This is a genomic window from Pantoea brenneri (genome assembly GCF_038594305.1).
Classification (GTDB): domain Bacteria; phylum Pseudomonadota; class Gammaproteobacteria; order Enterobacterales; family Enterobacteriaceae; genus Pantoea; species Pantoea brenneri.
The window spans coordinates 228,257-270,524 of the sequence record NZ_JBCGBG010000004.1 but is presented as its reverse complement, the minus strand read 5'-3'; the positions used below and the strand labels follow the sequence as shown (position 1 = coordinate 270,524).

The window sequence follows — 42,268 nt, the reverse complement described above, 5'->3', positions numbered from 1 at the left end:
AAGGGGCGGCCGCCCGCCCCTTGACGCGTCCGCCTGTTATATCTTTTATTTTCTGGGATTAAGTGTCGTCTGCTGGCATGAAAGCCAAAAACAATCCCGAAAATCTTCAGCGATAAGCTACTGAATCTTTTGAGAAGAGATAACAGCGAGAAGTTAGGAGGCCGTCAGAACCGCTGAGCCGATGAGGGATTTCAGGACGAGCGACAGGGAGGTCGCGAAGAGGCGGGTTCGTGCCAGGGATGGCGCGTCCCGACGGTCCGTGAGAAATCCGGAAGAGGCGAAGGGACCGCGAAGCGGCGGTGAAGCAGGCCGGAGCCCGGGGTCAAGGGGGCGCGGCGACTGGCGGCCCCTTGTCGGTCGCCGGCAGCGGCGAAACTGAAACTGCCGCAGCCAGCCGGCGAACGAAAACCTCTCATAGCCCCGCGCAGCGAACCCAGGGCCAGGCGGGCGAAAACCGCTCAGTGCATACCCGCTGCCGGGCGAAAATCCATTAAGTGTCAGCTCGCTGCAAAGCGTACACCGCCGCCAGGCGAAAACCTCTCATAGCCCTGCGCAGCGAACCCAGGGCCCGGCGGGCCGCTACCCGCCTCTGCCCACGCTCAGATCAGCGGCCCACCATCATATTAGCCACCAGATACTTGCGCCCCGCGGCGTCCTCCTCGGTATAAACGCCCTGCAGTTCCGGCGAGAAGCCTGGCAGTAAATTAACGCCCTCTTCCAGCGCCAGGAAGTAGCGCTGCACCGCCCCGCCCCACACTTCACCCGGCACTACGCAGAGCACGCCCGGTGGATAAGGCAATGCGCCTTCCGCAGCGACACGCCCTTCGGCTTCAGCGATCGGCACCAGTTCAACCTCGCCACGAATATACGCCTGATGTGCATCCTGAGGATTCACCGCCACCGGCGGCAGACCCGCTTCGCGGAACATCATTCGTTGCAGGCTCTTCACATCATGGCTGACATAAAGATCGTGCATCTCCTGACACAGCCGACGCAGGGTATAGCCGGCATAACGTTGAGCATTTTTGCGGTAAATCGTCGGCAGCACTTCAGCCAGCGGCGCATCCTCTTTAACGTGCTGTTCGAACTGCGCCAGCATCGCCACCAGATTGGCCATTTTCTCCGGGCTTTCGGCCGGCGTTAGCAGGAACAGAATCGAATTAAGATCGCACTTCTCCGGCACGATCCCGTTCTCACGCAGATAGTTCGCCAGAATGGTGGCGGGGATCCCGAATCCGGCATAGTCACCGCTCGCCGCATCAATGCCCGGCGTGGTCAGCAGCAGCTTGCAGGGATCAACGCGATACTGATCGCGGGCATAACCCGCAAAACCGTGCCAGTTGGCCTGCGGTTCAAAGCTGAAATAGCGCAGATCGCGGGCGATCGTCTCAGTCGGGGCCGCCTGCCAGGGTTGCCCATCGACCGTTTCCGGCACAAACGGCAGGATCATCTCACACCGCTCAAGGATCGCTTTTCGCGCCTCGATCCCCAGCGTAACGCACTCATCCCACATCCGCCGTCCCGCCTCGCCCTGATGCATGCGGGCGTTGATGTCCAGCGCGGCGAACAGCGGATAGAACGGACTGGTTGAGGCGTGCAGCATAAAGGCGTTATTCAGGCGTTTATGCGGGCAAAAGCGTCGCTGACCGCGGATGTGGTTATCTTTTTTATGGATCTGCGACGTCTGCGAAAAGCCCGCCAGCTGCTTATGCACTGACTGGGTGACAAAAATGCCGGGATCGTTTTCAGTCAGCGTCAGGGTCAGCGGCGAACACCCTTCCATCAGCGGAATAAACTGCTCATAGCCGAGCCAGGCGGAATCGAACAGGATGTAATCACACAGATGCCCGATGCGATCCACCACCTGACGCGCGTTATAAACCGTGCCGTCATAGGTGCCCAACTGGATAATCGCCAGTCGGAAAGGACGCGCTTCCGCGGCACGCTGCGGGGCCACCTTGCCAATCTGCTCGCGCAGATAAGCCTCATCGAAGCAGTGCGCGTCAATGCCGCCGATAAAGCCGAAAGGATTACGCGCGGCTTCAAGATAAACCGGCGTAGCACCCGCCTGAATCAGTGCACCGTGATGATTCGATTTGTGATTATTGCGGTCAAACAGCACCAGATCGCCGCGCGTCAGCAGCGCGTTGGTCACCACTTTATTGGCGCTGGAGGTGCCGTTAAGCACGAAGTAGGTTTTATCGGCGTTAAACACCTTTGCCGCGAACTTCTGCGCATCTTTAGCCGATCCTTCGTGAATCAGCAGGTCGCCCAGTTTGACGTCGGCATTGCACATATCAGAACGGAAAAGGTTCTCGCCATAAAAATCATAGAACTGTTTGCCCGCCGGATGCTTTTTGAAGAATGCCCCGCCCTGATGCCCCGGACAGGCAAAGGTACTGTTCTGCATATCCACATAGCGGGTCAGCGTCTCGAAAAACGGCGGCAGCAGAGCCGCTTCATACGCCTGCGCGGCGCCTTCCAATGCGATCCAGTCCTGCGGTTCACCGTTCAGTTCACCGCTGACGCCAGGCAGATGCATCACCTCTTCTTCAAACGCGTTAGCCACAAATACCGGCAGATTAAAGCCGGTGTGGCGCAACAGGGCGAGTACGCCACTGCGGGTATCTGCCAGTGAGACGACCACCGCCGCCACATCGGTAAAGTCAGTGTTATCCAGCGTCACCACGTCGCGCGCAGTGTTAAGAGTCAGATTGGGCGCCACCGCGGCGCTGGCAGCAATTTTCAGTGGAGTCATAAGGCAAATCCCTAACGTCAGGGCGTGAGTGCCAGAGGCACAGCAATGGGGAGATCTCCCCGGCGGATAATGTCAAACAGGGGCATGCGGCCGCTTTCAGCCACCGGTGATCGGTAATACGTCATCTTTACCGATAGCCGGCAGCCAGCGCCAGACTGGCCTCACCGCATGGTGATGCAGAACGTGATCGGCGGAGCGGAGAATAATCGGGCGTAAGCCGGAAAAAACGAACGGTAACCAGAGCGAGTGCGCGGTGAACCGGACATGGCAACGTCCTCTGAAAGCGATAAGAGAGTGCAAAAAAGTGGCGGTCATGATGTCATCTTTTTTTGGCGCGAACAAGCCGCAGAAAGCAATTAATTAGTCAAACCATTAAAATCGCAAACCGCTGTTTTAATTGACTTAAATAATATTAAACCTGAAATATTCGACTAATTAGCTGAATTATATGCTGATTTATGCATACCTCTTTCGCTAATCAGTTCGACGTTGCAGCCGGGGAGAGCGGCGCGGCCAGCCGTTAGCGACCCAGTCCCTACCGTAATCACGCCACCAGGCGTAAACTTATTCCCCTCTTTCCTATTTTGCCGGAGGCTGCATGTTCAAGGCACTGGTCATTGAAAATGACGAACAGGGTTACCGTTCTCTGCTGAAAGATCTTCCCGAATCTCAACTGCCCGACCACGATGTCACTCTCGACGTCAGTTACTCATCCCTGAACTATAAAGATGCGCTGGCGATCTGCAATAAAGGTCCGATCGTGCGTCAGTTTCCGATGGTTCCGGGTATCGACTTTGTTGGACGGGTTACCGCCAGCCGCCATCCCGACTGGCAACAGGACGACGTCGCCCTGCTCACCGGCTGGGGCGTGGGCGAAAAACAGTGGGGTGGCCTGGCGCAGAAAGCCAGTGTGACCGGCGACTGGCTGGTGGAAGTGCCCGCCACGCTCAGCCCGCTGCAAACCATGGCGATTGGCACCGCAGGCCTGACCGCGATGCTGTGCGTGATGGCGCTGGAAAAACAGGGCATTACGCCAGATCGCGGTCCGGTGCTGGTGACCGGTGCCAGCGGCGGCGTCGGTAGCTTTAGCGTCAGCCTGCTGGCCCGCCTCGGCTATCAGGTGGTGGCCTCCAGTGGGCGCGCCAGCGACCACGCTTATCTGCTTGATACGCTGGGTGCAGCTTCGGTTATTGACCGCAACGAACTCTCCCAGCCCGGTAAGCCGTTAATGAAAGAGCGCTGGGCGGCAGCGGTAGACAGCGTCGGCAGCCACACCCTGGCCAACGTGCTGGCCGCGACCCAGCGTGACGGTGCGGTCGCCGCCTGTGGAATGGCGCAGGGACTGGATCTGCCGACCAGCGTTGCACCGTTTATCTTACGCGGCGTCACGCTGGCTGGCGTGGACAGTGTGATGTGTCCGATCCCGCAGCGCCAGCAAGCCTGGCAACGGCTCGGGGAATTGCTCGATAGCGATCTGCTGAGCCAGCTGACGCAGGTGATCCCCTTAAGCGAAGCCCGCCAGGGGGCTCAGGACCTGCTGGATGGCAAAGTTCGTGGCCGTCTGATCGTCGACTGTCGCTAAGGCAATTACCCCTGCCGGATAAGGCGCAGCATTGCGCCTTTATTCCACCGGCAGCTGAAGCCGTTTAATCAGGCCTTCCAGCGCGAACTGCGCACCCTGCTCCATCACCGATTTGGGATCGCCACTGAACTGATGGCACTCGGCGTAGTCGCGGCCGTTCGGCAATACCCAGCCAAACCAGATGGTGCCCGCCGGCGTACCATCTTCTCCGCCATCAGGCCCGGCATAGCCGCTGATCGACAGCCCGACCGGCTCGCCGGAGCGCGCACAGGCACCCTGCGCCATCTCCCGCACCGTCTGTTCACTGACCGCCGTGTGCTGCTCCAGCGTCGAGGGGCGGACACCCAGAAGGCGGATTTTGGCATTCTCGCTATAGGTGACAAAGCCACTGGTATAAAAGTTGCCGCTGTTCTCCACCGCCGCCAGCGTCATGCTGATCAATCCGGCGGTACAGGATTCGGCAGTGGCAAGATGAAGTCCGGAAGAGAGTAAAATTTCACCCAGTTGTTTAGCGGTTTGGTCTAATGATTGCGCCATTATTGTCTCCTTAATAACTCACCCAGGAACACAAGTATGGCGCAAAACTGGCAAGACATAACTTCGCAACACAATGTTTTAAAAGCGAAACGGCCTAAACCCGCAGCTGAATATGCGGCTGCCCGCCCGCCCCCTGCGTGACCTGCAACTCGGCCTGATACCAGCGGGTCAGCGTCGCTTCCGTCATCACCGCCTGCGGCGTACCCTGCGCCACCAGCCTGCCGGCGTGCAGCAGCAGGATGCGATCGGCCCATAACGCCGCCTGGTTCAGATCGTGTAGCACGGCGCAGACGCTAAGCTCACCGCCACGGGTGAGCTGTCGCAATAAACGCAGCGTCTGCTGCTGCCAGAAGAGATCCAGCGCCGAGGTCGGTTCATCCAGAAACAGCCAGCCGCGCGGCGCGCCATCCTGCCATAGCTGTGCCAGCACCCGCGCCAGTTGCACCCGCTGCTGCTCGCCGCCGGAAAGCTGGCGGTAGTCGCGCTGTGCCAGCGAATCACAGCCGGTCAGCTGCATGACCTCAGCCACAATCTGTCGACTGCCGGTATCCGGCCAGGGCGCGCGTCCCATCGCCACCACCGATTCGGCGGACTGAGAAAAGGTCAGTTGGGTTTGCTGACGCATCACTGCCCGGCGGCGTGCCAGCTGATGGCGAGACCAGTCCGCCAGCCGGGCCGCACCCAGACGACATTCCCCCCGATCGGGCGGCAGAAAGCCTGTCAGCAGGCGCAGCAATGTCGATTTACCGGCACCGTTAGGGCCTATCAGCGCCACCATCTCACCGGCCGTCAGCGTCACGTCGAGCCGATCGATAATCGCCTTGCCGTCGCGGAATAAACAGAGATCCGTGGCCTGCAGTAACTCGTTCATTCGATGCCTCGCTGTTGACGCAGGATCAGCCAGAGAAACCACGGCCCGCCAATCAGGCTGGTGAGCAGGCCGACCGGCATCTCCGCCGGCACCACCACCGTGCGCGCCAGGGTATCGGCCAGCAGCAGCAGGATCGCCCCGGCCAGCGCCGAGCCGGGCAGCAGCCAGCGATGATCGCTGCCAAGACAAAAACGCATCACGTGTGGCACCACTAAGCCGACAAAGCCGATCACCCCGCTGACCGAAACCGCGGTGCCGACCAGCAGCGCGCTGAGGATCAGTAACTGGTGCTGAGTGCGTTTCACATCAACGCCCATGTAATGGGCATCTTCTTCCCCCGCCTGCAGCAGATTCAGCTGGCGCGCCCCGGTCTGTAACAGCAGCAGCGCCGGTAAAATCAGCACCGCGCAAATCAGCAGCGCCGGCCATTGCGCCTGGCTCAGGCTGCCCATTCCCCACAGCGACAGCTGGCGCAGTTGCTGATCGTTGCTCAGCCACGACAGCACGCCGACCGCCGCCCCACACAGCGCATTAATGGCGATACCCACCAGCAGCAGCCGCGACAGGTTGCCGCGCGCCAGCCGGCTGAAACTGAAGATCAGTAGCGTCACCAGCAGGCTGCCGATAAACGCGGCGATCATCGGCAGCCACAGCGCCAGCGACGGCGGCAGGGCCAGCGGGACAATGATTGCCAGCGCCACCGCCAGACCGGCACCGCTGCTGATGCCGAGCAGACCCGGATCGGCCAGCGGATTACGAAACACGCCCTGCATCACTGCGCCCGACACCGCCAGCGCCATGCCGATCAGCACCGCCAGCAGTACGCGCGGCAGGCGGATATTCAGCCAGATTTGCCAGATCATATCGCTGAGCGGTGCCTGCCACAGGGCGCGCAGCGACAGGGACATCGCGCCAAGGTTGGCCGCCAGCACCATGGATACCAGCAGCATAATGGTCATCAGCGCCAGCCCGCGCAGCGTATTACCGTTCATGCATCAGAGATTCCGCAGCCTGACGTAACCGGACGATGGCCCGCGGCGTATCCAGACCAAAGCCCAGCAGCGCCTGGGTATCGATCACCAGTAAACGATGCTGCTGACCGGCTGGCGTCAGCGCCAGGCCGGGCAGCTGCCACAAACGCTGTTCGCCGCCAATGGTTTGCAACCCCTCTTCACCCACCACCACCAGGTCCGGCGCGGCAGCGATCACCCCTTCCTGCGACAGCGCCTGATAGTGCGGCACGCTGCCCATCGCATTCTCCAGCCCGGCGCTGCGGATGGCGCTATCAGCAGCGGTCTGCTTACCCGCCGCCATCGATTTCATGCCGCTGTTGGCCATAATGTAGAGCACCTTCACCGGCAGCGTCTGCTGTGGCAGCTGGCTGATCTGCTGCGTTACCTGCTGTGCCAGCGCCTGCGCCTCGCTCTGATGGCCGAGTGCCTGGCCGATAGTGATAATTTTTTGCGGGATCGCCTGCAGGCTGTTCTCGCCGCTGACCGTGACAACCCGTCCCCCGGCCTGGGCAATCTGTTGCAATACCAGCGACGGCTTAGCCTGCGCACTGGCGATCACCAGCGTCGGTTTAAGCGCCAGAATCCCTTCGGCATTGAGCTGGCGCATGTAGCCGACATCCGGCAGCCGGGTGGCCAGCGCCGGGCGCAGACTGGTGCTGTCGCGCGCCACCAGCTGCTGCTGGGCATCCAGCGCATAGATAATCTGGGTGACGTCACCGCCAATCGATACCACCCGCTCCGCCGCCAGCGAAGGCAGCACCAGCAGCAGGCCCAGCAGAGTCAGCCATTTCATGCCATTGCTCCCGCCGCGCGCAGGGCCTCGATCTGCTCGCGCCAGCGTTTCTGTTCCGGCGTGCCTTCACTACGCTGCCCGTACAACTGGGCGATCTGCGTGCCGTCGGCAGCAAACAGTTCCAGGCTGGTGACAAAACCATCGCCACTCGGTTTGCGGGTGATCCAGCTTTCGCTGATCTGGTCCGCCATCAGATGCAGGGTGAAGTGAGGATTAAAGACGTTGAGCCAGTTTTCCATCGGCACCAGCCTGTCGATCGCGCCGGTGAAAATCTGGGTGCAGCCCCGGTTACCGACAAAAATCATAATTTCGTTACCTGCCTGCTGCGCCATCTGCAACAGACGCGCCAGCGCATCGTTGCTGGTCTGCCAGGCCAGATCGTCACCGGCGGCGCGGAACGCCTGCTGGCGCGACAGGTTATGCCGCCTGAGCAGGCTGAAAAACTGATGTACATCGGTCATGGCGCGCCATTCGCGATCGACGGCAGCGGCATCGATCGCAGGGTTAAGAGCGACGGTAGCGACCGGTTCCACCTGCAGCGGTGCCGCACTGGCTTCGGTAAACGTGGCGATCAACGCCTGCCACGCCGCCTGGTCGGTCTGATCGGTCGCATAGATCTTCAGTACCGCATCACCGTGGCGATCGAAAATCTGAATACTGTGCCGTTCGCCCTGTGCGGTTTGCTCCTGCAGGGCAAACGCGCTTCGCCACTGGGCGACAAACAGACGCTGATCCAGTGCACGCGGGTTCAGCACCAGCCCAGCATGGGCACCGAGCTGCAGGTTTTTGTACTCGCCGAGCTGTTCATGGACGGCATAGGCGTTACGGGTAATGCTTTTGGTCTGGCCGACCGACTCCAGCGCTTTCAGCAGTGCCGGAAAGTCGCACTTCAGCCGCCGGGCATCCATCCCGATTCGCGCCTCGCACAGCGCCGCTTCGCTGATACCGATCAACGCCGCCAGGTCACGGGCATATTTTTTCGGTTGTTCGCCTTTCAGGGCGAGATAGTGCTGATAAACAGAATTCATAATGATGTGCTCCCATGATGATGCCCGGCGTCAGCACCGGGCATCAGTGATCAGAAATCGACGTTAACGCCCAACTGGAAAGTACGGCCCGGCATCACCGCCAGCGCCTGATCGTTGCGTTCCTGCTGGGTGGCACTGGTCAGTTCACGGCTGCTGAGGTAATCCCGGTATTTACGATCGGTGATGTTATATAGCCCGCCGCTCAGCCTGACCTGTGGCGTCATCCGCCAGTAAGCCGTCATGTCCACCATGCCGTAACCGGGTACCCGCATGTAGTCGGTGCTGGATCCGGTCAGGCTGCCGCCGCTATTGGCATAGCTGTTACGGTTGGTGGCGCTGGCCTGTTTGCCTTTGACGAAGGTGGCGGTGACGGCCGCGCCGTAGCCGCGCGCATCATCATCCCAGGCCAGTCCGACAATCGCTTTCATCGGGGCCACACTCTCCAGGTCGATATAGCGGTCGCCGAGGTAGCTCGACTTTGCCGCCCCCTGGGTGTAGCCAAACGCCAGCCTGGCGCTCAGGCCATCCACCTGCTGGAACCAGCTGCCGAAGTTCACTTTGCTGCTGATTTCCGCGCCGTAGATATAGGCTTTATCGCGGTTCTCCGCCTGGTAAGTGGTGTAGATGTTGCTGGGGACATTAACGAACTTACCCGGATTTGCCGCGCGGCTGTAGCGGGTAAAGGCGATAAAGTTTTTGTAGTCGTTATAAAACGCCGCGGCATTAATCGTAATACCGTCGGTCAGCTGGCCTTTCACGCCCCACTCATAGTTATTGCTGGTCTCGGTTTTTAAATCCGGGTTACCAATCAGCGCGTACTGCGCGGTACCAGCATAGCTGGAGCCGAGGTTCCATGAGCCATACAGCTGGGTATCATTGGGGAACTGCGCCCCGCGGGTATATTGCAGATAGGTCATCAGGCCAGGCGTGAGATCGTACTGGAAGGCGATCGACGGTAACACCTGAGTATCGGTGTTGGCCGAACCGTACAGCGCGGAGACTTCACTGGCATCGAGTACGCTGCTGTTGGTGGTCAGCGTTCCGACATCACGCGGTTTGGTGTTCTGGTATGCCACCCGCACCCCGGGGATCAGCGCCGCTTTATGTCCGTCAGCATCAAAATTGATTTTGTCCTGCAGGTAGCCGCCCAGCGTATAGCTGCGACTGTTGGCCTGCGGCTGCATGATGACACTATAAACACTGGGGGCCGGCGACTGACGGAACGGCCGCTCGGTATCCACCTGCCGCGCATTCAGTCCGCCACTCAGCTCATGACGTCCCAGGGTTTTGGTCGCCCGGGTGTCGATTCCGTAGGTGTCACTGTTGTAATCGGAATAGACGTTTTGCCAGGCGGTGGCGCTCGACGGCATCAGGGTATTGTCGTGCGCCTCAGTTTGTTGCCAGTAAATACGGCTGGTCAGGCTGTCGATGATCTCATTGTAAGGGGTGTATTCATCAGCAAGGCTGATGCCCCAGCGCCGCGTATCGCTCTGCTGCTGTGCGGTACCCCAGATCGTATAGCCTGAGGTATCCCAGCTGTCGTAATGGCTGTGATTGGTTTTGTGGTAGTAGTCGAGGGTGGCGCTCAGCTGATGCGCATCGTTGGGCTGCCAGATACCGGAACTCATAAAGGCGTCGGAGTGCCAGTTAGCAGGATACGCATCCAGCGTGCCGCTGTTATTGCGGGTTTGCTGGCCGTCGCGGCGGCTGTAGACAAAGATACCGCGCAGCTCATCGTCGCCTGCCGCGGCGGTAAGGCCGTTATGCCAGCTGCGGCTGGCGGAATCGTAGTCGCTCTGGTAGCCAAAATAGGTCGATTTGCCGGGACGCAGGTAATCGTCGGGGGATTTGTTGCGGAACGAGACATTGCCGCCAATCGAGGTGTTGGGCTGATCCACCGCAGTAGCGCCCTTTTCAATGTCGATGCGGCCAAACAGATAAGGGTCGATGTAGTCCCGGCCAATGCCAAAACTGTCCAGCCCGGCACGTCCGACGTAACTGCGACCGGTAGCCTGGGGTAACGGGATGCCATCCACATCCAGCCCGACCCGGTTACTTTCCAGTCCGCGAATGTTGTAGCCGGTATAGCCCGCGCGATCAAAGCCGCTCTTGCCGGCTGACGATCCGCCCTGCGAGCCGGTGGCGCTGATCAGCGGCTCATAACGCATGATTGAGCCAAAATCGGTGGCCCCACGCTGTTGCAGATCGGCCGCCGACAGGCTGGTTTTGCTGCCCGCCTGTTTTTTAATTTCGGTCGCCGTAACCGTCATCACCGTTTCGGACGGGCTTTGGCTGTTATCGGTGCGCGCCAGCAGAGCAGATTCACTCTGCGCGGCATAACTGCAGGTGGCGTGGATGGCAGAGGCAAGTAATGCCAGTTTAAACAGACGCTGTTGCGTCAATCCCTGAAAAAGTAGTGACATGGGCGCGAATTACCTGATTAATTGTTAGTATTCGCTCACTTGCTTACTGGCATCATCAAAACGGCCTGGCACAAAAGCCGTAAAATCGGACTTATTTCTGACTATAAATTATGATCCGGAATTTAATGCAATTGCTAATCATTATCAATCTTATTTACATTTAACTCTATCTTGCAGCGCACAGTTTGTTAACTACAATTAACCGGTAATTTATCAATACGTTAAAGGAATAGAGTTATGGCACAAAAACCTGTGGTCGTTATCCACTACTGTATGCAATGCAACTGGCTGATGCGTTCAGCGTGGATGGCACAGGAACTGCTGCACACCTTCGCTGACGATCTGGCGGAAGTGACGCTCAGGCCGGGCACCGGCGGCATCTTTGAGATTACCCTTGATGAACATCTGCTGTGGGAGCGTAAACGGGATGGCGGCTTCCCTGACGCCACCAGCCTGAAGCAGCGGGTGCGTGACATCTGTTTCCCGGATCGTACGCTGGGTCACATTGATAAGCACAAGTCTGAAGTGAGCTAAGTTGCCCGCTGGCAACCCGCCAGGGAGAACGTTCAGCTGCGGGTGATTTTTTCTGCCGCGTCCTGCAGCGCCGCGATCAGCGTCTGCAGCGCGGCCTCAGAGATATCCTGCTGCGCCAGTCGCGTATTGAGCGCCATTTTCAGGTCGTGAATTGCCTGTTCTACCGCCGGAATGCTGCGGTTGTTGACCAGAATGGCCAGCGACGATAAACGCGCGATCAGGCTGGCAATAGGGTCGCGGTTGGCCGCCAGCAGCGCCTCACCAGCCTCAGTCAGCCGGTACGCTTTACGGGTGGCCTGCGCATCCACCACCTCAATCGCCTCCATCTCTTCCAGCAGCGTCAGATTGGGGTAAATGATGCCCGGACTGGGCGTATACTCCCCTTTCGACAACTCCTCTACCGACTTGATCAGCTCATAGCCGTGCGCGGCATTCTGCGCCAGAAAATGGAGCATCAGCAGACGAATATCACTCGCCTCCAGCATTTTTTCCCGCCGCTTACGCCGGCTGCCGCAACCGCCTGCGCGCGTGGGTTGATCGCCAGATGAAGATGCTGAATGGTCTTTCATTGCCTGCCCGGAGAGAAGAAAAGGAGATTGATGGTAGTCCGCCACCTGGCAAAATTCAACACAGGCGGCGGACCCGCTTACTTCTGGTGCCAGTACGCCACGGCCCGCACGTAGTCGCTGTTTACGCCGCGCTGAGTGGTGAAGTAATCGCTCAGCGCCTTAACAAATTCGCCTTCGCCGGTAAGCCAGATGAAGTAATCTTCCGACGGTATCGCCAGTTGATCCAGCCTGGCGGTCAACTGGCTGAGCTGCGCCAGTTGCATCTGGCCGCTGCCGAGCCAGTTCAGATTAACCCCCGCCGTATCGGTTAAATAATCACGGCCGGTGGCCTGATCGGCATAGGCAAACAGGTGCAACTGTTGGGCGCGGGCATCCTGCTTACGACGCGCAAAAGCAGGCAGGCCGGTTTCGTCGCAGACATAGAGCTGGAACGCGTAATCGGTCGGTACAATCAGCGAGCCGCGCGGGCCACCGACGATCAGACTGTCACCGATCTGCGCCTGGCTCGCCCAGTCGCTGGCGACGCCATGCTGATGAATATAGAAATCGAGCGTCAGCGATGAGACGCCATCAAAGGCCAGCGGCGTGTAATCACGGGCCGCCGGACGCAAACCGTCTGGCCAGACAATCCCCTGGTCAGTAATCTGCGGCAGTACCGGCGTTTCACCGGCGGTGGCAGGAAAGAAGACCTTAATGTGGTCGTCAAAGCCCGGCGAAGTAAAGCCCGCCAGATCGCTGCCGCTGAATTCGATGCGCCAGAAGTTACCGGCAATGTTGGTTTTACTCGCTACCTGAATATGACGAAAGCGCAGTTCGTTACGGACGCGCTGAGGAAGGCGATCAGAGTTAGGGTTTGGCAAAAGATCTCTCCTGAAACGGGGTGAATGCCCGTCACGTCAGGGCATCAGCTAAATTATGGAATCAAAATCATTCTCATCTGAGTGGCTCAGGTTAGCTATGATATATCTTCAACACAATGACGAAAAATGCGATCGACCGGGATTAAGATATATTTTACGCCCGGGCTGCGCATCTGAATCGCCTTCAGGCAACCATGTCAGGATCGAAAAGGCTGGTCAGCCGTCAGATGACGGGCGAGAGCGGAGAGTCAGTATCAGGTGCAGATCAGCGATGGCAGGAGAAGCAAACCGAATTGATAACCGGCTGGTGGCGCTATAGACAGGAGCGAGGTCGACGGGACGCGCTATCACCGTCACAGCAGGTGACAGGCGGGTTATCCTGCCGGTAATGCCCGCCGCGCCTGTGAACGGGCGGTCACTCGATTACCGGCAGAACGGTTACAGCGTGTCGTTAAATCCGGATGCGGCAGGATTATTCTGGCTATGCTGCGGCAGCTGGCCGTCGCCCAGAATTTCGTGCTGAGAGATCTGTGAATGCGGGTGCAGCCCGGCGGGTGGCGAGAACGGTTCTGCCAGTTGAGCCGCAGCCAGCATAGGCAATGCCGAAAGCATTGAAATAAGGAACAACATTGAGCGTCGCATAATTTTCTTCGTTTATCGTTTTTAGCCAGGAATGGCCAGAAATGCAGATGATTGTTTCAGCCCCGCCAGGAAAGCACGATGAATGGAGCACAGCAGGGTTTCGGTGAAGGATTTTACGCCAGAATGGTAAGTTATTTTATAAAATCGTGCGGTTTGTCACGGTTTACCGCACGGAATATGCATTTGTCGCTTTGATGCCGCCCGAATCGGGCTAACGCAGCGTGCTGACTCTCAGGCTGGAGTCACCGGAATCGAAAAAACACCGCTCAGCCAGTCGGGTTTACAGAGCGCAAAATCCAGCTGCAGCAGATCTTTGCCCTGGCGACGCGCCACGCCCAGCGTCGGCAGGTGCAGATAGTAGATATCCGCAATGAACCGGGTCAGTTGCTCGGGCGTGCCACTCCAGTCAATCCGCGCATACAATCCACGCGTCTCGCTCCAGGTTTCACGGTGCCCTTCCAGCAGCGCCGCATGCTGCGGCTCCAGCGCCTGAAACAGGCTGATATTCTGCTGCTCAGCCGATGAGTGGCCGGGACCATACTGAAAACCCAGCCAGCCGTGCCGGGCCTGACTGCCGGCCAGCGCCACCAGCCGCCGCGCCTGCTCGGCCACCCGATGCTGATGATCGGCAATATACTCGCCAAACTGGCACTCCCACTCCAGCGTCTCGCCACACAGAAGCAGATCATCATCCCGCTCAACCAGCGCTGCGCGTTCAATTGGCGAACGCACCGGAATCCGGCCATGGAAGTTTTTCACCGGTAGATGAGGAATGCGCCGAAACGCGCCGGGCGTCAGGGAGAAATGGCTTTTAAACACCCGGGTAAAGTTCTGCTGGTTATCAAAGCCAAAGCGTACCGCGATGTCGATCAGCGGCATTCGTGTCAACCGCAGCGCCATCGCCGCCATCGTCAGGCGTCGTTTACGGGTGTAAGCGGCCAGCGTTTGCCCGGTCATCTCCTTGAACATGCGCTGCATGTGCCATTTGGAATAGCCCGATTTGAGGGTGATCAGATCGATGTTGATGTCGTCGGTCAGATGGGCTTCTATCCACTCTACCAGAGCGTTAATGTGCTGTTTCTTAAGGGCCTGACTGAGCATGATGGCGATTTACGACGCGGATTGAAGGGTGATATTTGTCACAAAAGGATAACAAAAAATGTGACCGTCTGTAAGGAAAGGCCTGACCGGAGCGGTCTCCTGGCGACGATTTCGCATTAATTGCTTAGGTGACTAATTAAAAAAGGCTGACCGAAGTCAGCCTTACCTGTGCACCGTCGCCGTAAAGATGGCGACAGTCTGTAACAATCAGTGACTGCGCATCCCAGCGGCGGTCATCATCATGCGGAACAGTGAAGCGACAACGCCCAGTGCCAGCACGCTTGCGGCGTAGATAACCACCAGCCACATCACGCGTTTCCACCACGGAGCCCTGGACTCATTGTGATCTTTCATGCTGCTGAGCTCGGTTTTCATATCAATGATATCCTGCGTCTGCTTTGATTTTTCCACGGAACACGTAGTAGCTCCAGAAGGTGTAGCCAAGGATCATCGGAATGATCAGCAGGCTACCGACCAGCATAAAGGCCTGACTCTGCGGCGGTGACGCGGCGGCCCAGATGGTGACGGACGGCGGAATGATGTTAGGCCAGATACTGATCCCGAGGCCGGAGAAGCCGAGGAAAATCAGCGCCAGCGTCAGCAGGAACGGCGAATAGTGCGCCTGACGTTTAATCGCCCGCACGATACCCCACGAGCAAAGCAGTACCAGCACCGGAACCGGCAGGAACCAGAACAGGTTAGGCTTGCTGAACCAGCGTTGCGCGATATCTGCGTGTGCAAACGGTGTCCACAGACTGATGATGCCGACAATCACCAGCAGCGCAATCACCAGCGGCGTCGCCAGCGCTGACATTTTGCGATGCAGTTCATCTTCGGTTTTCATGATCAGCCAGGTACAGCCCAGCAGCGCATACGCCACCACCAGACCGACGCCGCAGAACAGCGGGAAAGGTGCCAGCCAGTCCATCGCGGAACCGGCAAAGTGACGTCCTTCGACCGGGATACCGTCCAGCATTGCGCCCACGGCCACACCCTGGCTGAAGGTCGCGATGATCGAACCGGCAATGAACGACTTGTCCCAGAATGCCCGGTGCCCTTCTACCGCTTTGAAACGGAACTCAAAGGCGACGCCACGGAAAATCAGGCCAATCAGCATCGCCGTCAGCGGAATCGACAGCGCATCGGCAATCACCGAGTAGGCCAGCGGGAACGCGCCATACAGCCCTGCCCCACCCAGCACCAGCCAGGTTTCGTTACCATCCCAGACGGGCGCGACGGTATTCACCATCATGTCGCGTTCACCCGCGTCCTTATTGAACGGGAACAGCAGGCCGATGCCGAGATCGAAACCATCCATCACGATATACATCAGGGTGGCGAAGACGATAATCGCGAACCAGATAATTGAAAAATCGATCATCTTAGTGGTCTCCATCCTTAAATGTGGCAGCCGAAAGTGGACGCGCCGGCGTTTTCTTCTGGCCCGGACCACCCTGCTCAGTAATGTGTCCTTCGCCGGTTTCAGGTCCCTGCTTAATCAGACGCATCATGTAGTGATAACCGACGCCGAATACCGAGCTGTAGACCAGAATAAAGGCCAGCAGGCTGATGCTCATGTGCAGATCGCCATGCGCCGAGACTGCATCAATGGTGCGCTGTACGCCATACACCACCCACGGCTGACGGCCGATTTCTGTGGTAAACCATCCCGCCAGAATCGCAATCAGACCTGAAGGACCCATCAGCAGTGCAAACCACAGGAAAGGACGAGACTCATACAGACGCCCTTTGAAACGCAGCCACAGACTAAGCACGCCGAGAGTAATCATCAGCAGCCCCATCGCCACCATTACGCGGAATGACCAGAAGATCACGGTGGAATTCGGCCGGTCCTCTTTCGGGAAACTCTTGAGCGCCGGGACCTGCTTATCCAGGCTGTGGGTCAGAATCAGGCTGCCGAGGTAAGGCACTTCCAGCGCATATTTGGTGCGCTCCTGCTCCATATCCGGGATACCAAACAGAATCAGCGGGGTAGCTTCGCCTGGCGGGTTTTCCCAGTGTCCTTCAATCGCCGCAATCTTTGCTGGCTGGTGTTCCAGGGTGTTGAGACCGTGCGCATCACCGATCATCGCCTGAATCGGCGCGACAATCAGCGCCATCCACAACGCCATTGAGAACATTTTGCGAATTGCCGGGTTGTTTTTGCCTTTCAGCAAATGCCAGGCTGCTGACGATCCAACAAAGAAGGCGCTGGCGAGGAAGGCCGCCACGGACATATGGAACAGCCGGTACGGGAACGACGGGTTAAAGACGATCTTAAACCAGTCCTGCGGTACCACGATACCGTTCTCAATGATGTAACCCTGTGGTGTGTGCATCCAGCTGTTCGAGGCGAGGATCCAGAAGGTAGAGATCAGCGTGCCCAGCGCCACCATGCAGGTCGCAAAGAAGTGCAGTCCGGGACCGACGCGATTCCAGCCGAACAGCATGACGCCAAGGAAGCCCGCTTCAAGGAAGAAAGCGGTCAGGACCTCGTACGTCAGCAGCGGGCCGGTGATACTGCCGGCGAACTGCGAGAAGCCGCTCCAGTTGGTGCCGAACTGATACGCCATTACCAGACCCGATACCACGCCCATACCGAAGTTAACGGCGAAGATTTTCGACCAGAAATGGTAGAGATCGCGATAGGTATGATCGCGGGTTTTCAGCCACATCCCTTCAAGCACTGCCAGGAAACTGGCGAGGCCGATGGTGATGGCGGGAAAGATAATATGGAAGGAAACAGTAAATGCGAACTGAATCCTCGCCAGATGAAAGGCATCTAATCCGAACATTGCTTACCTCTTTGCCACATAGAACACCACATATTTACTTATAATTAACAACTTAAGCCTGACGCACTAATTTCGTTGCGCTTAATGTAATTCCCGCCGCAAATTTAAAACTATTCGCAGCGAGGAAACAGAAACAATCGGGTTAATGAAAACTATAACAGTCTTTTTTGATTATGATCATTGTTTTTCATGGGAATTACTTATTTAAAAATAAGGTGCAAAGGTTAATTACAGCGTAGTTATGTGACATGAATGTTATGGTATTTGTCGGTTTAAAATGAGCCGGCAGCTATGGCCCCCCTTACCCAAAAATAGCCCTCAAGCTGCTGTTTTTCGGTGTTATTATTTTATAAACCCTGTTCCGGGAAAGGTCAAATTTGACAATAACCCAGGGAAATAGACTTACTTTTTAATGGGTTAGAATGACAGATATTTTTGCCTGCCGCTTTGTTTGCTTTTTTGCCTGAGATTGTCTATTAGCGCAATTATAATTGCAGGCGAAGCCGCATAAATCGGGCAATTTGCCGGCTGCGCATATGTTAATAAATTGGAATGGATCCTTAATCCTAATAACAGCCAGCGCATCCCCGACGGATATTCTGTTCCCCACAGCAGCAGAAGCGGTTTAATAAGCGGCAATCAGGGTGAGCGGGCTGAGTGAGTTATTTCCCTCTGCCGTTTCGTTACCGCCGTTTTAATCGGCAGCTGCATGCAGGTTGCCTGCGCGCTCAGGCTGTGCTTTGGTAAGGTGGCACACATCCTCTTATCCGGGTTAAGGAGTTGCTATGGCACGTCTGACCGCACAGGATTTTCCGCAGGAACTGCTTGAGCTTTACGATTACTACGCCCATGGCCGCATCAGTAAACGAGAGTTTATTGCGATGGCCGGGAAACTGGCGATTGGCGGTATGACCGGAGCGACGCTGCTCGGTATGCTCAGCCCCAACTATGCACTGGCGACCCAGGTTGAGTTTACCGATCCCGACATCAAACCAGCGTATATCCACTACCCTTCGCCGCAGGGGCACGGTGAAGTACGCGGCTATCTGGTAAAGCCAGCTAACCCCAAAGGCAAGCCGCCAGCGGTGGTCGTGGTGCATGAGAACCGCGGTCTGAATCCCTACATTGAAGATGTGGCGCGCCGGGTCGCTAAAGCGGGTTACATCGCGCTGGCACCCGATGGCCTGAGTTCGGTCGGTGGCTATCCCGGTAATGATGAAGAGGGACGCGCCTTACAGGCGAAGGTCGATCCGACCCGGCTGATGAACGATTTTTTTGCCGCGCTGACGTTTTTAATCGAACATCCGGAGGCGAGCGGAAAAGTGGGGATTACCGGCTTCTGTTATGGCGGCGGCGTTGCCAATGCGGCGGCGGTGGCTTTTCCGGAACTGGCCTGCGCGGTGCCCTTTTATGGCCGGCAGCCGAAAGCGGAAGATGTGCCGCGCATACAGGCTCCGCTGCTGCTGCACTATGCGGCGCTGGATAACAACATCAACGCTGGCTGGCCCGCCTATGAGGCGGCGCTTAAGCAACACCAGAAGATCTATCAGGCCTGCCTCTATCCCGGCGTAAATCACGGCTTTCACAACGATTCGACGCCTCGCTACGATAAACCGGCGGCAGAACTGGCATGGCAAAGAACTCTGGCCTGGTTTGAAAAATATCTGCACTGACCCACGCGTCTGGCGGGCGTCAGCGGCGGCAAAGGTGCGGCGGAAAACAGAGCCGCTGCGCCTGCTGAGCGCGGACTTACTCTCCGCCCGCCTGGGCTTTTTCACGCTGCGCCAGAATCCGGCTCAGATTGACCTCCAGCCAGTCGGCCAGTCCGACCACCTGCTCACTCACTTCACGGCCAAGCGGCGTCAGAGAATATTCCACGTGGGGGGGGACCACATCGTAGGCGATGCGCTGCACGAAACCATCTTCTTCCAGATGACGCAGGTTCTGCGCCAGCATTCGCTCACTTACGCCGCCCACAACCCGCCGTAGCGCGCTGAAGCGCAGCGTCTGATCCTGCAATGCCAGCAGAATCAGGACGCTCCAGCGACTGGTGACTCGTTTGAGCACCTCGCGCGAGGGGCAATTCACATTCAGCAATTCACCCCTAATAAATTTTTCACTTAGCTTTTCAGACATTTACTTTGCAAACCCCATACTAACTCATCTGTAAGTACTTACGAAAAGTTAGTTTATAGCCCAGGATTGATTTTACCAACAGCGAAATAATCGGAGCGATACCATGTTTGCAGTAACCGGTGCCACCGGCCAGCTCGGCCGTTTAGTGATTGATGCATTGCTGAAAAAAGTCCCGGCGGGCGAAATCGTCGCCGCCGTGCGTACGCCAGCCAAAGCGGCCGATTTCGCTGCGCGTGGCGTCGTGGTTCGTCAGGCCGATTACGGCCAGCCTGAGACGCTGGCAGCCGCTTTTGCCGGCGTCGACAAGCTGCTGCTGATTTCCGGCAGTGAAGTGGGCCAGCGTGAAGCCCAGCATAAAGCGGTGATTGAGGCGGCCCGCACCGCCGGTGTGAGTTTCATTGCTTACACCAGCCTGCTGCACGCCGATCGCTCTCCGCTGGGACTGGGCGTTGAGCATCGCGCAACCGAAGCGCTGCTGCAGGCTTCCGGCATACCGTTCGCCCTGCTGCGTAACGGCTGGTACAGCGAAAACTATGCCGCCAGTATCGCCCCGGCGCTGGCGCATCATGCCTTTATTGGCGCGGCAGGCGAAGGACGGATCGCCTCGGCGGCACGGCAGGATTATGCCGATGCGGCAGCTGAAGTGCTGACCCGGGATAATCAGGCGGGCAAAGTGTATGAACTGGCCGGTGACGACAGCTACACCCTGGCGCAGTTTGCCGCTGAGATTGCCGCTCAGAGCGGTGAGAAAGTGGATTACGTCAATCTGTCTCAGCAGGAGTTTGCCGCAGCTCTCAAAGCGGCAGGGTTACCTGAGGGCCTGGCAGAGATGCTGGCAGACTCAGATGCGGGCGCAGAGCAAGGCGGGCTGTTTGATGACTCCCACCAGCTGAGCCAGCTGATTGGGCGTCCGACCACCCCTTATCAGGATGTGATTGGCGCGGCACTGGCGAAGCGCTAAGCCGTTATTCCCTGAGCGGGCCACTTTGGCCCGCCCTTTTCATCCGGCTGAGGCGCGTTTTCATGCCATTCTGGCGTTGCGTATGCCATCTTTTGCACCTGATTTCGCGCCACACTTCTCTTACAAATTGTAAATAAACGCCGATTTTCTTCAGACAAAATCTTTTTCTTTTGCTGACTAAGAGATTCATCTGAAATGCGTTTTTTAAGAACAACCGCATATTTGGTTGAATTGTCTGGAATTTATGCAAAAACGCCGATTAATAGACAATTATTATTACGTTCATAGATATTCTGCATTGTTGTACCGCAGCATCAGAGGGCTATAATTTGTCCTTTGTGCAACCCCGACCGCTCAGGAGGCCGCTATTAATACTTATCGCCAGCAACTAAATGCACTTGAAGAGGTTCGTGCCGGGGCGGAAGTTGAGTATCAATACGATCCCCATGAACTGAAACTGGATCGCATGCAGGATTCTGAACCGGAGCCCGAGCTGATTGAAGGCTTACCGGCTCCGGATGCGCTCACGCCTGCCGATCGTTATCTGGAACTGTTTGAACACGTTCAGATGTCGCGCATTTTCGAGGATAGCAAAACCTTCCCCGACTGCTCGCCAAAATACGATCCGCTGGATGTGCTGATGCGCTATCGTCGTCAGAAACGCAGCAGTGATTTCGACCTGTCGCGTTTTGTCGCCGATCACTTTTATCTGCCTGGCGTAAATGAAAGCTTTTATGTCTCCAACCCGGATAAAACGCTGAACGAGCATATTGATGATCTGTGGCCGGTTCTGACCAAAATGCCGCAGCAACATATGCCGCACTCTTCTCTGCTGCCGCTGCCGAAACCTTACGTGGTGCCGGGCGGACGCTTTGGCGAGACCTATTACTGGGACTCCTACTTCACCATGCTCGGTCTCGCCGACTCGGGCCGTGATGACCTGCTGCGTCATATGGCGGATAACTTCGCCTGGCTGATTGATAACTACGGCCATGTGCCAAACGGCAACCGCACCTATTATCTCAGCCGTTCTCAGCCGCCGGTGTTTGCGCTGATGGTCGAGCTGTTTGAAGAGGATGGCGTACGCGGTGCCAAGCGTTATCAGGAACAACTGATGAAGGAGTATCAGTTCTGGATGGACGGTGCCGGCTCACTGATGCCGAACCAGGCCTATCGGCACGTGGTGCGGATGCCGAACGGTTCGCTGCTGAACCGCTACTGGGATGACCGTGATACGCCACGCGATGAGTCGTGGATCGAGGATGTGGAAACGGCGCGCCAGTCTAAACGTCCGGCGAGCGAAGTCTATCGCGATCTGCGTGCCGGTGCGGCATCAGGCTGGGACTATTCGTCACGCTGGCTGCGTAACCCGAAACGCCTGTCGAGCATCCGGACAACCCAGTTTATCCCGATCGACCTTAACGCGTTTCTCTACAAGCTTGAGCTGATGATTGCGACGCTGTCGCACGCCAAAGGCGAAGAGCTGACGGCGCTGGCCTGGCAGAAAAAAGCGGAAGCGCGTAAACGCGCAATTACCCGCTATCTGTGGGACAGCACGGCTGGTGTGTTCCGTGACTATGACTGGCGTCGTGAGCGCTTCGGTGCGTTTACTGCCGCCTCGGTGGTTCCGCTGTTTGTCGGCTTAGCCACGCCGCATCAGGCGCATCTGCAGGCGATTGCGCTGCGTCACCTGCTGTTGAGCAACGGCGGTCTGCTGACCTCTATGGTGGAAAGCGGCGAGCAGTGGGATAAGCCCAACGGCTGGGCCCCGATGCAGTGGATGGCGATTGTCGGCCTGAATAACTATGGCGAAGAGACGCTGGCGAGTGAGATCGCGGTGAACTGGCTGAATACGGTGAATAATTTCTATCAGCTGCACCACAAGCTGGTCGAGAAATATGACATCAGCGGCGATCGTGCCCGTCCTGGTGGCGGCGGTGAATATCCGTTGCAGGACGGTTTTGGCTGGACCAACGGCGTTACGCGTCGTCTGATGACTATGTATGGCCACCTGATGGCGGATTAAGCCAGCAAGAGTGGAATGGTTGAGCGTCAGCCGACATTGACCGCTTTACCTGACAATCAGCCACAAAAAAAGCCGGGAATTGCCCGGCTTTTTTTCGCGTTGAATATTATTTCTTAGCTTCAACGCCTGGCTGTGCTGCACGCTGCAGGAACTGCTGCGTCACTTCAGGCAGATGCTGAAGCAGCCACTCAGCCATCGCCACTTCCTGCTCACGAATTTCAGTCAGCACTCTGACGCCTTCGGCATCACCGACCTGCTCAGCCGCCGCAATCAGGCTGGTGTAGCTGGCGATCTCCGCATTTTCGAAGACATAGCCGCTGATTGCGCCTTTCACTACTTCGTCTGAATTGAACATGCCGCCTACCGCCTGGCCGGTCGCTGCCATCTTGCCCATCACGTCTTTCATCACGGAGTGGTCAATGCCGTGGGTGTCAAGCAGCCGCTCCAGCAGCGAGAGCTGATGTTTAGTCTCGTCAAGATGCTGAGCCAGACGTTGTTCCAGCGCCGGATAGTGCTCCAGACGACCAGACATTTTGCTCAGCATGCTTTCAGCCTGCTTTTCCATGGCGTGCGCATCGCGCAGCCAGTCATGATAATTTTCGATTGCAGTCATTTGCTACTCCTTAAGACACAGTAATGGATTCCGCCACCGAAGTGAGCTTCTCATCCGTCTGTTTCTCTTCATTCAGGGTCTGTTCCAGCAGTTTCGCCGCCTGGGTGTAACCCAGTTTCAATGCCAGCGCATGCAGGGTGCCGTAGGTAGCAATTTCATAGTGCTCAACTTTTTGTGCCGCACCAATTAAGCCCTGATCGCGAACTTCGCCCTTCTCTACTGAATCAATGATTTCCTGCGCTTCTTCAACCAGACCTTCAAGCGCATGGCATTTCATTCGTTTGATTTTAACCTCTGGCGTGGCTTCCACTAACTGGTCCAGCCGTTCGATTTGGCCACGTGTCTCTTCAAGATGCTGATTAAACGCAGCGATAAGTTTTTCATCACTGGCAGCGCGCGCCATTTTCGGCAATGCACGAGTTATCTGTTTCTCAGCGCTGTACACATCAGACAAATCATGGATGAAGAGATCGTTTAGCGTTTTCACTGTCATAAGATAGCCTCATTGATTGAAAAGTTGCGTAAGTAAGAAATAACGCAACGCCAGTCGTATCGTTGCCACTTAAAAATTCTAGCGGAGATTTTTTATATCGCACGCCGCATCGGTACGAATTTACGCCAGAAGTGGCATGTAAAATGCATTTTCCTTTTTACAGCAATACGTTAGAGCTCTAATGTTTTTTGTTATTACGGCTTCGCTAAGATAGAAAACCTGTACAAATAAAAATTAAGTTGTATAAATTTGCTCAGCTAAAAAACCTCAGACAAATCTAACCGGCAGGCTAATCGGTACAGCACGTTATTAAAACTCACCGTTAAAAAGCACAAAAAATAAAAAAACCGGAAGGGAATACCCCTTCCGGTTTAATCGACCGCTCTGCCACCGCTATTGATTAAGCGCTGACATAATGCTGGCAGTAATTATCATGCGGGAGAATTAAATAGATTTAACATTGCCCAGCGAAATGATGGTAACTGCTGTTACAGCAGAGTTAAAGACGTTCAGCTCCGGCGACTTACCTTGCCTCCTTTCCGACCCGCCTCAATGGCGCGCTCGGGATCATTCTTAAAGTTCCCGCCGCTTTTCTGGCCCCCTTTACGTCCCGCTTCAGCCGCACGCTCTCTGTCCGCAGCAAAATTTCCCGCTCCACCACGATATTGAGTCATTCTGTGTTCCTCATTGGATTTAATAATAGAAATAGCACAGTTAATGCTTCATCAGGCCGATTCAGCAAATATAAATGTAGCCATAAAATGTCGTCTATCAAGGTGGAAAAATAGAAAACTCCGCCTGATTTTGGTTAATTTATGGCGATTAGCTTTACTGGCTGATAAAGCTCCGCAACTAATCTTCATAACCACTGAAAAAGGTGCCATGGAAAATCAAAGGCCTTCCCAGAGCTATTGCGAACTCTATTAATCGATCATTTTCAAAAAAAGTCCAATTGAAAAGAATATAAGCGAAGCGGTGGGATAACGTCGTCATATGAAACAGTTAGTGAAGATGATCAACAAACGATCAATTTACCTAAGCGAAGCGTGAAAGCGGTTTAAAAGGCTTTTTAATTTTGTAAAAAATAAGCGAAGCGTCAGTTACGATTAAAACCAGATAAAACCTGAGCAGATTGATCAATAAATGATCAAATAGCCCTGTTTATTCGAAAAATATTATAATAAAGTGAAGAAAAGCGGGACGGAAAGGCGTTTTAAATAAGCGAAGCGCGACAAATGTTTTGTCTGACAGTGGACCGTTTTTTCTCAGATTAGTACTAAAAATGTTTTTTTGTGTGAATGCGCACTAAACAGGCGAGTAAAGAATGGATGAAGGCAGGTTTGAGCAAGCGTTACTATGGTGTCAGGTGTCGACCCGCAGAGTGACGGGATAGCACGATCCGATCGGGCAGGGGTTGACCAACAGCAAAGGAAATTCAGGCAGGATCGGGATAAAGCGGGTCAAATGCCACGCCGCGCTTACCGTTTTTCTTAATGCGATACATCGCTTCATCCGCACGCGCCAGAGCAGAATCAAAATCATCCTTTCTCAGCACCTGGGCCACGCCAATCGATGCACCAATCATTGCATGGCCATTAGCCATATCAAACGGCGTCAGGACCGCATCCAGACAGGCGTGCGCCAGCTGGCTGACCTGCGGGTTATCCCGTGAAAACGGTATCAGCAGCACAAATTCATCCCCGCCCGGACGGCCAATAATCACCTCTGGCGGACAGACGTCGATAAAGCGCTGGCTGAGATGGATTAACACTTCATCGCCGCTGCGATGACCTAAGGTATCGTTAACGTGTTTGAAATTATCTAAGTCGATAAACGCGACGCATAACGGACCCTGAGCTTTAAGTTCGCGAAAATGATTTTGCAGCGCATGGCGGTTGGTGAGCAGGGTTAGCGGATCGTGCAGTGCCAGCAGCGCGAGCTGTTCCTCATACTGCTTCTCTTTGGTCATGTCGATATGGGTGCCGGTAACCTTCAGCGGCCGGCCTTGTTCATCCCATTCGCTGACCCGTCCCCGATCCAGCACCCAGGTAATACTGCCATTTTTAGCGATCATCCGATGCAGCGCTTCATAATAGGGCGCTTTTCCGGCGAGATGATCGTTAAACGCTTTTAATACTTCAGCGGCATCGTCGGGATGCAGGCTCTCTTTCCAGGATTCGAAATTGGCGTCGGTTTCCTTCGGCTGAAAGCCCAGCATCGCGCCCCAGCGTCGGTTGAAGATCACCAGCTTGCCGCTGGGGATATCCAGTTGCCACAGGCAGAGGCCAGTACCATCAAGGGCTGCGCTGAGCTTGTTACGGGCGTCATGGGCTATACGCTTCAGTCGCGCATTATGCTTTTTCAGGGTCAGTATCTGTAGTCGCAGCGCTTCTTCTGACATAGCCATAACAGAGGAGTAAAAGAGGTTATTGTGCCTGTCCGGCTGATTGTGTAAAGAGAGGCTTATAAAACACGATTAGTCGCGGCGAATTGCAGGCTGGACAGGATTTCAGGCGGTGCGGCCCTGGCAATACAGCATAGAGGCGAGCCGGCAAATTAGTTTCGCCGTGAAATCTGTTCAGTCAAGACCGGCGTAAAAAAGAGCGCGTGAAAGGATGAGTCGGCGGCTGAAATGCAAAAACCCGCCAGAGGCGGGTTCTTTAAAGATGGTGCCCGAACCCGGACAAAAATGCCGGGAGCATTTTTGCATCGCACGCTGGCGTGCAGACCCGCAGGGCGAGCCACAGGGAAGTAGCGAGTACATCGAACCTTCGGGGCCGGGTTCGTTGCTCTGAAAAGCAAAAACCCGCCAGAGGCGGGTTCTTTAAAGATGGTGCCCGAACCCGGAATCGAACCAGGGACACGGGGATTTTCAATCCCCTGCTCTACCGACTGAGCTATTCGGGCAACGGGGCGCATTAAACCAAAGCGGCCCGACAGCGTCAAACGCTTTTCAACAAAATGAAATCGACTGACGGCTTTTCCATCAAACCCGCCATCCCGCCCCGCCGCTGCCGGTAAAAATCGTGCTATTGGCTGCCGGAATTTCAACCAGAATGGCCGCAGAGGCTGAATTGTGGCGCTATCAGGCCGATAAATGTGACGAGACCAACACTAATAATAAGGATCACCATGTTTTACACCATTACATCAGGCATTGCTTCCCGCCTCAGTTGGCAGAGGCGTACACACTCCGCAGCAACCCTCACCTCCCTTAACGACTCGATCGCCATGATTGAGTTCACGCCCGAAGGCACCGTTCTCGGTGCCAATGCGCTGTTTCTCGACCGGATGGGCTACACGCTGGCCGAAATTGATGGCCAGCATCACAGCCTGTTCTGTACGCCGGATCAGCTGCAATCCAGAGACTACAACGACTTCTGGTTGCGACTGAACCAGGGCGAAAGTTTCAGCGACAAGTTTCTCCGCGTCGCGAAAAACAGCCGACCGGTGTGGCTCGAAGCCAACTATGTGCCGGTGCAGGATCGTCACGGACGGGTATTTAAAATCGTTAAGCTGGCGACTGACATCACCGGCCACATCAACGATGCGCAGGAACAGCGCGCGATGACCAATGCGATTGAGCGTTCAATGGCGGTGATCGCTTTTAACCTGAAAGGTGAGGTGCTTAAAGCCAACGACAATTTCCTTAAGACCATGGGATACCGTCGTGAGGAGATTGAGGGTGCGCACCACAGCCTGTTCTGTTCAGAAGCGATGCGTAACAGCCGCGAATACAGTGAACTCTGGCAGCAGTTGAATCGCGGTGAATTTATCTCGGGTCAGTTTCCCCGGGTGAATAAACAGGGTCGTACCGTCTGGCTACGCGCCACTTACAATCCGGTTTTCGACGAGCAGGGCAAACTGTATAAAGTGGTGAAGTTTGCCACTGACGTCACCGCCCAGGTCGAGAAGAATCAGCAGGAGCGCGAGGCGGCACAGCGGGCTTATCACACCGCGCTGCAAACCAACGAAAGCACCCGCGTCGGCGCAGAGGTAATCGCCCATAGCGTACAGACCATGCATGCGCTGGCGGGCGAACTACAGGGAATTTCCGGAGATATCTCCGGCCTGAGCGAATCGTCGGACCGAATCGGCTTTATAGTAGAAAGCATCCGCCGCATTGCCGATCAGACCAATCTGCTGGCGCTGAATGCGGCGATTGAAGCGGCGCGAGCAGGTACTCATGGGCGCAGTTTTGCCGTAGTCGCCAATGAAGTCAGAACGCTGGCGGCTAACATCAACCGCGCCACCGCAGAGATTGAGAACCGGGTGCAGCAAAACCACTCGCTGGCGAATAAGGCGCTGAAGGGGATTGAATCGAACCTGAAGCGTGCCGATCAGGGCGTGCAGCTGGCGCAGGAAGCGGGCGGCGTTATTGCGGAAATTCGTGAAGGCGCAACGGATGTGGTGCGCGCTATCAGCCACGTCACGGAGACGCTGAAATCTTAACATCAAAGGGGCTGCGGCCTCTTTTTACCCCTGCACCGCTACTTCTTCTCTGCCGCCACCGGCGCTTCTGGTGCTTCCGGCACGGGCGGGATAAAGATGTGATCCAGAATGGCACGCATCACCGGCGCTGCCGTTACCCCTTCCCCACCGCCATTTTCCAGAATCAGCGTCACCGCCACTTTTGGCGCGTTAAACGGCGCAAACGCGGTATAGAAGATATGATCGCGCAGCCGTACCGGGATCATTTTGGCGTTATAAGTCTGGTTCTGTCGCAGACCAAACACCTGCGAGGTGCCACTTTTCGCTGCGATACCATAAGGTGCGGTATGAAAATATTTATAACCGGTGCCGTTAGGTGCATTGGCCATACCAAACATCGCGTGGCGCACCAGTGACCAGTACGGCGAATGCGGATCGCCAATCTGCGCCGCCGGCTGTTTTGGTTGATAGTTCTCAACCAGATTGCCGCGCTGCGCTTTCTGCAGCAGGTGCGGCGCAATCACCCGGCCGTTATTGATCAGCGCCACCATCGCTTTTTCCATCTGAATCGGCGTTGCAATCCAGTAACCCTGACCGATGCCGACTGAAATGGTGTCGCCCTGATACCAGGCTTTTTTGTGCACCTTCTGCTTCCACTCGCGACTCGGCAGTAAGCCGTTGTACTCTTCATTCAGGTCAATGCCGGTCGATTTGCCGTAACCAAACTGACTGAGCATGGTGTGAATACGATCGATGCCCATCATGAACGCCACCTGATAGAAGAAGGTATCCGCAGACTCCTCAATCGCCCGCGTGACATCCAGCATGCCGTGACCGGTTTTTTTCCAGTCGCGATAGCGGCGATCGGTGCCCGGCAGCGTCCAGGTGGGCGCGCCAAAGAATTGCGACTGCGGCGTAATGACATGGGTCAGCAGCGCGGACATCGCCATATAGGGCTTCACCGTCGAGGCGGGAGGATAAAGGCCCTGGGTAACGCGATTGATCAGCGGCAGATCCTTATCCTGCAACAGCGATTTGTAGGCCTGATAGCTGATACCCTTAACAAAAGGATTGGGGTCGTAGCTGGGACTGGAAACCATCGCCAGCACCGAACCGTCACGCGGGTCCTCAATCAGCAGTGCCGCACGCTGGCCCGCCAGCAGGCTTTCGGCGTACTGCTGCAGATGCAGATCCAGCGTCAGGGTGAGGTTTTTCCCGGCTAACGGCGGCACCTCTTTCAGCACCCGCACAATGCGGCCGTGGTTATCCACCTCCACTTCCTGATAGCCCGGCTTACCGTGCAGCAGGGTCTCGTAATAGCCTTCAATCCCCTGTTTCCCGATGTTGTGGTCAGCGGCGTAGTTCTCGGCGATGCCCGCCGCATTTAGCCGTTTGTAGTCGTTATCGTTGATTTTCGACACATAACCGAGCACGTGCGCCAGATCGGCACCGTAGGGATATTCACGATCCTGATAAATTTCGATGCTGGCACCGCTAAAACGAAACTGGTTAACCGCGAAGCGTGCTACCTGCTCCTCGCTCAGCTCCTCTTTCAGCACCACCGGCTTGTAGCGACTGGTCTGTTTTAACGCGTGCTGAAAGGTCTCAATCTCATCGGGTGTCAGGTCAAGGATCGGCGTCAGCGCCCGCAGCGTAGCCTGCATATCGGTGATTTTATACGGCGTCAGGGTGATGGCGTACCAGCTGACGTTGCGTACCAGCGGGATGCCGTTACGGTCATAAATCAGCCCGCGCGTCGGGGCGATGGGGATCATTTTGATGTCGTTCTGGTTGGATCGGGTCTGGTAGTAGCTGTGGTCGCGTACCTGCAGGCGATACAGGTTCACAGCAAGAATAGTGAAGCAGAGACAGACCAGAGCAAAAGCCACCGTCGCGCGACGGGCAAACAGTTTCTCTTCAGCGTCGAAGTTACGAAAATTCATCAGAAAGCATTATCAGGCGGTTATTTATTATTTGTTGTTCCGCAACATGATAAAGCGCGATCGCCGGGGTACCAGCGCGAAGATGCACAAGCCTGGCGAAAAGTGTGTCATTTGATGTGAATGTTACAGCACGGGTAAGGCGGAATAAGATCGGGTCCTCCTCATCAGAAGAGGACCCGGCAGGATCGTCAGGCTGCAGGCGGGTACGTTAACCCGCCGGGTGGATTAATCCCCCAGCAGCACCGACTCCAGCGCAATTTTAATCATGTCGTTGAAGGTGGTCTGACGTTCAGCCGCAGTGGTCTGCTCGTGGGTACGAATGTGGTCTGATACGGTGCAGATGGTCAGCGCTTTAGCACCGAACTCTGCCGCCACGCCGTAGATGCCAGCAGCTTCCATTTCCACGCCGAGGATGCCATATTTTTCCATCACATCGAACATCTGCGGATCCGGGGTATAGAACAGATCGGCGGAGAAGATGTTACCGACGCGGGCTTCAACACCCAGATTTTTGGCTGCATCGACGGCGTTACGCACCATGTCGAAATCAGCAATCGCCGCGAAATCGTGATCTTTGAAACGCATCCGGTTCACTTTGGAATCGGTGCAGGCACCCATACCAATCACGATGTCGCGCAGTTTGACGTCTGCACGGACCGCACCACAGGATCCCACACGAATGATCTTCTTCACACCAAAGTCGGTGATCAGCTCTTTGGTGTAGATCGAGCAGGAAGGAATGCCCATGCCGTGACCCATTACGGAGACTTTACGGCCTTTGTAGGTGCCGGTGTAGCCCAGCATGCCGCGCACATTGTTCACTTCGACCGGGTTTTCCAGGAAGGTTTCTGCAATGTGTTTCGCACGCAGCGGGTCGCCCGGCATCAGGACGACGTCAGCGAAATCACCCATTTCGGCATTAATATGCGGAGTTGCCATTGTTACTTTATCCTTGTTAAATCGCTGGGTTACAGCATGTTCTTGCCATAGTCCATGTCGGACAGGCCAAAATAGTGTGCAATTGTCTGACCAATATCGGCGAAGGTTTCGCGATAACCGAGTGAACCCGGCTCAACTTTCGGTCCGTAAATCAGAATCGGAATATGCTCACGGGTGTGTTCGGTGCCTTGCCAGGTCGGATCGCAGCCGTGGTCAGCAGTCAGGATCAGAATGTCATCCTCACCGACCAGTTCCATCAGCTCCGGCAGGCGACGGTCAAACAGCTCCAGTCCGCCAGCATAACCGGCTACATCACGGCGATGTCCCCACGTCGAGTCGAAATCGACAAAGTTGGTGAAGACAATCGAGTGATCCGGCGCGATTTTCATCTCCTGAATCGTGGCGTCAAACAGCGCATCCAGACCGGTCGCTTTGACCTTTTTGGTGATGCCCTGCTCAGCGTAGATGTCCGCGATTTTACCCACCGAAATCACCTGACCGCCCTTCTCATCCACCAGCTTTTTCAGCATGGTGGCTGACGGCGGCTCAACCGCCAGATCGTGACGGTTACCGGTACGTTCAAAGTGACCGGCTTTGTCGCCGACAAACGGACGGGCGATAACGCGGCCGATGTTATAGCCGCCTTCCGTCAGCTCTTCGCGGGCAATTTCGCACAGCGCATAGAGGCGATCCAGACCAAAGGTCTCTTCATGACAGGCAATCTGGAATACCGAGTCCGCAGAGGTGTAGAAAATCGGCTTGCCGGTTTTCATGTGCTCTTCACCCAGCTGATCGAGAATCACCGTCCCCGAAGAGTGGCAGTTACCGAGGTAGCCTGGCAGCTCAGCGCGCTGCACCAGCTTATCGAGCAGTTCCTGCGGGAAACTGTTCTCTTGATCACTGAAGTAGCCCCAGTCAAACAGCACCGGAACCCCGGCGATTTCCCAGTGGCCTGACGGCGTATCTTTACCTGACGAGATTTCGCTGGCGTAAGCGTAAGCGCCGGTGATCTTCGCATTCGGGTCAAGGCCCGCCGGGAAGCGGCCAGTCGAAAGCTCTGCGGCCTTACCCAGACCCAGCGCGGTCAGATTAGGCAGATGTAAAGGCCCTTTACGGCCTTTGTCCGCTTCACCTTTGAAACAGGCTTCAGCGATGTGACCAAGCGTATCTGAACCTGCGTCACCGAATTTATCGGCATCTTTACTGGAGCCGATCCCGAAGGAGTCGAGAACCATAATAAAAGCACGTTTCATGCAAGTCTCCTGCGCAATGGCGCGTGACAAGTCAAAAAAAAGCGATCAGATCAGTATACCCGAATGCGTTGCCGCTGGCACCGATTACTGCCCGGTTAACTGACATCGCTCACACGACGATAGACCACTGGCGTAGCGGCTGGTGCCGTATCGCCGATCACCAGCGCGGCTTTGACCGCAGCGGCGGCCTGTTGCCATTGCGCTTCGTTGCTGGCGTGGATAATAGCCAGCGGGCGCTGCGCATCGGCGCGTTCACCGAGAGTGATCATTTCGCTTAACCCAACGCTGTAATCGATGCTGTCGCTGGCACGCTGGCGTCCACCGCCCAGTGCCACGACCGCCAGACCAAGCGCCCGGGTATCCATGCTGCTGACAATGCCAGGCTGGTCGGCATAGACCGCCTTGCTCAGCGTCGGCGCAGGCAGATAAGCATCGTAGCGCTCGACAAAATCGGCCGGCCCGTTCTGCGCTGCCACCATGCGGGCGAAAATTTCTGCCGCCCTGCCGTTATCCAGCACCTTCATCAGCTGCTGGCGCGCCTCTGTCTCATTAGCGGCCAGCTTGCCGGAAATCAGCATTTCGCTGCACAGCGCCAGCGTCACTTCCAGCAGGCGCGGGTTACGCTGTTCACCGGTCAGGAAGCGCACCGCTTCCCGCACTTCCAGCGCGTTACCGGCAGACGAAGCCAGCACCTGATTCATATCGGTGAGCAGCGCGGTGGTCTGGCAGCCGGCACCGTTAGCTACGCCAACAATCGACTGCGCCAGATCCTCTGACGCTTCATAGGTTGGCATAAATGCGCCCGAGCCCACTTTGACATCCATCACCAGCGCATCCAGCCCTTCTGCCAGTTTCTTCGCCAGAATCGAGGCGGTAATCAGCGGGATCGAGTCTACGGTGGCGGTAATGTCGCGCGTGGCGTAGAAGCGTTTGTCGGCCGGAGCCAGTGAGTTGGTCTGGCCGATAATCGCCACCCCGACCTGTTTGATGATCTCCCGGAAGCGGTCGTCGCTGGGGAAGATGTCGAAGCCTGGAATTGCTTCCAGCTTATCCAGCGTGCCGCCGGTATGGCCGAGGCCACGGCCGGAGATCATCGGAATATAACCACCGCATGCGGCCACCATTGGTCCGAGCATCAGCGACGTGACATCGCCAACGCCGCCGGTCGAATGCTTATCCACCACCGGCCCGTTCAGATTGAGCGATTTCCAGTTCAGCACGGTACCGGAATCACGCATCGCCATGGTCAGCGACACGCGCTCAGGCAGCGTCATGTCATGAAAATAGATGGTCATGGCCAGCGCGGCAATCTGGCCTTCAGAGACGCTGTTATCACGGACGCCGTTGATGAAGAAGCGGATTTCAGCGTCAGTCAGCGCGTGACCGTCACGTTTTTTGCGAATAATTTCTTGTGGCAGGAACAAGGTAGCCCCCTTGGCTCAGGGAAATGCGGTGTGACAGCGGCGATCGGTGACCGCCGCAGGATGAGTTTAATAACCGGCTTTGCTGGTCTCGCTCTGATGACCCAGAGTATTCAGCAGACTCGCCAGCAGGCTTGATGCGCCAAAGCGGAAGTGACGCGCATCGGCCCACTCCGCACCCAGCGTATCTTCCGCCAGTTGCAGATAGATGGCGGCATCTTCAGCGGTGCGTACGCCACCCGCCGGTTTGAAACCGACCTGCTGGCTGACGCCTTTATCACGGATGACGCTCATCATGATCTGCGCCACTTCAGGCGTGGCGTTGACCGGTACTTTACCGGTAGAGGTTTTGATGAAGTCAGCACCGGCATCGATAGCGATTTCAGACGCCTGACGGATCAGCGCTTCCTGCTTCAGTTCACCGGTTTCAATAATCACTTTCAGCAGTACGTTCGCCTCAGCACAGGCGGTCTTACAGGCTTTCACCAGATCAAAACCGACCTGACTGTTACCGGCGATCAGCGCGCGGTACGGGAACACCACATCCACTTCATCGGCACCGTAGGCGATAGCGGCGCGGGTTTCAGCCAGCGCAATCTCAATGTCGTCATTGCCGTGCGGGAAATTGGTTACCGTGGCGATACGGATCTCTGGCGTACCCTGCTCACGCAGCGTTTTACGCGCAATCGGAATAAAACGCGGATAGATGCAGATGGCTGCTGTGTTACCCGCCGGGGATTTCGCCTGATGACAAAGCGCGATCACTTTTTCGTCAGTGTCGTCGTCATTCAGGGTAGTTAAATCCATCAGTTTCAGGGCACGCAGGGCTTGCTGTTTGATATCGGTCATGAGGCTCTCCAAAGGATCGGGGTGCGATCCACCGGCTGGCCGGCGGAATGTTATAATAATAACACCGTCAGGCGGCCTGTTATGTGCCAGCAGTCACATCGGAATAAGAAAATGATGCAATTATGCCACGCTTACCGTGATCAGAATCGCATTTAACGCCGTTAACAGCCCATTATACGCCAGCCAGCCAAATGTTACTATTATCACATTTAGTCGCGCAGACCGGCATAGGTTAAAGCTTAGCGGGTTGATTAAGGATGGCGGGAAAAGCGGGATCGAGCTGAAACAGCTGCTGGCTGTTGCGCCACAGCGCCCCGGCAATGACTTCAGGTGGCTCGTCGCGCAGGGTGCAGAGCGTCTCCCACACCTGGCGCGCCCGTTCAGGCCGGTTGGGCTGGCCCTGGAAGCCTTTTAACGGCATATCCGGCGCATCCGTTTCCAGCAGCAACGAGGAGAGCGGCAGTTGCGCCAGCGTCTGCCGGGTTTTGCTGGCGCGCTCATAGGTGATGGTGCCGCCGACCCCAATCGCATAGCCGAGCTTAATAAACGCCTGCGCCTGTTGCAGACTACCCGCGAAGCCATGTACCACCCCGCGACGCGGCAGATCGTGGCGACGCAGATGCTGGGCCAGTTTGTCATGGGTACGACGCGAGTGCAGGATCACCGGCAGATCGTAGCGTTTCGCCAGCTTAAGCTGGGCATCAAGAAAGCGTTGTTGCTTATCAAACTGCGGATCGTCGCGGTAGAGATCCAGCCCGATCTCGCCGATCGCCACCAGCTTGCGCGGTCGCTGCTTAAGCTTCTCCTCCAGCCGATCGAGATGCGCTTCCTGATGCGCTTCTATGGCAATCGGATGCAGCCCGAGCGCGGCGTAGAGCGCAGCATGTCCGGCCGCCAGTTCGCACACCCGGCTGAAGCGGCTGGCATCGATCGCCGGGATGATGATCTTCTCGACGCCGGCCGCCGCGGCTCGCGCCAGGCTGGCGACGGTATCACCCTCAAACGGCGGAAAATCAAAATGACAGTGGGTATCGATAAACCTCATGCCAGCGATCCTTTATCGTAATCCGCATCATTATCCGCCAGCGGCGGCGTAATAATCTCGCGGTTGTCCGGTGCATTGGCCACCGGTGCCGGCGGCGTGACGATACGCGGCGTCAGTGGCTCTGCGTCGCTTAACCACTGGCCCAGCGTGGCGAGAAAATAGCGGCCGCAGCGCCGTCCAAGATGGTAATCCTGGTTCAGCGACGAAATACGGCTGCCCAGCGCACTGCTGGCCAGCACATGTGGCGGAAAAATCTCAATAATCCGTAAGTCACCGGGCGGATTTTCAATAAACTGCTGAATTTCCCGGTAGCTTTTTTCATGATGATTGAGCACGTTAATCATCGGCTGAAAGGCACCGGTGCTTAGCCAGCGCTCCATCCGCTTAATCCATTTCGGCGTATAAAACATCTGAGAAGGCACGGTGCGGATCACCACAATGGTGTCTGCGCCACGGCGCGCCGCTTCCCGCACCGGAATCGCATCGCTGATGCCGCCATCCAGATAGCTAATCCCTTCGAAATTGACGCCCAGCCGGTAGAAGCCGGGAATGGCACTGGAGGCTTTAATCAGCTCCAGCCAGTTGTCTGCCGTAGGGGTGAAATAGCCTGGCGTATAGTCGTCGCTGCGGCAGGCGCACATGTAGAACTCAAGCCCGCGCGAGAACATTTTTTCAGCGCTGGTCATCGCCAGCGGAAATTCACTGCGGGTGGTTTCCACCAGCCAGTCGAGATCGATCAGATTACCGCCGCGAACAAAACGCAGCGGATCAAAAAAGAGTTTATTGGTGGTGTAACGGGTGATCACGCGGCGGGCATAGCCTGGCTGGCCGCAGACAAACGCAGAGAGGTTTTGCGCGCCAGCAGAGGTGCCGAGCAGCAGTTGAAACGGATTAAATCGGGCACGCTGAAATTCATCAAGCACACCGGCGGTAAAAATGCCGCGTTGACCGCCGCCTTCACAGACCAGCGCAATTTTATGCGATTTGAAAGGGGTCAGCGCAAGAGGTTCAATGGCGCCGAGCGTAACAGGAATGCGAATACCCACTGTGTGAACCTCAGATGGGGTTCCGACGGGCAGGCTGATGGATGTTAACGTCTATCCAGCAGCATTCCGGAGAACCAGTCATACAATCCTTTAGCCGGACAGCCCGCGCAGGGGGGCTGCCCATGTAGCCGTGTGAAAAAATCCCGCTTCTCACTGATCTGGCTACAGATGACTGGTCTCCGCTTTATGCTTACTTGCTTTGCATTAAACTGCAGGACTCATCGGCTAAAGCTTTTTACGGCCGGTAAACAGGCTGATGAGGAACAGAATAATACCAACAACGAAGACAACTTTAGCTGCCCATGCTGCTGTACCTGCTAAACCACCAAAACCTAACGCTGCAGCAATCAGTGCGATCACCAGAAAAATAATGCCCCAACGAAACATAAGCCTCTCCTTACCCTATTGAAAATCGAACTGCTTATTTCATCCCCGGATGGGTATCTTTTATCCGTGCGGCCGGCAGTGACGCGACCGCACGGTTACCATTAAGATTTAACCGTCAGGTCATTCTTAACGCTTTTCACGCCTTCAATGGCTTTAGCGATGCTTTCAGCACGGTCTGACTGTGCCTGATTTGCAACCTGCCCTGAAAGCTGAACAACGCCGTCGGTGGTTTCAACTTTTACGTTGCGCGACGGAACAATATCATCCGCTAATAGCTTAGCTTTAATTTCGCTGGTCGTAGCGGCATCGCCCGCATAACCTTTCATCGATTGGGATTTGCTGTCTTTAACGTGTAGTTTGTCGCTGACGGATTTAACACCTTCGATTTTCTGCACCACGGCCACAGCTTTTTCAGCCTGATCCTGGGAAGTGACGAAACCGCTTAAGGTCACCACGCCCTGATGAGTTTTTACCGAGATATCCGTACTTTTAATCGCGTCATCATCAACCAGTGCCGCTTTGGCTTTGGCGGTGATGCCGCTGTCATCCATATAACCATCGACTTTTTTCATAGAACTATCGATTTTCGCACCCGTGCTGTCTGCCGTCTGCGACGCTTTCTGGGAAAGCGACTCGTCGGCCAGCGCGCTGCCGCTGATCAGTGCTGAGCCAATCATTGCAGCCATCAGGGTTTTGGCAATCTTAGTCTTGTTCATCGATATATTCCTTCTATCAGTTAACTCGCCCAAAACTGTGGGCGCAACAGCAGCAAACGGCGCCGCTGGGTTACAGGACGTAAGGACAAGAGAAGTCTCTTCCGCCGTCCGATAGAATAATCATAGACGGCATTTCGCGATTTGCCTGGCTAACTGGTTGATCACACGTCAAAACGAGAGGAAAAGCCGTTTTTTAGGAGGAGTCTGTAGCGGGGAAAACAGGGCCATTTCCTGCTGGAATGGCCCGGATAGCGTGCGATCAGTGCTCGCGGGTTTTACGGAATCTGACGTCAGGATAACGTTCCTGGGTAATATTCAGGTTCACCATGGTCGGCGCGATATAAGTCAAATTATCGCCGCCATCCAGCGCGAGGTTAACCTCGTTTTTACGCTGGAAGTCTTCGAATTTTTTCGCATCGTCGCACTCAACCCAACGCGCGGTAGAGACGTTGATCGCTTCATAGATCGCTTCGACGTTATATTCGCTCTTCAGACGCGCCACCACCACATCGAACTGCAGCACCCCGACGGCACCCACGATCAGATCGTTGTTGTGTACCGGACGGAACACCTGCACTGCACCCTCTTCCGACAGCTGAACCAGCCCTTTCAGCAGCTGTTTCTGCTTCAGCGGATCGCGCAGGCGAATACGACGGAACAGCTCCGGCGCGAAGTTCGGAATACCGGTGAACTTCATGTTTTCACCCTGAGTGAAGGTATCGCCGATCTGAATGGTGCCGTGGTTATGCAGGCCGATGATGTCGCCAGGATAGGCTTCTTCAACGTGAGAGCGGTCGCCGGCCATAAAGGTCAGCGCATCGGAAATCACCACATCTTTGCCGGTGCGGACCTGACGCAGCTTCATTCCTTTTTCATATTTACCCGACACCACACGCATAAAGGCCACGCGGTCGCGGTGTTTCGGGTCCATATTGGCCTGAATCTTGAACACAAAGCCGGTAAATTTCTCTTCGCTGGCTTCGACGGTACGGGTATCGGTTTTACGCGGCATCGGACGCGGTGCCCATGACACCAGGCCATCCAGCATATGATCCACGCCGAAGTTACCCAGTGCAGTACCGAAGAATACCGGCGACAGCTCACCGTTGAGGAACGCTTCCTGCTCGAACTCGTGTGATGCGCCCTGCACCAGCTCCAGCTCTTCACGCAGCTGCGCCGCCAGATCTTCACCCACCGCGGTATCGAGATCCGGGTTGTTCAGCCCCTTAACGATACGCACTTCCTGAATGGTGTGGCCTTTACCGGTCTGGTAGAGATAGGTTTCATCGTTATAAAGGTGGTAAACCCCTTTAAACAATTTGCCGCAGCCGATGGGCCAGGTAATCGGCGCACAGGCGATTTTGAGTTCGCTTTCGACCTCATCCAGCAGCTCCATCGGATCGCGGATGTCACGGTCTAGTTTGTTCATAAAGGTCAGGATCGGCGTATCGCGCAGACGGGTTACTTCCATCAGCTTACGGGTACGATCCTCAACGCCTTTGGCGGCGTCGATCACCATCAGACAGCAGTCAACCGCCGTCAGGGTGCGGTAGGTATCTTCCGAGAAATCTTCGTGGCCCGGGGTATCCAGCAGGTTGACCAGGCTTTCACGGTAAGGAAACTGCATCACCGAGGTGGTGATGGAGATACCACGTTGTTTCTCCATTTCCATCCAGTCGGATTTGGCGTGCTGATTCGAGCCACGGCCTTTTACCGTACCGGCGGTCTGGATAGCCTGTCCGAACAGCAGGACTTTTTCGGTAATGGTGGTTTTACCGGCATCCGGGTGCGAAATGATCGCGAAGGTGCGGCGGCGTGCCACCTCTTCTAAAAAGGGATTAGACATGAGTGAATTCTTCTCAATGGAGCAGCGCTCTCTGTCTGGCGCTGCTGATAAATCACGGTGGCCGGCAGAACCTTACCGGCGGGTAAACGGTGCCGAAGGCGACATTACGTCGTCGGCGGGTCAGCGCGAAGTTACATTGGCGTGAATTCCGGTTACCTGGTCAGCTTTAAGGCGGCATAGCATACAATATTTTGCGCGCGCGGCCTACAGGGGAAGGCGGGGGATTTGGTCAGTGGCTCAGGTCGCTGAACCCGACAAACGGCCGGGACAGGCCAGCGCCCGTCCCGACATCATCAGCCCAGTACCTTGCGGACGCAGGCTTTAAAGATCTGCACGCCAATTTCCAGCGAATCGAGATCGAAGCGCATATCGGGATGATGCAGACCTGGCGTCAGGTTGGTGCCCAATCCCCAGAAGCCCGCCTTCACGCCGGGGCGTTTTACCGGGTAGTAGAAAAAGTCCTCGCTGCCAGGGGTGGTTTTAGTCGGCAGCAACCCCTCTTCTCCCAGCACCTCGACAATCGCTGCGCGGATCACCGCCGTCGCCTCATCATCGATCTCTGCCGCAGGCATCTCTTTCAATACCCTGACCTGCGCCGTGGCCCCCAGCGCCGCCACGCTGTTAACGATGGCGCGCGTGACCTGCTCTTTCAGCAGCTCCATCGGAGCATTTTCCTGCGAGCGCAGATCCCACACCACCCGCGCTTCGTCCGGCACCGAGTTGGTCACGCCCGCGTCACACAGGAAACGCGTCGCTTTAACGCTCCAGTTAAGGCCCGGCGAAAGGTGCAGTGCGTTGACCGCATTCACCGCCTGCACTGCCGCATCCAGCGCGTTGACACCGAGATGCGGGCGCGCCGCGTGAGCCGGCTGACCTTTAATGGCCGCTTCCAGCGTACTGCAGGCCGAGTAGAGTACCGCAGGCACCGCCTGCCCGACCACGCACTCCTCCAGCGGCCGCAGGTGAAAACCCAGAATCATCTCCACGTCATCCAGCGCGCCGCCTTCTACCATCGCCAGCGCGCCCGCGCCCAGCTCCTCCGCCGGCTGGAACAGAATTTTCAGCCGGCCGCGCTTCACAGCGCCTTCTTTCAGCAGCGCCGTCGCCGCCGTCAGCACCACCGAGGAGTGACCGTCATGGCCGCAGGTGTGACGCGCGCAGGGCACGCCATCGATGATGTGCCCCAGCGCATCCATATCGGCGCGCAGCGCCAGCACCGGGCCGGGCACTCCGCTGTCGATCTCCGCCACAATGCCGGTGGTGTTATTAATATTGCGTGTCACCTTCAGACCCGCCTGCTCCAGTTGCCCGGCGATGTAAGCGGAGGTTTTTACCTCCTGGAATCCCAGTTCCGGGATCTCATGCAGAAAATGGTAATGCTCTAATACCTCAGACACGGCTTCACTCCTGAATAAACAGACGCATAACAAACATCGCGATCAGCGCATTGATGATGCTCACCAGCATCAGCAGCGGCCAGTATTTTTTTGGCACATCGGCCACACCCAGCAGCCGTCCCATATATTGCAGTTGCGATCCCATCAGAAAAATTGCCGGCGCCAGTACGGTCACATCGGCGCCGGTCAGTAGCCCTTTGGTCAGCAGGCTGACCGCCACACCGGTCCCGGCAGACGAGGAGAGCCAGGCAGTCAGCAGCACGGTAATTGCTTCGCCCGGCAAGCCGAATACGCCCATCACCGGTGCAAACAGCTGGCCGAGAAACTGCATAATACCGAGCAGATTGAGCACTTCCGCCAGCACATACGCCATCACCACATTGGGCATCAGATTATGAATGGCAATATGAAAGCCTTTACGCGCGCCGGTGACAAACACATCAAACGGGTTATTACTGACGCTGACGACTTTATTGGTTTCCATCGCTGAAATCCTTTTTATAAACACTGTTTAACACGAAGCGGGTAATCGCCGCACCGACAAATTTCAGCACCAGCATTAAAATCAGCGGGATGATGATTGGCAGCGTCATTGAGGCAAACAGCGCCGAACCGATAGCAAAATAGTTGTTGATTAAACCGGCGCCGGAATATTGCCAGGCGCTCATTACCACCACCTCTTTTTTACCGATCTGCCTCTGGTCATACATCTCTTTGGTTAACGCCGCACCCGCATCGGTACTTTGCAGGTCGGTAATTAATGCCAGCCCGCAGCGTCCCGGCAGACCCATTAAGGGTTTCAGTAACGGCGTCAGCAGCCGGTGCGCCGCGCGTATCGCCCCGTAGTGGGTGAAGATTTCCAGTACGCCGAGCGCCAGCATCACGGTCGGCGTAAGGGATAACGCAAACAGGAAGCCTGCTTTGGCGCTGAGTCCGCCAGCCCCCAGAAAGGTGTTGCTGGCAGGATCTTTCATGGTGCCAAAACTGCCGCCCAGCGTGGTGAAGTCAAATGCCCCCAGCCATTTCAGCCCATCAACCTGATAAAACAGCCCGGAGAAAAACAGAATGGCAAAAATTAACGCCACATAGCTGCCTTTTCCGGCACTGACCTTTTCCGCCTTAACCACACTCTGTTCCGACATTATTTTCTCCCGATAAGGCTGACCCGCCGGCGGTTTTGCGGCGCGGTAAGTTTCAATATATGGAACTAAGTTCTAAGCAGGATTTATGCCAGAGCGGCCAGCAGACTGATTATTTATC

38 protein-coding genes and 1 tRNA gene are annotated in these 42,268 nt (G+C 56.1%); 6 read left to right on the top strand and 33 right to left on the bottom strand.

Annotated elements, in window-relative coordinates; genetic code table 11:
- Positions 1 to 604 precede the first annotated feature (604 nt).
- Positions 605 to 2,758, bottom strand: a complete 2,154-nt coding sequence (locus AABB92_RS17380) for an ornithine decarboxylase (protein ID WP_031378044.1) — start codon at positions 2,756 to 2,758, stop codon at positions 605 to 607.
- Positions 2,759 to 3,356: 598 nt separating this feature from the next.
- Between AABB92_RS17380 and acuI the strand changes: the two genes are divergently transcribed.
- Positions 3,357 to 4,340, top strand: coding sequence for an acrylyl-CoA reductase (NADPH) (gene acuI / locus AABB92_RS17375; protein ID WP_031378043.1), 984 nt, complete (start codon positions 3,357 to 3,359; stop codon positions 4,338 to 4,340).
- 39 nt (positions 4,341 to 4,379) lie between these two features.
- Here the strand turns inward: acuI and AABB92_RS17370 are convergent, their stop codons facing one another.
- The 6 genes from AABB92_RS17370 to AABB92_RS17345 form a co-directional block, all read right to left on the bottom strand.
- Entirely contained in the window at positions 4,380 to 4,877 is a 498-nt protein-coding gene (locus AABB92_RS17370; protein ID WP_046289235.1) for a CinA family protein, read from the bottom strand.
- Between the two features lie 94 nt (positions 4,878 to 4,971).
- Positions 4,972 to 5,748: a heme ABC transporter ATP-binding protein gene (locus tag AABB92_RS17365; protein ID WP_046289236.1), complete on the bottom strand. Its 777-nt coding sequence runs from the start codon at positions 5,746 to 5,748 to the stop codon at positions 4,972 to 4,974.
- Positions 5,745 to 6,740 (bottom strand): FecCD family ABC transporter permease, encoded by a 996-nt coding sequence (locus tag AABB92_RS17360; RefSeq protein ID WP_046289237.1) that lies wholly within the window; start codon positions 6,738 to 6,740, stop codon positions 5,745 to 5,747. The genes AABB92_RS17365 and AABB92_RS17360 overlap by 4 nt, the downstream gene beginning before the upstream one ends.
- Positions 6,730 to 7,554: a heme/hemin ABC transporter substrate-binding protein gene (locus tag AABB92_RS17355; RefSeq protein WP_031377281.1), complete on the bottom strand. Its 825-nt coding sequence runs from the start codon at positions 7,552 to 7,554 to the stop codon at positions 6,730 to 6,732. The genes AABB92_RS17360 and AABB92_RS17355 overlap by 11 nt, the downstream gene beginning before the upstream one ends.
- Entirely contained in the window at positions 7,551 to 8,582 is a 1,032-nt protein-coding gene (locus AABB92_RS17350; protein WP_031377280.1) for a hemin-degrading factor, read from the bottom strand. The genes AABB92_RS17355 and AABB92_RS17350 overlap by 4 nt, the downstream gene beginning before the upstream one ends.
- A 50-nt stretch (positions 8,583 to 8,632) precedes the next feature.
- Positions 8,633 to 11,005, bottom strand: a complete 2,373-nt coding sequence (locus tag AABB92_RS17345) for a TonB-dependent receptor domain-containing protein (RefSeq protein WP_031377279.1) — start codon at positions 11,003 to 11,005, stop codon at positions 8,633 to 8,635.
- Positions 11,006 to 11,242: 237 nt separating this feature from the next.
- On the opposite strand from AABB92_RS17345, the gene AABB92_RS17340 reads away from it, so the two are divergent.
- A complete protein-coding gene (locus tag AABB92_RS17340) occupies positions 11,243 to 11,539 on the top strand; it encodes an Rdx family protein (RefSeq protein ID WP_031377278.1) in 297 nt (98 codons plus the stop codon).
- A gap of 32 nt (positions 11,540 to 11,571) precedes the next feature.
- Here AABB92_RS17340 and AABB92_RS17335 read toward each other — a convergent pair whose 3' ends face one another.
- The 7 genes from AABB92_RS17335 to AABB92_RS17305 form a co-directional block, all read right to left on the bottom strand.
- Complete coding sequence (locus AABB92_RS17335; protein WP_031377277.1) at positions 11,572 to 12,108, bottom strand: PadR family transcriptional regulator; 537 nt, start codon at positions 12,106 to 12,108, stop codon at positions 11,572 to 11,574.
- A gap of 77 nt (positions 12,109 to 12,185) precedes the next feature.
- Positions 12,186 to 12,968: a siderophore-interacting protein gene (locus tag AABB92_RS17330; RefSeq protein WP_031377276.1), complete on the bottom strand. Its 783-nt coding sequence runs from the start codon at positions 12,966 to 12,968 to the stop codon at positions 12,186 to 12,188.
- A gap of 438 nt (positions 12,969 to 13,406) precedes the next feature.
- The gene (locus AABB92_RS17325) at positions 13,407 to 13,610 is read right to left on the bottom strand and encodes a hypothetical protein (RefSeq protein ID WP_031377275.1); all 204 of its coding nucleotides are present in this window, start codon (positions 13,608 to 13,610) and stop codon (positions 13,407 to 13,409) included.
- 231 nt (positions 13,611 to 13,841) lie between these two features.
- Complete coding sequence (locus AABB92_RS17320; protein WP_046289238.1) at positions 13,842 to 14,711, bottom strand: helix-turn-helix domain-containing protein; 870 nt, start codon at positions 14,709 to 14,711, stop codon at positions 13,842 to 13,844.
- A gap of 207 nt (positions 14,712 to 14,918) precedes the next feature.
- Positions 14,919 to 15,086, bottom strand: coding sequence for a DUF2474 domain-containing protein (locus tag AABB92_RS17315; RefSeq protein WP_069728837.1), 168 nt, complete (start codon positions 15,084 to 15,086; stop codon positions 14,919 to 14,921).
- A 1-nt stretch (position 15,087) separates the two neighbouring features.
- A complete protein-coding gene (gene cydB / locus AABB92_RS17310) occupies positions 15,088 to 16,092 on the bottom strand; it encodes a cytochrome d ubiquinol oxidase subunit II (protein ID WP_031377810.1) in 1,005 nt (334 codons plus the stop codon).
- 1 nt (position 16,093) lies between these two features.
- Positions 16,094 to 17,506 (bottom strand): cytochrome ubiquinol oxidase subunit I, encoded by a 1,413-nt coding sequence (locus AABB92_RS17305; protein WP_031377809.1) that lies wholly within the window; start codon positions 17,504 to 17,506, stop codon positions 16,094 to 16,096.
- A 785-nt stretch (positions 17,507 to 18,291) separates the two neighbouring features.
- Between AABB92_RS17305 and yghX the strand changes: the two genes are divergently transcribed.
- A complete protein-coding gene (gene yghX / locus AABB92_RS17300) occupies positions 18,292 to 19,179 on the top strand; it encodes a YghX family hydrolase (RefSeq protein ID WP_031377808.1) in 888 nt (295 codons plus the stop codon).
- A gap of 76 nt (positions 19,180 to 19,255) precedes the next feature.
- On the opposite strand, the gene AABB92_RS17295 is transcribed toward yghX, so the two are convergent.
- Entirely contained in the window at positions 19,256 to 19,642 is a 387-nt protein-coding gene (locus AABB92_RS17295; RefSeq protein ID WP_031377807.1) for a winged helix-turn-helix transcriptional regulator, read from the bottom strand.
- A 103-nt stretch (positions 19,643 to 19,745) separates the two neighbouring features.
- Here AABB92_RS17295 and AABB92_RS17290 point away from each other — a divergent pair, with 103 nt between their 5' ends.
- On the top strand, positions 19,746 to 20,603 hold the full coding sequence (locus tag AABB92_RS17290) for an SDR family oxidoreductase (protein ID WP_031377806.1): 858 nt from the start codon (positions 19,746 to 19,748) through the stop codon (positions 20,601 to 20,603).
- 367 nt (positions 20,604 to 20,970) lie between these two features.
- Positions 20,971 to 22,629, top strand: coding sequence for an alpha,alpha-trehalase (locus tag AABB92_RS17285; RefSeq protein WP_046289239.1), 1,659 nt, complete (start codon positions 20,971 to 20,973; stop codon positions 22,627 to 22,629).
- A 106-nt stretch (positions 22,630 to 22,735) separates the two neighbouring features.
- Here AABB92_RS17285 and AABB92_RS17280 read toward each other — a convergent pair whose 3' ends face one another.
- The 5 genes from AABB92_RS17280 to AABB92_RS17260 form a co-directional block, all read right to left on the bottom strand.
- Entirely contained in the window at positions 22,736 to 23,242 is a 507-nt protein-coding gene (locus tag AABB92_RS17280) for a ferritin-like domain-containing protein (protein ID WP_031377084.1), read from the bottom strand.
- A gap of 10 nt (positions 23,243 to 23,252) precedes the next feature.
- Positions 23,253 to 23,735 carry a YciE/YciF ferroxidase family protein gene (locus tag AABB92_RS17275; protein ID WP_031377083.1) on the bottom strand — a complete coding sequence of 161 codons (483 nt, stop codon included), beginning with the start codon at positions 23,733 to 23,735 and terminating at the stop codon, positions 23,253 to 23,255.
- Between the two features lie 509 nt (positions 23,736 to 24,244).
- Positions 24,245 to 24,409: a con-10 family general stress protein gene (locus AABB92_RS17270; RefSeq protein ID WP_031377082.1), complete on the bottom strand. Its 165-nt coding sequence runs from the start codon at positions 24,407 to 24,409 to the stop codon at positions 24,245 to 24,247.
- A 761-nt stretch (positions 24,410 to 25,170) separates the two neighbouring features.
- A complete protein-coding gene (locus AABB92_RS17265; RefSeq protein WP_031377081.1) occupies positions 25,171 to 26,136 on the bottom strand; it encodes a sensor domain-containing diguanylate cyclase in 966 nt (321 codons plus the stop codon).
- A 430-nt stretch (positions 26,137 to 26,566) separates the two neighbouring features.
- Positions 26,567 to 26,642: transfer RNA gene (locus AABB92_RS17260), tRNA-Phe, on the bottom strand.
- A 225-nt stretch (positions 26,643 to 26,867) separates the two neighbouring features.
- On the opposite strand from AABB92_RS17260, the gene AABB92_RS17255 reads away from it, so the two are divergent.
- On the top strand, positions 26,868 to 28,187 hold the full coding sequence (locus AABB92_RS17255) for a methyl-accepting chemotaxis protein (RefSeq protein ID WP_031377080.1): 1,320 nt from the start codon (positions 26,868 to 26,870) through the stop codon (positions 28,185 to 28,187).
- 38 nt (positions 28,188 to 28,225) lie between these two features.
- Here the strand turns inward: AABB92_RS17255 and mrdA are convergent, their stop codons facing one another.
- The 13 genes from mrdA to AABB92_RS17190 form a co-directional block, all read right to left on the bottom strand.
- The gene (mrdA, locus tag AABB92_RS17250) at positions 28,226 to 30,109 is read right to left on the bottom strand and encodes a penicillin-binding protein 2 (protein ID WP_031377079.1); all 1,884 of its coding nucleotides are present in this window, start codon (positions 30,107 to 30,109) and stop codon (positions 28,226 to 28,228) included.
- 225 nt (positions 30,110 to 30,334) lie between these two features.
- Complete coding sequence (gene deoD, locus AABB92_RS17245) at positions 30,335 to 31,048, bottom strand: purine-nucleoside phosphorylase (protein ID WP_010248951.1); 714 nt, start codon at positions 31,046 to 31,048, stop codon at positions 30,335 to 30,337.
- 29 nt (positions 31,049 to 31,077) lie between these two features.
- Complete coding sequence (gene deoB, locus AABB92_RS17240; RefSeq protein WP_046289240.1) at positions 31,078 to 32,301, bottom strand: phosphopentomutase; 1,224 nt, start codon at positions 32,299 to 32,301, stop codon at positions 31,078 to 31,080.
- Between the two features lie 95 nt (positions 32,302 to 32,396).
- Entirely contained in the window at positions 32,397 to 33,725 is a 1,329-nt protein-coding gene (gene deoA, locus AABB92_RS17235; protein ID WP_031377078.1) for a thymidine phosphorylase, read from the bottom strand.
- Positions 33,726 to 33,791: 66 nt separating this feature from the next.
- A complete protein-coding gene (deoC, locus tag AABB92_RS17230) occupies positions 33,792 to 34,571 on the bottom strand; it encodes a deoxyribose-phosphate aldolase (protein WP_046289241.1) in 780 nt (259 codons plus the stop codon).
- Positions 34,572 to 34,803: 232 nt separating this feature from the next.
- On the bottom strand, positions 34,804 to 35,616 hold the full coding sequence (locus AABB92_RS17225) for a TatD family hydrolase (protein ID WP_031377077.1): 813 nt from the start codon (positions 35,614 to 35,616) through the stop codon (positions 34,804 to 34,806).
- Complete coding sequence (locus tag AABB92_RS17220) at positions 35,613 to 36,662, bottom strand: patatin-like phospholipase family protein (protein ID WP_031377076.1); 1,050 nt, start codon at positions 36,660 to 36,662, stop codon at positions 35,613 to 35,615. The genes AABB92_RS17225 and AABB92_RS17220 overlap by 4 nt, the downstream gene beginning before the upstream one ends.
- Before the next feature lie 225 nt (positions 36,663 to 36,887).
- Positions 36,888 to 37,049: a DUF1328 domain-containing protein gene (locus tag AABB92_RS17215; RefSeq protein ID WP_003848537.1), complete on the bottom strand. Its 162-nt coding sequence runs from the start codon at positions 37,047 to 37,049 to the stop codon at positions 36,888 to 36,890.
- Between the two features lie 101 nt (positions 37,050 to 37,150).
- The gene (gene osmY / locus AABB92_RS17210; protein WP_031377075.1) at positions 37,151 to 37,765 is read right to left on the bottom strand and encodes a molecular chaperone OsmY; all 615 of its coding nucleotides are present in this window, start codon (positions 37,763 to 37,765) and stop codon (positions 37,151 to 37,153) included.
- A gap of 259 nt (positions 37,766 to 38,024) precedes the next feature.
- Complete coding sequence (gene prfC / locus AABB92_RS17205) at positions 38,025 to 39,611, bottom strand: peptide chain release factor 3 (RefSeq protein WP_031377074.1); 1,587 nt, start codon at positions 39,609 to 39,611, stop codon at positions 38,025 to 38,027.
- A 293-nt stretch (positions 39,612 to 39,904) separates the two neighbouring features.
- Positions 39,905 to 41,008, bottom strand: coding sequence for a M20 peptidase aminoacylase family protein (locus tag AABB92_RS17200; protein ID WP_031377073.1), 1,104 nt, complete (start codon positions 41,006 to 41,008; stop codon positions 39,905 to 39,907).
- Between the two features lie 4 nt (positions 41,009 to 41,012).
- Positions 41,013 to 41,492 (bottom strand): YjiG family protein, encoded by a 480-nt coding sequence (locus AABB92_RS17195; RefSeq protein ID WP_031377072.1) that lies wholly within the window; start codon positions 41,490 to 41,492, stop codon positions 41,013 to 41,015.
- Positions 41,479 to 42,150 (bottom strand): nucleoside recognition domain-containing protein, encoded by a 672-nt coding sequence (locus tag AABB92_RS17190; RefSeq protein WP_031377071.1) that lies wholly within the window; start codon positions 42,148 to 42,150, stop codon positions 41,479 to 41,481. Before AABB92_RS17190 ends, AABB92_RS17195 begins: the two co-directional genes overlap by 14 nt.
- Positions 42,151 to 42,268: the final 118 nt, after the last annotated feature.

Bases quoted from the DNA above. Each gene is read 5' to 3' on its own strand.
- cydB (WP_031377810.1), bottom strand. From the start codon at position 16,092: ATGATCGATTTTTCAATTATCTGGTTCGCGATTATCGTCTTCGCCACC.
- AABB92_RS17290 (WP_031377806.1), top strand. From the start codon at position 19,746: ATGTTTGCAGTAACCGGTGCCACCGGCCAGCTCGGCCGTTTAGTGATT.
- AABB92_RS17270 (WP_031377082.1), bottom strand. From the start codon at position 24,409: ATGACTCAATATCGTGGTGGAGCGGGAAATTTTGCTGCGGACAGAGAG.
- deoB (WP_046289240.1), bottom strand. From the start codon at position 32,301: ATGAAACGTGCTTTTATTATGGTTCTCGACTCCTTCGGGATCGGCTCC.
- deoC (WP_046289241.1), bottom strand. From the start codon at position 34,571: ATGACCGATATCAAACAGCAAGCCCTGCGTGCCCTGAAACTGATGGAT.
- deoD (WP_010248951.1), bottom strand. From the start codon at position 31,048: ATGGCAACTCCGCATATTAATGCCGAAATGGGTGATTTCGCTGACGTC.
- mrdA (WP_031377079.1), bottom strand. From the start codon at position 30,109: ATGAATTTTCGTAACTTCGACGCTGAAGAGAAACTGTTTGCCCGTCGC.
- AABB92_RS17190 (WP_031377071.1), bottom strand. From the start codon at position 42,150: ATGTCGGAACAGAGTGTGGTTAAGGCGGAAAAGGTCAGTGCCGGAAAA.
- AABB92_RS17335 (WP_031377277.1), bottom strand. From the start codon at position 12,108: ATGAAAGACCATTCAGCATCTTCATCTGGCGATCAACCCACGCGCGCA.
- yghX (WP_031377808.1), top strand. From the start codon at position 18,292: ATGGCACGTCTGACCGCACAGGATTTTCCGCAGGAACTGCTTGAGCTT.
- AABB92_RS17265 (WP_031377081.1), bottom strand. From the start codon at position 26,136: ATGTCAGAAGAAGCGCTGCGACTACAGATACTGACCCTGAAAAAGCAT.
- AABB92_RS17380 (WP_031378044.1), bottom strand. From the start codon at position 2,758: ATGACTCCACTGAAAATTGCTGCCAGCGCCGCGGTGGCGCCCAATCTG.
- AABB92_RS17325 (WP_031377275.1), bottom strand. From the start codon at position 13,610: ATGCGACGCTCAATGTTGTTCCTTATTTCAATGCTTTCGGCATTGCCT.
- prfC (WP_031377074.1), bottom strand. From the start codon at position 39,611: ATGTCTAATCCCTTTTTAGAAGAGGTGGCACGCCGCCGCACCTTCGCG.
- osmY (WP_031377075.1), bottom strand. From the start codon at position 37,765: ATGAACAAGACTAAGATTGCCAAAACCCTGATGGCTGCAATGATTGGC.
- AABB92_RS17340 (WP_031377278.1), top strand. From the start codon at position 11,243: ATGGCACAAAAACCTGTGGTCGTTATCCACTACTGTATGCAATGCAAC.
- AABB92_RS17320 (WP_046289238.1), bottom strand. From the start codon at position 14,711: ATGCTCAGTCAGGCCCTTAAGAAACAGCACATTAACGCTCTGGTAGAG.
- AABB92_RS17255 (WP_031377080.1), top strand. From the start codon at position 26,868: ATGTTTTACACCATTACATCAGGCATTGCTTCCCGCCTCAGTTGGCAG.
- AABB92_RS17355 (WP_031377281.1), bottom strand. From the start codon at position 7,554: ATGAAATGGCTGACTCTGCTGGGCCTGCTGCTGGTGCTGCCTTCGCTG.
- AABB92_RS17360 (WP_046289237.1), bottom strand. From the start codon at position 6,740: ATGAACGGTAATACGCTGCGCGGGCTGGCGCTGATGACCATTATGCTG.
- AABB92_RS17225 (WP_031377077.1), bottom strand. From the start codon at position 35,616: ATGAGGTTTATCGATACCCACTGTCATTTTGATTTTCCGCCGTTTGAG.
- AABB92_RS17280 (WP_031377084.1), bottom strand. From the start codon at position 23,242: ATGACTGCAATCGAAAATTATCATGACTGGCTGCGCGATGCGCACGCC.
- AABB92_RS17275 (WP_031377083.1), bottom strand. From the start codon at position 23,735: ATGACAGTGAAAACGCTAAACGATCTCTTCATCCATGATTTGTCTGAT.
- acuI (WP_031378043.1), top strand. From the start codon at position 3,357: ATGTTCAAGGCACTGGTCATTGAAAATGACGAACAGGGTTACCGTTCT.
- AABB92_RS17350 (WP_031377280.1), bottom strand. From the start codon at position 8,582: ATGAATTCTGTTTATCAGCACTATCTCGCCCTGAAAGGCGAACAACCG.
- AABB92_RS17195 (WP_031377072.1), bottom strand. From the start codon at position 41,492: ATGGAAACCAATAAAGTCGTCAGCGTCAGTAATAACCCGTTTGATGTG.
- AABB92_RS17370 (WP_046289235.1), bottom strand. From the start codon at position 4,877: ATGGCGCAATCATTAGACCAAACCGCTAAACAACTGGGTGAAATTTTA.
- AABB92_RS17365 (WP_046289236.1), bottom strand. From the start codon at position 5,748: ATGAACGAGTTACTGCAGGCCACGGATCTCTGTTTATTCCGCGACGGC.
- AABB92_RS17345 (WP_031377279.1), bottom strand. From the start codon at position 11,005: ATGTCACTACTTTTTCAGGGATTGACGCAACAGCGTCTGTTTAAACTG.
- AABB92_RS17315 (WP_069728837.1), bottom strand. From the start codon at position 15,086: ATGAAAACCGAGCTCAGCAGCATGAAAGATCACAATGAGTCCAGGGCT.
- AABB92_RS17305 (WP_031377809.1), bottom strand. From the start codon at position 17,506: ATGTTCGGATTAGATGCCTTTCATCTGGCGAGGATTCAGTTCGCATTT.
- AABB92_RS17215 (WP_003848537.1), bottom strand. From the start codon at position 37,049: ATGTTTCGTTGGGGCATTATTTTTCTGGTGATCGCACTGATTGCTGCA.
- AABB92_RS17295 (WP_031377807.1), bottom strand. From the start codon at position 19,642: ATGTCTGAAAAGCTAAGTGAAAAATTTATTAGGGGTGAATTGCTGAAT.